The following is a 57671-nucleotide window of genomic DNA, read 5'->3' on the forward strand; positions in this document are numbered from 1 at the left end:
TTCAAACTCTGATTTAAGTAGATAGGCTTTAACATTTTTATTCTTTGGTACATATCGCCACTCAGACTCCTGATAAAATAATTTTTCTACAGGCTTACCGTCAACTACCATTTTGCCTTGAGCAGGTTTCGAATGGGCAAGTAAATACCTCATTGTTACTTTCGCAGCTTCTTTTTGGTCAGCTTTGGTATGTTTATGAGAGTGCTCGTTAAGCTCTCTAAATGAGGAGGAAACATTATTTTCTCCTGCCACATACAGAATGGGGTTGAGTCTATTTGCCTCGGCCCATTGCCTTGTCAGACCTATACCAAATTCACCGTAAAATCCGACATGGTCAGTGATTCTAGATAATGGAATGTCGCAGAAACATACCACTGGATAGGCAACGTAATCGTGTGCGTCGTATCCTAACCAAGCCACATCTTCTAAACAGTATCGTGGCCAAATCCATTTTTTAAGATTAGTTTCAGTGTTTCTCTGCTTTTAGTGAAATGAAACAGATTGTTGGATTTTGGGTTCATATAGTTGAGTATGTTTCTACAATCCCAGGTATGTTTATTTCGGTTAAACCAGTGCTTTAAAAATATTGTTCTTAATTGTGTCCAACTCGCCCAAACCATTCACAAACACATGTTTAGGCGCACCTTGTGTGCCGCTGTTAGCCCAATCCACATAGTATTTAACCAGTGGTTTGGTTTGGCTGTGGTAAACCTCTAAACGTTTTTTGACGGTTTCTTCTTTGTCGTCATCACGTTGTACTAGGTCCTCACCAGTTACATCATCTTTACCTGCAACTTTTGGTGGGTTGAATTTTACATGGTAGGTGCGACCAGAAGCGGGGTGGCTACGGCGGCCACTCATGCGCTCAACAATCGCTTCATCAGGCACGTCAATTTCAACCACGTAATCAATACCTACGCCTGCATTTTTCATGGCGTCTGCCTGTGGAATAGTGCGCGGGAAACCATCGAATAAAAAGCCATTGGCACAATCAGCTTCTTTAATGCGTTCGCTTACCAAGCCGATAATCACAGCATCTGGTACCAAGCCGCCACTATCCATAAATGATTTTGCTTCCAAGCCAAGCGGGGTGCCAGCTTTTACTGCGGCACGTAGCATATCGCCTGTAGAGATTTGTGGAATATTGAATTTCTCTTTGATGAAGGTGGCTTGGGTGCCTTTACCAGCGCCTGGAGCGCCTAAAAGAATGATTCGCATGGGTTGGAAGTCCTTAATAGTAAATTTGAAGGTGGATTTTATCTTAAAACGGTGTTCACCACAGCATGCGCTGAGGACTTTAAGTTTTTTGGCTCAGATAGTTGCTGATTCTTACAAAGTCTGCCACGCTCAGATTTTCGGCGCGCAATTGTGAGTCGAGGTCTAAAGCCTTAAACCCTTCATCATCTAGCAAACCTTTGAGCGTATTGCGCAGAGTTTTTCTGCGTTGGCCAAATGCGGCGGTAACTACCTGTGCAAATAAAGCTTCATCATTGGCAGGGTGGGGTAGTGTTGCATGCGGTACGCAGCGCACAAATGCGGACTCGACTTTAGGTGCTGGGTCAAAAGCTTCTGGCGGTACGGTGAATAGGTATTCCATTTGCAGGCGGTATTGCAGCATCACGCTCAGGCGCCCATAAGCGGCAGTGGATGGTGATGCCACCATGCGTTCCACCACTTCTTTTTGCAGCATAAAGTGCATGTCAATAATAACGGCGACATTGTCCAGCAGATGAAACAGAATTGGCGTAGAAATGTTATACGGCAAGTTGCCAACCACTCTGATTGCGGTACCTAAGCTTGAAAAATCAAACTTGAGCGCATCAGAATTATGGATGGTAATTTTGTTGTGCACATAGGTCTTTTCCATCCAGCTAATGATGTCGCGGTCAACTTCTACCACATGCAGCATGGCCAATTGCTGCATTAACGGTTGCGTTAATGCGCCTAAGCCTGGGCCAATTTCTACCATGAGATCATCTTTTTTTGGTGAAATAGCATCTACCAAGCTGGAAATTACGCCTTGGTCAGTAAGAAAGTTTTGGCCGAAGCGTTTTTTTGCAATGTGTTTCATAGCGTTAATCAATAATAGGTGAAAGCATGTGAATAGTTACACACTGCTGGATGGTTTGCTCTTAGTGAGTTGAATCGCTAGTTCAATGGCGGCTAATAAGCTGCCAATTTCAATTTTGCCAGTGCCTGCCAGGTCTAGCGCTGTGCCATGGTCCACAGAGGTGCGTATGATGGGCAAGCCTAAGGTGACGTTCACGCCCTCACCAAAACTGGCATGTTTGAGTACCGGTAGGCCTTGGTCATGGTACATCGCTAATACGGCATCTGCGTGTTTTAAGTGATGTTTTGCAAACAGGGTGTCGGCAGGCAATGCGCCAATCAGGTTCATGCCTTCGGTGCGCAGCTTGGCTAACACCGGGTTAATCACGTCCATTTCTTCACGGCCCAAGTAGCCGTCTTCCCCAGCGTGGGGGTTAAGCCCTGCCACTAAAATACGCGGATTCTGAATGCCAAACTTGTTGACCAAGTCATGATACAGAATGCGAATGGTGTTTTCCAGGCTTTGCTTGGTAATTGCGTCTGGTACGTCTTTTAAGGCTAAATGCGTAGTCGCCAACGCAACGCGCATGCTGTTTGCTTGGTGGCCTGACACTAACATCATCACCACTTGCGCGGTGTGAGTTAGCTCGGCTAAAAATTCGGTATGGCCGCTAAAGGCAATGCCTGCATCGTTGATAATGCCTTTATGTACCGGTGCGGTGACCATGGCATCAAACTCTGTGTTGACGCATCCTGTAGCCGCTGTTTTTAAGGTTTCCAGCACATAGCCGCTATTGTTTGCATTTGGCTGGCCGGCAATCACAGGCTGGCTAATAGCCTGATTAAGCACCGTGAGTGAGCCGTTACCTAGGTGCGGCTGCCGAATATTTGCATCATAGGCCACAGTGCTGAGAGGGAGTTTAAGCGCTTGGGCGCGCGCTTGTAGCATCTCAGTATCTGCAATGACCACTAACTGTGCGTCGAGTGGCTGTGCCGCCAGCATGATGCATAAATCAGGGCCGATGCCAGCAGGCTCGCCTGCGGTAACAACAATACGAGGTAATGGTTTTGTCACTGTAATGGTTTCGTGATTATAGCGTTAAGCGCTATTAAAATTTGTCTTCAAGCCTTAGCTCTACGAAAGCGCGATCACGCAGTTCACGAATCCAATCTTGATACGCTTCATCCGCTTTTCTTGCGCGAATTTCCTGACGTGCTTTTAAGCGCGCGGCTTCCTTGCTCATATCTTGTTTTTTGCGCTCAAGCACTTGTATCACATGCCAGCCAAAAGGGCTGAGCACCGGCTCGCTGATTTGATTCGGCTGCAGGTTGTTCATGGCTTTTTCAAACTGAGGCACTGTGTCGCCCGGGTTTACCCAGCCTAAATCACCGCCGTTGGATGCCGTGCCATCTTCAGAGAACTGGCGTGCCAGTACTTCAAATTTCTCGCCGTTATCTAAGCGCTCTTTAATGCCATCCATTTTTGTTTTGGCATCTTTTTCAGACATGACTTCAGACAGTTTGATCAGAATATGGCGTGCATGCGTTTGCTCGATAATCAGCGGGGAGCTACCGCCGCGCTTATCTGTAAGTTTCAGGATGTGAAAGCCATTAGGGCTACGCAGCGCTGCCGAAACCTCACCTTTTTGCATGGCTTTTAATGCATCAAGAAATAATGCTGGCATTTGAGCACTTTGCTTCCAGCCGATGTTGCCGCCCTCTAAGGCGTTAGGTGCATCGGAAAAACTCGCAGATACTTTTGCAAAGCTAGTGCCTGCCGCCAGCGCAGCAAGGATTTCGTCTACTTTAGCTTTAGCTTTTTGTACATCTTCAGTTGCGGCATCTTCTGGCACGCGAATCAGGATGTGAGAGATTTCATATTCATCTTGATTCTGATTAGTTGAAGCTTGTGTGGTTAAGTAGTTATCGATTTCAGATTCGCTGACATTAACGCGGCTTTCTACCTCACGCTCGCGCAGTCTGGCAATGATGATTTCGTTGCGAATGTCTGATCTAAACTTGCGCACGCTGATGCCATCTTGGTTAAGCGCATCGTAGAACTCTCTTACCGTCAATTTGTTCTGCTCGGCAATACGCTCAAGGGTCTTGTCGAGTTGTGTGTCATCTACTTTAATGCCGGTTTGTGCTGCGTACTGTAGCTGTAATGCGTCAGAAATCAAGCGCTCTAATATTTGCTTTCTTAAGATGCTTGCTTCCGGCAGCTCAGTACCTTGTTTTTTTAACTGTGCGCTGAGTGAGACGATGCGGCTTTCCAGTTCCTGTTCCGTAATCACCGTTTGATCAACGATTGCCACGATGCGATCCATTTTGGTCACGTCTGCAGCCATTGCGCTGAATTGACCAAAGCTTAAGGCAATAAAAAGTGAAATTTTACTAAGGTTACGCAACATAATTACTCGTAATATGATGGTTGAGGATTGTCCGGAATGAAGTTAGAGCTTACATAACCTGGAACGTTTCGTTTAATTACTGCTAATGGGTTTGCGCCAATCGAAGCCAGTCCACCGAGTTCAAGTTGGAAGAAGAAAGCATAGTTCGCGTCTGCAGTGGCTGTAGTCACGCGCTGCATTACGCCGCGAGCTTGCCAGCAACCTGCATCATACTCTAAACCAGCAAGTGTTTCGATGATGTTCTTTTCGCGCATTGAGTAGTTCATGCGACCAACCCCGTACCAGCCTTTGCCTATCGGCCATTGGCTAGAAATGTTGAATTGATCTAATAAATCTTGTCTATAGCTATAGCTTAGGTTTAACACTTTACCTGGCTCAGGGTTGTAACGGCTGGTAATTGTAGTTCTAACAGCGGTTGAGTCGTCGGTGTTGTATTGCCAGAATGCGTCAACCTGCCAGCTGTTTTTAAGCTGACCAGTTATGCCTGCAATTACATCTGAGCTGTTGTTTTTGCGGAATGTAGACAGGTTGCTGTAGTCCAGAGCAACTTGCTGATCGGCAAAGTAGTAGCGTTGGCCTATTGATGCAGATAAGCGCTGTGTGCCGCTGCTGCTTTCAATAAAGCGCGTAGTGAGTGCAAAGCTGAGTTGGTTTGCGTTGTTAATGCGGTCGTTGCCGGTAAACTGATTTTCCATAAACAACGTGGCGAAGTTTAGGTCGGTAATGCTGCTGTCAAACACAGGAATTTTTGCCTGATTGCGGTCAGGGATATATACGTAGAACAGTCTAGGTTCAATTGTTTGCGAGTAACCTCTATTGGCAATTTTGAAATCACGGTCAAAATATAAGCCGCTGTCTAGGCTAAATATAGGCAGCGTTCTATGTTGTGATTCTTGGTCTGCTGCAACGTTATTTAAATTGTAGCTGGTGTAGTGTACGCCCAGTTTCGGTGTGATGTAGCCGTATGGTCTGCTCATCGGCAGCGTGATGCTCGGGTAGGCTGTGAAACGTGTACCTGTTGGGCGCGCAGTGCTGTTATTGTTGTTATCAAAAGCGACTAGCTGCGTGTATAGATTTAAATTAACATCACCATAGCTTTTGCCGCCCGATAGCGTCATTTGTGGCAGGCGCTCGTATGGGAATGACACGTTATCTAGCGTTTGGAACTTTTGCGCAATGGCATTAAAGCTCCAGTTTTCATCTGCGTAATCCACATTGAATTGTTGTGGCAGATTAATACGGCTGGTGGTGACAATACGGGTTGAAAGCTCTGAGAAATACTGGCTATCGGATACTTTCTCTAGGCTGTAGCCTGCTGACCAGCCATTACCAAAGCGATGTTGATGTTTTAAATTGGCAAAGTAGCGCGTTTCATTGGTAAGGGTGTCGCTAGGTAAGTACTCTATGTTGTCTGTACCGGAGAAGTTTTCTTCCATGTACCTGAATTCGCCCTGCAACTGCACGCCGCGTTTACTTAATGCGCGTACGCCCAGTGTTGCATCCATGTTAGGGGCAATGTTCCAATAGAACGGTGTTAATACTTCAAAGCCGCTGCGGCTGGTCGTACCCATTGTAGGTGCGAGCAGGCCGGTTTTACGCTGGTTATTAAATGAGAACTCAATCCACGGAGTATACAGTAACGGCACACCTTTGAACTCGACACGCGCGTTAGTGGCTGTGCCAGAGCTCGTGTAGTCGTCCAGCTTAATTTCACTGGCTTTGATGTACCAGTCATCTACGCCCACCTCGCAGGTGGTGTAGCGCGCACCGGTTAAGCGTTTTTTATCTTCACCCTCAAAGTAAATGTGCTCTGCGTTGCCGCGCACAGTGGAAGGTTTAGATGATAGTTGCATTTCACCGTATCTATTGGTTCCCATGCGGTCGTTAGGTTGGGAGCCTGCGCGGTTTTGATAGCGCAGCTGTTCGTTTTGTTGATTACCTAACTCGTTGGTAAAAACGAGTGCATCATCATCTTGCGACCCTGATTTGCTCGCATTTTTGTGCATGATGATGGTGGCGTCACGCATTTCACCAATGCTTTCCGAAAGGCGCATGCGTAATTCAGGGCCAGATAGTTTTGCATCTCCAACTTCAACTCTGGCGTTGCCTGTAACATGGAGTTCATCATTTTGTACGTTATATTCTATGATGTCGCCATAGGCGGTTTGTTTGCCACGATGAATTTCAGCGTTACCAATGGCGCGCATCTTTCTATCAAGGTGTAGCTCTAATTTGTCGCCATCAATAATAATGCCGTCATTTGCCTCTTGCTCAGTGCTTGGTAGCTGCTCTGTGGGAGTGCTTTCAGGTGGTGTATTTTCGTTTGCGTGCGATTGCGGCGCGTATGCCAATACAATAGGGGTAATAGCAGCTAAAAAGCGACTTTTTAGCATGCGCGTACCATCAGAAGCTGCATAGGGTTGAGCGGTGAAATTAAAAGCACGGGTATATAGGCAAACTGTTTTATTTTATCAATGTTAAAATCTCACATATTGTATTTTTTGGCAATCAGAAATTGACATTGCCTCGGCAGTAAGCAACGTAAAGATTTACATCTTTAACGTTAATCGGCATGCTTAGGCTAACAATGCTAAGGTGAAATTAAAAGCAAATTATACTTGTATAGCAGCGTTAACGATACATGGTTTCAGATATATCAACATTTAAGATGTTAGAAAGATAGACGTGGATAAGGGTCAACAAGATGTTAGGCAGCAGCAGTTAGCAACATGGTTAGAGCAGGTGCTGCAGCATAATGAGTTTAGTTTAAGCACTGCCTCGGCAGATGCCAGCTTCAGGCGTTATTTTAGAGTGCACTTAACCGCTAAAGATGGGAATACAGATACCTTAATTGCGATGGATGCTCCACCGCCGCAGGAAAACTGTGAGCCATTTGTGAGAATCGCGGCCTTGTTTGGCGAGGCTGGTATGCATGTACCTAAAGTGTTGGCACAAGATTTAGCTCAAGGTTTCTTATTGCTAAGTGATTTGGGCGATGTGACTTATTTAAGCATGCTCAATCAAACCAGTGCGCCAAGTTTGTATCATGATGCCAACACCGCACTTATTAAATTGCAGCTAGCGAGTAAGCCTGATGTTCTACCTGAGTATGATGCCGCATTGCTCACCCGTGAGATGCAGCTTTTTCCTGATTGGTATATCAGTAAGCATCTGAATGTGACTTTAGATGAAAAACAGCAGGCTGTTTTGCAGCAAACATTTGATGTGCTCAATCGCAATATTCTGGCACAGGGCAAGGTGTATGTGCACCGAGATTACCATGCGCGTAATTTGATGGTCTGTGCAGATAACCCTGGTGTTTTAGATTTCCAAGATGCGGTTTATGGTCCGATTACCTATGATTTGGTGTCTTTGTTAAAGGATGCTTATATCGGCTGGGAAGAAGAGCAGATTATCGATTGGTGTGTACGCTACTGGCAAGCGGCGCGTAAAGCCGAATTGCCAGTGCCGGACGACTTTAGCGAGTTTTATCGTGATTTTGAGTACATGGGTGCGCAGCGTCACATCAAGGTGCTAGGTATTTTCGCTAGGTTGTACCATCGCGATGGTAAAGATGGTTATTTAAAAGATATGCCGTTAGTGATGACTTACCTACGTAAAGTATGTGAGCGCTATATTGAACTTAAACCGTTGTTACGTTTGCTAGATAGTTTAGAGGGCACTAAACCGCAGGTTGGTTACACCTTCTAGGCTGGTGTTGCCATCATCAAAATGGTTCTTGATAAAGGGTAATGATTTGAAAGCGATGATATTAGCGGCGGGACGCGGTGAGCGCATGCGCCCATTGACCGACCATACCCCTAAACCATTATTGCCAATCGCAGGTAAGCCTCTGATTGTTTGGCACTTGGAGCGCTTGACTCAAGCGGGCTTTAAAGAGGTAGTGATTAATCATGCGCATCTGGGCGATATGATTGAAGATGCCTTGCAAGATGGCGCGCAATGGGGGCTACGTATTCAATACTCTCCTGAAGCGATAGCTTTAGAAACGGCAGGCGGTATTGCAAACGCACTTAGTTTGTTGGGCAGTGATCCATTTTTGGTCGTGAATGGCGATGTATTTACCGACATTCCATTTGCTAATCTTAAGCTAAGCTCAGGCAATTTGGCGCATCTGCTACTGATTGATAACCCGCCGCAACATATGCAAGGTGACTTTGCATTTGCAGATGAAAAAATTAAATTAGAAGGTGAGCCTAAGCTTACGTTTTCCGGTGTGGGTGTTTATCACCCAGCTTTATTTGAGGGTATTAAACGCGGTGATCCGGCAAAGCTTGCGCCACTGTTAAAGCAGGCGATTGCTGATGGTAAAGTAAGCGCCGAGCATTTTAAGGGTGTTTGGCATGATATTGGCACACCGGAACGCTTAATGGCACTAAATCAGCAGTTGCTTGGTCACAGTTGAAAGTAAAAAAAGAAATCAACCGCATATGTTTAATCTAAATGAATTTAAGACACGTCGCCACCAGTTGCTAAAAACGATGGGTGATGGTGTTGCTGTTATTCCAACTTCGCCAGAGCTGATTCGCAATCGTGATAGTCATTATCCGTATCGCTTCGATAGTTACTTCTATTACCTAACCGGATTTAAAGAGCCTGAGGCATTGTTGGTGTTAATCGCTGGCGAAGAGCCTAGAAGCATCCTGTTTTGTCGTGACAAAGATATAGAGCGTGAAATTTGGGATGGTTTTCGCTATGGTGCTGACGCTGCAAGGCTGGAGTTTGGGTTTGATCAAGCGTACAGTTTTAATGCACTAGATGAATTGATGCCTAAATTGCTGACCAATCAGTCCAAGCTGTTTTATAGCTTAGGAGCAGACAGTGCATGGGATGCGCGAGTAACGACCTGGTTAAATCAGGTAAAGGCGCAAGCCAGAAGCGGAGCAAGTGCGCCAGATGAAGTGCTGGATGTACGTAAGTTGGTTGACGAAATGCGGCTGTATAAAACTAGGTATGAGTTAGATCTTATGCAGCAATCTGCCAACATCGCTGCACGTGCTCACGCGCGTGCGATGCGTTATGTGCGTGCTGGCCAAATGGAGTATGAGTTAGAGGCAGAGTTTTTGCATGAGTTTTACCGCTCTGGCGCACAGGCGCCGGCTTATACCAGCATTGTGGCCGGTGGTGCCAATGCCTGCACCTTACATTACAACGCGAATAACTGCTTATTAAACGATGGTGACTTGCTGTTGATTGATGCGGGTTGCGAGTTGGATGGCTACGCATCAGACATTACACGTACCTTCCCTGTAAACGGTAAGTTTAGCGCAGCACAGCGCGATGTCTATGAGTTGGTGCTGGCGGCTCAAAACGCTGCGATTGCTCAGGTCAAGCCGGCTAATCATTGGAATTCACCGCATGAGGCGGCTTTAGACGTATTGGTGCAAGGATTAATTGATTTAAAACTGTGCCACGGTAGTAAAGACGCTGTGTTGGAAAGTGGTGCGTATCGCCAGTTTTATATGCACCGTACTGGTCATTGGCTGGGGCTGGATGTGCATGATGCTGGAGAGTATAAAGATAAAGCGGGTGATTGGCGTAAACTGGAGGCTGGCATGACACTAACAGTAGAGCCTGGCTGCTATATTCGACCGGCTGATAATGTGCCTGAACATTTTTGGAATATCGGGATTCGCATTGAGGATGATGTGCTGGTGACTGAAAGCGGCTGCGATATTATCACTATCGGTGCGCCTAAGACCATCGCCGATATTGAAGCAATAATGCGTGGTTAATGCGTGATGCAAAATGTAGATAATATTGTGATTGTTGGTGGTGGCCCAGTAGGGATGGTGCTGGCGCTTCTATTGGCGAAGCAAAATGTCCCAAGTACACTGCTTGAGGTACGCAAACTTGGTGCAGCCAACCAAGATACGCGCGCGCTAGCCTTATCTTATGGGACGCGTCGAATTCTTGAGAAACTCGGTGTTTGGCAGCATCTGTCATCACATGCGACGGCGATTAATACCATTCACGTGTCGCAAAAAGGTAGCTTAGGGCGTAGCATTTTGCAAGCGCAGGATTATCAGCAAGAAGCCTTGGGTTATGTGCTGTCCTACGGGGCTTTGTGTACGGTATTGGATGCAGAGCTACAACGATTGCCGATGGTGACGATGGTAGACGAGGCGCAAGCGGATGCAATTAGCTATGACGCAAATCAAGCCACCATCCGCTATTCGCGATTGGGTGAGAGCCTGCAGTTGAACTGTGCCTTGGCGGTGTTGGCAGATGGCGGACGTAGCTTGGAAGCGGCTGCTGGTTTGAAGCGCGAAATCAAAGAGTATGGGCATGACGCGTTGATTACTAAAGTTAGCGCAGAATTAGCGCATGGCAATATTGCATATGAGCGATTCACCGCAGATGGCCCGATGGCGCTGCTGCCGAATGGTCCGCGTGATTTTTCTTTGGTGTGGACTGGTAAGAAAGAGTTGATTGCACCACTATTGGCATTAACTGACGCTGAGTTTCTCGCACAATTTCATGCGCAGTTTGGTGATCGTGTTGGTCGTTTTCTAACCGTAGAAAAGCGCATGACATTCCCTTTGCGTTTATCACAATTACAGGAGACCGACACCCCGCATCTGGTGGTCATCGGCAACGCTGCGCAAACCATGCACCCAGTGGCTGGGCAAGGTTTTAATGTAGGCTTGCGTGATGCAGAAGTGTTAGCGCAGCATATTGTTAATACCAACAGCACATTAGGTGGCTCTGAAATGCTCGCCGCATACCGTACTAGCCGTAAAACGGATACAAAAAATGGCCTGTTATTTACAGATTTCTTAGTCAATATTTTCTCTAATGATATTTTGGGTTTTGCTAAGTTACGAAGTGCAGGCTTAGGCTTGTTTGATATGGTGGCACCAGTCAAGCGTCACTTGGTACGCAAAATGAGTTTTGGCAAATGATAGAGCCGCGCTTAAAAACAGATGTAACCATAGTAGGGGCCGGGCTTGTGGGTATGGCTGCTGCCGTTGCCATGAGTCAGGCTGGCTATGACGTTATCTTGGTGGATAGCCAAACTCTACGAGTGCCTAGTGATGCAGATGGTGATTGGGATCAGCGTATTTACGCGATTAGTCCCAAAAATATGCAATGGCTGACCCAGCTAGGTGCTTGGTCTTTATTAGATACGCAGCGTATAGCAGAAATGCAGTCCATGCAGATATGGTGCGATGCAACTGCGCAGCCGTTGGAGTTGCACGCTGAGGATGTGAGCGCCGATTGCTTGGGGTTTATTGTAGAAGAACGCTTGTTAAAAGCAGCGCTTTTAAAGTGTATACAAGCGAGCAATGTGCGCATGATTATGGGGCATCATTGTCTATCGGTTCAATCATCAGCCCAACATACGTTGCTGCAACTGGCAAATCAGCAAGAGATCGAGAGTGCTTTGATGCTGGCGGCAGATGGCGCTAATTCATGGGTTAGGCAGCAACTAGGGATGGGTGTACAGCGTAAAGATTATGAGCAAACTGCGATAGTAGCCAATTTCATCACAGAACGGTCGCATGCAAACATTGCAAGGCAGTGGTTTACTCAGGATGCAATTGGTAGAAGTGGTGTATTGGCATGGTTGCCATTACCAGAAAATAAAATTTCAATCGTTTGGTCTGCGCCCACCGAGCATGCAAAAGCATTATTAGAGTTATCACCCACGGAATTTGCGCACGCAGTTATGCAAGCAGGTGGCGATGTCTTAGGTTCTATGCGCTTGATAGGTCAGCCTGCAAGTTTTCCTTTGGCACTCAAACAGGCAAGTAGCAGTGTTATATCATCGGTGGTGCTGATTGGCGATGCTGCACATAGCGTTCACCCTATGGCTGGGCAAGGCGTTAATCTTGGCTTTCGCGATGTGATTGATTTGCTAAACTTATTGAGCGCTAGACATGTCTATCAACCAATTAACGATACGGCATTACTGAAGCAATACGCTAGAATCAGGAAAGCAGATTTACTTATTATGGTTGCGCTCACAAATGGTTTATATCATTTGTTTGAGAGTCCGTACGCTATGGTTAAAAATGTACGAAACTGGGGATTAGCCACGGCTAACCAACAAACAGTGAAGAAGCTGCTAATTGCCAATGCAATTGCACTTTAAAAGCGTTGTTTAGAAAATAATCACTTAATTGAAAAGCACTTAACTTGAAGTAAAGCGTTTAAATGTAGTCGAATGCTGTCATGATTCTGATTGGTTTTGTGTAAATGTTATCCATCTTACTTAAAGGAAATTAGATGTTAAAGAAGTTCGCTAGTATTGCATTACTGAGCGCGTTTGCTACAGCCGCTGTGGCAGACGAAGCTAGTGTTAAAAAAGCCGTTGAGTCTGCTTATCCTAAGTTTAAAGTGGAGAAGGTCACCAAAACACCTTATGCCGGCTTGTACGAAGTGTTTATGGGCGGTCAGATTATTTACACAGATGAAAAAATGTCATTTTTAATCGCAGAAGGTCGTTTGGTTGATCCAAAAACCAAAAAAGACCTTACTGGCGAGCGCTTGGAGGAGTTAACTAAAATTGACTTCTCAACATTGCCGCTAAATCAGGCGATTAAAGTGGTGAAGGGGAATGGTAGCCGTAAACTGGTTGTTTTCTCCGATGTAGATTGCCCTTTCTGCAAACGTTTAGAGCGTAATGAGTTGACTAACATTACTGATGTCACCATTTATACTTTCTTATACCCAATCGAACAATTACACCCAGATGCCGCGAATAAATCAAAGCTAATTTGGTGTGCTAAAGACCGTGTGAAAGCTTGGGAAGATTGGATTTTAAGAGACCAATTAGCGAGCTCCGCTGGCAGTTGTGATGTGCCCTTGGAAAAAGTAGGGGAGCTTGCGCGGAAAGTCGGAGTGACCAGCACGCCTACCTTAATCTTTGCTGATGGTAAACGCATGTTAGGCGCACAGCCTTATAAGGAAATTGAACGCATGCTTGCATCCGCAAGTAAAAAATAATTAGTGCTAACCTACTCAACAGGGTGATTTATATCACCCTGTTTTTTCTTAAAACTAACCAACAACTTGACCAAGTTTGAAAATAGGTAGATACAACGCGACGACCAAACCGCCAATCAGCACCCCAAGTACCACCATAATGATAGGTTCCATCAGGCTTGATAATGCTTCTACGGCATCGTCAACTTCAGCCTCATAAAAATCTGCAACCTTGCTTAGCATAGAATCTAATGCGCCAGACTCTTCACCAATTGCTGTCATCTGTAGGACCATATTAGGGAAGACTTCAGCATTCTGCATGGCTACAGTCAAACTGGTGCCGGTGCTGATTTCACTTTGGATTCTTTTTGTTGCATCGTAATACACCCTGTTCCCGGATGCACCTGCAACCGAGTCCAAGGCTTCAACTAGTGGCACCCCAGCCGAAAACATGGTGGCCATAGTGCGGGCAAATCTTGCAATAGTTGCTTTGCGGATGAGTTCACCAAATATAGGCAGTTTTAACATTAGCCTATCCATTGTTGCTTGCATAGAGATGGATCGCTTCCATGTGTAGAAAAAGAACCATAGTCCAAAGCCAATAGAGCCAAAGATTGCCCACCACCACTCCACAAAACCATCAGATATAGCCATCACAACTAGGGTTGGACCTGGAAGGTCGGCACCAAAGCTGGAAAATAAATCTTTAAATGCTGGCACTACAAAAATCATAATTACTGTTGTGATGATAAACGCAACAACTATAATAGAAATAGGATAAAACAAGGCAGATTTAATTTTTGATTTAATTGCGAGGATTTTTTCTTTATAAGTCGCAAGCCTATCGAGTAGGGTATCCAGAATGCCAGCCTGTTCGCCAGCGCCAATTAAATTGCAGAATAGGGCGTCAAAATACAAAGGATACTTACGGAATGCGGCACTTAGGCTGCTGCCGGTTTCTACATCTGATTTAATATCATTTAACAGTTTTGCTACAGCAGGATTGCTATGCCCCTTACCCACAATATCGAAGGATTGCAGTAGGGGAACACCTGACTTCATCATGGTCGCGAGTTGGCGAGTGAATAGCGTGATATCTTTATCCGAGACTTTTCCTGTTTTTGCAAAGCCGCTTTGTTTTTTAATTTTGGTGACAGTAATCCCTTGGCGGCGTAACGTAGCACTGACAAATGACTCGCCAGACGCTTTCATCTCCCCCTTAACGACTTTGCCTTTTTTATCTTTACCTACCCAAGTATAAATAACTTCTTTTGTGGCCTTAGGATTAGCTGCCATAATCATTCCCTGAGTGATTTATTTATAATTTATTGATTTAGCGTACTTTAAACTGAATAAGTATTACTAGCATACTTGTAAATTGACGTATTTTAAAAAACTATTCATTAGTGCAGGCCTCTACTTCTTCGATAGAAGTTAAGCCTTGTATCACTTTGAGTACACCTGAGCGACGTAAGTCATTGACGCCCTCAATTTTGGCTTGGTCTGCAATGTCGTGTGCTGTGCCGTTTTTCATAATAATGCGGCTAATTGCATCTGTAATAGGCATCACTTGGTAAATACCTACGCGTCCCTTATAACCGGCATTACAGAGCTCGCATCCTTCTGGGTTGTGGGCATAAAGTTGCCAGCTTTCATTGAAGTCCTCTTCAATAAAACCTACATTCAAGAGTGCTTCTTTAGGTATGGTGATAGGAATCTTACAATGTTTACACAATCTTCGAGCCAAGCGCTGAGCTGTGATGAGTGAGACTGCTGACGCAATATTAAATGGTGCAACTCCCATATTGAGTAGGCGCGTTAATGTAGATGGTGCATCATTAGTGTGCAGTGTTGATAGCACCATATGACCAGTGGATGCGGCCTTGATGGCCATATCCGCAGTTTCTAAGTCGCGAATCTCACCAATCATAATCACATCTGGATCTTGCCGTAAAAATGACTTTAATGCCGCTGCAAACGTCAAACCTTGTTTGTCGTTAACGTTGACTTGGTTGATCCCGGCTAGTGGGATCTCACATGGATCTTCCGCCGTTGATATGTTCACGTCTGGGCTGTTAAGAATGTTTAAGCACGTATACAGAGATACTGTCTTGCCTGACCCCGTTGGACCTGTTACTAACACTAAGCCATAGGGGCGGCTTACTGCGTTGAGCAAACGTTCTTTTTGTATAGGCTCATAACCCAGCGCTTCAATACCAAGGGTGGCGCTAGCTGGGTCAAGAATACGCATTACGATTTTCTCACCATGAATCAGCGGTAGTGTGCTCACCCGGAAATCAATAGTACGTGTTTTAGAGAGTACTAGCTTCATACGGCCATCTTGCGGAATGCGTTTTTCCGAAATGTCCATGCTCGAAATAACTTTAATGCGAGATGCTAGTTTTTCTTTAATCGCGAGGGGAGGCTGGTTAATCTCCCGCAACGCGCCATCTATACGGTAACGTACACGATAAAACTTCTCATATGGTTCAAAATGTAAGTCAGATGCGCCCATGTTAATGGCGTCTAGCAGCATTTTATTTAGAAAACGTACGACAGGGGCATCATCGACCTCTGTTTCAACTTGTTCTTCTTCTATGGCATTTGGGTTTTCATCACTAAAGCCAAAATCATCATCATTTCCAATATCTAATGATTTTAGACTGGTGTCTTTAGCTTGAATCACTTTTTCTATCCAGCGTCCAAGCTTATCGTCCTCAACCACAATAGGCGAAATGTTCATGCCCATCTGAAATTGTACGCTGTCTAATGCAAGTATGTTGGTGGGGTCAGAGATTGCAACATAAAGTACATTGTTGCGTGCTTGCAGGCCTATTACGCGATTACTAATAGCCAGTTTGCTGTCAATTTGTTTGGCGGGTAAGTAGTCTGGGTTGAACGCATCAAGATTGAAGTAAGGGAAGCCAAACGCCTTTGCTGAGGCTTCTGCAATACTTAATGCACTGAGTTTTTTGCTTTGAATAAGCTGCGAAATAAAAGAGGCGTTTGCAGAGGATGCTTGAGCCTCAACCGCTCTTGCTTCGTCTTCAGAAAGTAGCTTTTCTTGAATTAATGTTCTAGCTAGACCACTTAGTTTTGTTTGTGAAGTTGCAGTTGCCATATTGGTTGTCGTGGTTGAATGAGCTTACAAGCAATTACAGTTAATTAATTCAGACCAATAATGCACTTTACGTTTTTTTTTGTAAAGGCTTTACGTCTTTTATGATGAAAAATCAGTGCTTTTCTAATGGCGCTATGCAAAAACTTGGCAACATGATGATGCTGTTGAATTACAGCGGTGTTTGGCATTAAAAAAACTACTTGACATCTTGGAAAAAGCAACTTATAAATATGCTTAGGTGTTTGAATTCGAGTTTTTTGCAGCCAGCTTTGGTTTTTAGTTACTGCGACTTTATGTTCTTGAGGCAAACTTTTTGGGGCGCCCCCCTTTGTATTATGTAAGGATGTATGAAATGGCAACAGGTACCGTAAAATGGTTTAATGATTCTAAAGGTTTTGGTTTTATTACGCCTGATGATGGTGGTGACGATTTATTCGCACACTTCTCAGCAATTGTAGAATCTGGTTATAAAAGCCTAAAAGAAGGTCAACGTGTAAGTTTTGATTTAACTGAAGGCCCAAAAGGTAAACAAGCTTCAAATATTCAGAAAGCTTAAGTTTTATCTAAACTACATTTGGGTTAGCCTACATCTGGTCCCCAATACTCAAAAGGCTCTTTATGCATTGCCGCATAAAGAGCCTTTTTTCTAATCGAACTTGTGATAATTACGGCATATTGGCAATAATTTCGTCACCAAATTCCGCTGTGCCTACTTGAGTCGCGCCTTCCATTTGTGATGAGAAGTCGCTAGTCACACGTTTGCTGATAATTGCATTCGCTACGCCTTTAAGTACTAGGTCGGCAGCTTCTGTCCATCCTAAGTGACGTAGCATCATTTCAGCAGACAGGATCAATGAGCTTGGGTTGGCGATGTTCTTGCCGGCAATTTTAGGTGCGGTGCCGTGTGTTGCTTCAAACATGGCAACCGTGTCACTTAAGTTTGCGCCTGGAGCAATACCAATGCCGCCTACTTGAGCTGCCAGCGCGTCACTAACGTAGTCACCATTTAAGTTAAGGGTGGCGACTACATCGTAATCTTGTGGGTGTAGCAAGATTTCTTGTAAGAATGCATCGGCAATGCAGTCTTTAATGATGATGCCATTTGGCAATTTGCACCATGGCCCACCGTCAATCTCAACCGCGCCAAACTCTTGTTTTGCTACTTCATAGCCCCAGTCTCTGAAACCGCCTTCTGTAAATTTCATGATGTTGCCTTTGTGGGCAATCGTTACTGATTTACGGTTGTTATCAATCGCGTATTGAATCGCCTTGCGCACTAGGCGTTGGCTACCATCAATTGAAACTGGTTTGATGCCAATTGCTGATGATTCAGGGAAGCGTATTTTTTTACGCATACCCATATCGCTCAGGAAGTTGATGACTTTTTCTACTTCATCAGTGCCTGCTGCCCACTCAATACCTGCGTAAATGTCTTCGGTGTTCTCACGGAAGATTACCATGTCGGTTTTTTCAGGGTGTTTTACTGGGCTAGGTACGCCAGTGAAGTATTGTACTGGGCGTAAGCATACATAAAGGTCAAGCTCTTGGCGCAGCGATACGTTTAATGAGCGAATGCCGCCGCCTACTGGTGTGGTTAAAGGACCTTTGATTGAAATCACGTAATCGCGTACCGCTTGCATGGTTTCGCTTGGCAGCCAGGTGTCTTTGCCTTCTTTGTCTTTACCGTAAACCTTTACTGCTTTTTCGCCGGCGAATACTTCCATCCATGAGATTTTTCTTGTGCCGCCATAAGCCTTGTTGACTGCGGTGTCTACAACTTTGATCATAGGTGGGGTAATATCAATGCCTATGCCATCACCTTCAATAAATGGGATAATAGGGTTGTTGGGTACGTTTAGCGTATTGTCTGCATTAACAGAAATTTTTTCGCCTGTACTAGGTTTGATAATTTTCGAAGTCATTCACAATTTCCTAAGATGATAATTTTATTTAATAAACCGTTTAACGTCGTGTGCCAATTTAGCCCGCATGACTCACCGAATCCTGATAACAGGCACGCCACGTTAAAAGACTTTATTCCTATCCCTGATGTATATGCAGCCGGACGTTTAGATACTGATAGTGAAGGTTTGCTTATTTTAACCGATGATGGGGCATTGCAACATCGTTTAAGCCATCCAAAACATAAAGAAATTAAAACTTACTGGGTACAAGTTGAAGGCGCGCCGTCTGACGAAGAGTTGCAGCCGCTGAGAATTGGTGTCGATTTGGGTGATTTTATAACGCAACCAGCGGAGGTTAGTGTCATCAATGAGCCTGCCGATTTGTGGTTAAGAAGCCCGCCGATTCGTGAGCGCAAGGCTATTCCTACCACATGGCTGCAAATCAAAATTTCTGAGGGTAAGAATCGACAAGTGCGGCGTATGACGGCAAAAGTTGGTTTTCCAACCTTGCGTTTGATCCGGTATGCGATTGGGCGCTACACAATAGACGGTATAGTAAATGGAGAGTACAAGGTGTTAACAGCATGAAGCCAGTGATTATTTTTCGCCACTTTAACAGTGAAGGTCCGGGATATTTTTCTGACTTTTTAGACGCGCAAGGGATCCCTTGGATTTTGGTGAAAATTGATGAGGGTGATGCAGTTCCTGCTTCAATAGATGCCTATAGCGGTATTGTGCTGATGGGTGGGCCGATGAGTGTGAATGACGACTTGCCTTGGATCCCGCCTGTGCTGGATTTAATTCGTCAGGCCGTGGATGCTGATGTTCCTGTGTTAGGGCATTGTTTGGGCGCACAGTTAATGAGTAAAGCTTTGGGCGCAGTGGTGACACAAAATGCGATTAAGGAAATTGGTTGGGGCGAGGTGAATATCAGTGTCAATAACGCAGCCCAACATTGGTTTGGTGAGTTAGAGAGCTTTAATGCCTTTCATTGGCATGGTGAAACTTTCAGCTTGCCTGAGGGAGCTGTGCATATTTTGGCAAGCAAATATTGCGAGAATCAAGCATATGCAATAGGCCAAAAACATTTGGCTTTGCAGTGCCATATAGAGATGACCGAGGCGATGGTAAGTGAGTGGTGTGTGGTTGGTGCGGAAGAAGTCGCATCTGCACAGAGCAGCCCGGCGGTGCAGGATGTTGAAACCATGCAGCAAACATTGCCGTTGCATTGTTTTTTTCTCAATAAAGTTGCAAATCAGGTGTATACGCAGTGGATTAAAGGCTTGCTTAATTAACATGTTGCTCGGGTATGTTAAAATCACTTAACTTTAATTGAGGTCGTATCATGTCTGGCAATACACTTGGCAAGCTTTTTACCTTTACATCATTTGGTGAGTCGCACGGTGCTGCGATTGGCGGTATCGTCGATGGCTGCCCACCAGGCTTGGCATTGACTGCTGAAGACTTGCAAATTGATTTAGATCGCCGTAAGCCTGGTACCTCACGCCATGTGACACAACGCCAAGAGGCGGACATGGTGGAGATACTGTCTGGTGTGTTTGAAGGTAAAACTACTGGTGCACCGATTGGTTTGCTGATTCGCAATACCGATCAGCGTAGTCAAGATTACAGCAAGATTATGGATACATTCCGCCCAGGGCATGCTGACTATACCTATACGCAAAAATACGGAGTGCGCGATTATCGCGGAGGTGGTCGCTCAAGTGCACGTGAAACAGCTGCACGCGTGGCTGCGGGTGCGATTGCGAAAAAATGGCTAAAAGAGCGTTTTTGCGTTTCTGTGCGCGGCTATATGAGCCAATTAGGTGAAATTGATATCCCGTTTGAAAGTTGGGATGTAGTAAATGACAATCCGTTTTTCTCACCTAATGTCAGCATCTTGCCAACACTTGAGGATTACCTAGATAAAATTCGTGCAGAACGTGACTCTGTGGGCGCACGTATTACTGTGGTGGCGGAACATGTGCCAGTAGGCCTAGGTGAGCCAATTTTTGACCGATTAGATGCTGAAATTGCTTATGCCATGATGAGCATCAATGCGGTAAAAGGTGTGGAAATCGGCGCAGGTTTTTCTAGCATTGCGCAACGTGGCAGCGTGCATTCTGATGAAATGACACCGCAAGGCTTTGTTACTAACCATGCGGGTGGTATTTTGGGCGGTATATCCACTGGGCAGGAAATAAGAGTGAACGTGGCATTAAAGCCTACATCTAGCATTCCACAAGAGCGACGTTCGATTGATAAAAACGGCAATGCGGTGACGATGCAGACCACTGGTCGCCATGACCCTTGTGTTGGCGTGCGTGCAACCCCGATTGTGGAAGCGATGCTGGCAATGGTGTTGATGGATCACGCTTTGCGTAATCGCGCTCAAAATGCAGACGTTCAATGCACAACACCTAAAATTATATAAACTAGGTTAAAACCACTCACAATTCAATTTTAAGTAAAAAGTCGGCATCTGCCGACTTTTTTTATCGGTATGATATGTATATGCATACAGACTTACATTATCGGCTCTCTCGGTTTTATTTTATCTACTACTTCTTTGTGGGTGCGTTTGTGCCTTATTGGGGCTTGTATTTAAAGTCTGAGCAATTTTCTGCGGCAGATATCGGGGTGCTGATGTCGTTATTCCAGATTAGCCGCATCTTTGCGCCCAACTTCTGGGGCTGGTTAGCTGATCATACCGGGAAGCGCGCACCCTGGATCAGGCTCACCGCTTTTTTAGGTTTGTGCGGGTTTATTGCGGTATTTTGGGCACATGGTTTTTTCTGGATGTTTTTTGTGATGGCTGCACTAAGTTTGTTCACCAGCTCCACCTTGCCCTTGGCTGAGTCGCTTACTTTGGCGCATCTTGCCACAACTAATGGGCACTATAGCCGTATCCGGATGTGGGGTTCATCTGGTTTTATTGTGGCTGCGGTGGTGCTGGGTTTTTTGATAGATTGGGCTGGTATTGCAAGTTTGCTGTGGTTTTTACTTGCGGTACAAATTACATTGTTTGTGCTGACTTACTCATTGCCTGAGCCTAAACTCGCGGCACATCCTCATGACCATTTTTCAATCTGGCAGGTGGTACGGCAACCTAATGTCATTGCTTTGCTGGTTGGTTGCTCATTAATGGTGACGGCACATGGGGTGCTTTATAACTTTTACTCCATCTATTTGAGTGAGCATGGTTATAGTAAAGGCATGATAGGCTTGTTGTGGGCAGTAGGCGTCATCTGTGAGATTGTTATTTTCATGTTGATGCCTAAAATTTTGGCTAGGTATACGTTAAAAACCATCTTGCTGGTGAGCTTAGTGTTAGCAGTGATTCGCTTTAGTTTGATTGGTGTTGCTGTTGATCATGTATGGGTATTGATTTTTGCCCAAACTTTGCACGCGGCCACGTTTGGTAGTTTTCATGCGGCATCAGTTGAGGTCATTACCCAGTTCTTTAATGGTAGGCACCAAGCAAAAGGGCAGGCTATATATAACAGCGTGGCATATGGTGTGGGTGGGACGATTGGCGGGATAGCCGGCGGCTATGCGCTACAGTATCTAGGCGGCCAGCACACGTTTATGTTGGCGGCAGTTTTTCCGCTATTTGGTTTTGCGGTTGTAGCGCTCGGCTTACACCTAAGTAAGCAATCTGTCACTCAACATGGGATGTTCAAATAATGGTACGAGTAAAGTTACGTCGAAGCTTGCTGATTATGTTGTCAATTTCAGTATCACTGCTAGCACACTCTGCGAGTGCAAATACGCGCGTGAATATTGTAGGGTTGTTTAGCAGCAAAGCGGTGATGATGATTAATGGCGGCAAGCCGCAAACCTTGAGCGTAGGGCAGACGGTGGATGGCGTTAAGCTGATTGCTGCAGATAGCAGTTCAGCCACGCTATTGATTGAAGGCAAAACAACGCGGTTGGGCATGGGGCAGGCGGCTTCCGTCGGCGAGGTCTCAGCAAACAGTAATGCCAGTGTTACGCTGTATGCAAGTTCGGGTGGACATTTTGTTTCTGAGTGTAAGATTAATGGTGCAGCTTTGAAATTTTTAATTGATACCGGAGCGACTACCGTTGCCCTAAATAGCGGGGATGCTAAGTTTGCTAAGATTGATTATAAAAAAGGCGAGCCTGTGCTAGTGTCAACAGCAAATGGCGTGGTCACTGCATATCGTGTCACTATTGCCAATTTGAAAATTGGCAATATTACGCTAAGTCAGGTTGAGGGCAGCGTGTTGGAGGGAGGCTTTCCTTCGGTGGTGCTAATGGGGATGAGCGCTTTGAGCCGTATGGAGGTGAAGCACCAAGGCAGTACCATGACACTGACGAAGAAATATTAAGCGTTTGTTAGTATGCGCTAAGCATTTTAATGCTGAGTATACAAAAAAAGCCACTTAATAAAGTGGCTTTTTTTGTAGGTTATACGCGCTTGTCTTTTTCGATTAAGGCGTATGCTGAATGGTTATGTATAGATTCAAAGTTCTCTGATTCTACTGTGTAAGCCACGATACGCTTTTCTGCGTTGAGCTGTGCAGCAACATCACGCACCATATCTTCAACAAATTTTGGATTGTCGTAAGCACGCTCAGTAACGAACTTCTCATCTGGGCGTTTGAGTAGACCGTATAGCTCACATGATGCTTGTTTTTCAACCAAATTGATAATGTCTTCTATCCAGATGAAGTCGTTAATCAAAGCGGTAACCGTTACGTGTGAACGCTGATTGTGCGCACCGTAGTTAGAGATTTTCTTACTGCATGGGCAGAGGCTGGTTACTGGTACTAATACTTTTACTGTGATTTCAAAATTATCTTGATGGATTTCACCAATAAACGTGACTTCGTAATCTAGTAAGCTTTTTACACCAGAAATAGGTGCGGCTTTGTTCACGAAGTATGGGAACGTCATTTCTATGTGACCAGATTCCGCTTCAAGACGTTTTACCATTTCACGTAAAATGGTTTCAAAAGACTCTACAGAAATAGCATGCTCATTCATGTTGAGAATTTCAACAAAACGAGACATGTGAGTACCCTTAAATTGCTGAGGTAGGTGCACGTACATGTTAAACATGGCAACGGTGTGCTGCTCACCGCCAGTTTTGTCTTTGACGACTACTGGGTGGCGAATGGCCTTAATGCCAACTTTATCAATGGCTAGGTGACGTGTGTCAACAGTGTTTTGTACATCTTCAATCGGGTTTTTGTGCGTAGTCTGATCCATGTATATTTTCTTAAATTTTACAAATATTAGTTGAGTATAACACTAGGTTATTAGCTTCGCAATTGCTGAGGCTATTCCTTTAGCATCTAGACCGCATTCGGCCAGCATAGTTTCATGCACGCCGTGTTCAATAAATTGGTCTGGTAAACCTAGGCTTAGTGTTTTAATTGAGTGTGGCAAGTTTGATTGTATGGCTTGTAATGACTCCATCACGGCAGAGCCGGCGCCACCCATTACGCAGTTTTCTTCTATGGTAATAATTGCCGTATGTGTGTTTGCAAGCTGTGCGATAAGTGCGTGATCTATAGGCTTAACAAAACGCATATTAGCCACTGTGGCATTGATTCTTTCGGCGGCTTCTAATGCGGGCGCTAACATGGAGCCAAACGCCAAAATTGCTATTTTTTCGCCTTGGCGTTCAATGCTGCCTTTGCCAATTTCAATCGGCTCAAGTTTTGTGCTGACTAATGCGCCTGTGCCACTGCCTCTAGGATAGCGTACAGCGGCTACGCCGTCGTACAGAAAACCCGTGGTTAGCATTTGGCGACACTCATTTTCATCGCTAGGGGTCATGATGACGATATTTGGAATGCAGCGCATGAAAGTTAAATCAAAGCTGCCGGCATGTGTCGGACCGTCTGCACCCACTAAGCCTGCGCGATCTATTGCTAATAGGACAGGTAGGTTTTGCAATGCAATGTCATGAATCAGTTGGTCGTAAGCACGCTGTAAAAAAGTGCTATAAATTGCAACGACCGGCTTTAATCCATCACAAGCCATGCCAGCCGCAAATGTGAGCGCGTGTTGCTCTGCAATACCTACATCATAATAGCGCTCTGGATATTTACTGGCAAACGCGTTCAAGCCAGAGCCGTCGCACATGGCTGGGGTAATGCCGATAAGTCTGTGGTCAGACTCAGCCATATCAACGAGCCAGTCCCCAAAAACCTCGGTATATGACTTAGCGGCTTTGGCACTGATCGCATTGCCGTTAAATGGGTCGAATTTACCAACGCCATGAAACTTATTCGGATTTGCTTCCGCGGGTTCAAAGCCTTTACCCTTTTGCGTTACGATATGTAAGAACTGTGGCCCACTTAGCTGTTTAATGTTGTGCAGCGTATCAATCAAAGCATCTAAATCATGACCATCAATCGGTCCGATATAGTTGAAGCCAAACTCTTCAAACAGTGTGCCTGGGGTGACCATGCCTTTGACATGTTCTTCAGCGCGTTTGGCAAACTCCATCATCGGCGGTAATGCGGATAACACTTTTTTACCGGACTTTCTGACGGTGCCATAGAAGCGGCTGGAGAGTAGCTTAGCTAAATAATTGTTCAGTGCACCGACATTGTTAGAAATGCTCATGTCGTTGTCGTTTAGTACGACCAGCAAGTTCGCATCCATATTGCCTGCATTATTTAGTGCTTCAAATGCCATGCCAGCAGTCATGGCGCCGTCGCCGATAATTGCGACTGAGCGGCGCTCGCTACCAGCCTGCTGGGCAGCAACTGCCATGCCCAATGCGGCAGAAATTGAAGTACTGGAGTGCCCAGTGCCGAAAGTGTCGTACTCACTTTCATTGCGTCTAGGAAAGCCTGCAATCCCTTGTGGCTTACGCAGATTTTGCATGGCTTCACGGCGACCGGTTAGTATTTTGTGCGGGTAAGTTTGGTGTCCAACATCCCATACTAACTTATCGTCTGGAGTGTTGAATACATAGTGTAATGCAATAGTTAACTCAACTACGCCAAGATTAGAGGCTAAATGGCCACCGGTTTTGGCTACACTATCTACCAAAAATAAACGTAGCTCTTGAGCAAGTTGGGCTAATTCCCTACGTTCAAGTAACCGTAGTTGTTCTGGATAGTTAATGGTGTTTAATAATGGAGTCACGAGTGGTATTTATTACTTTAAGTGGCGGTTGAGGTTAAAAACTGCGATGTAAAATAAAGCCTGCCAACTCGCGCAGGCGTTTTGCATCTTCGCCAAAAGGTATTAAGGCGCTGATAGCGGTTTCATAAAGTTGGTCCGCTAATTTCTTGGCGTGATCTAAACCTAAAATAGTCACATACGTGGGTTTGCTACTATCGGCATCTTTACCCGCGGTTTTTCCTAATGTGCTGGTGTCTGCCTCTACATCGAGAATGTCATCAACAACTTGAAACGCCAGGCCAATATGCTCTGCATATGTGATGACGGCAGACATTTGTTCAGTTGTACCGCTTGATGCACCCAGTAGTGCTGCAGCCTGAATCAGCGCCCCAGTTTTTAGCTTGTGCATAGTTTCTAGCTCATTTTGGGTGAGTGATTTGCCAATTGACGCTAGATCAATCGCCTGCCCACCGGCCATCCCTAATGAGCCGGATGCTTTTGCCAGAATGTTCAGCATAGATATTTGTTGATTAGCATTTTCGCAAAGCGTTGGCGTGGATAGTACATCAAACGCCAAGCTTTGCAGTGCATCGCCTACCAGTAATGCGGTCGCATCATCGTACTGTTTATGGCAGCTCGGTTTACCACGGCGTAAGTCATCATTATCCATGCAAGGCATATCATCGTGTACTAACGAGTACGCATGAATCATTTCCACAGCACAGGCTGCAGCATCAGCAATCGTGGTGTTCGTCGCGCACAATTCTGCTGCTGCGTAGCAAAGCAGAGCTCTTACGCGCTTGCCGCCGCCCAGTAAGCTATAGCGCATAGCACTATGCAGTATTTCTGGCGTGGTTGTCTGGCTTGGCAGTACTTCATTCAGCACGATTTCAATATGGTCTTGCTTGTCTTTTGCCCATATTAAAAAATCAGTTGTAACGCTATCAGTCATGCGGATGTTAGTCATTGGTGTTGAATGAAGTAAGCTGTTGGCGCTCATTAAGAACTTTGACTTGCTGTTCAACATCGGCCAGTGATTGCTGGCAGAGCGCGAGTAATAAGTTACCGCGTTTGTAAGCCTTCAGCGACGCCTCTAGCTGCATTTGCCCTGACTCCATTTGCGCTACGATGCCTTCTAGCTCGGCAAATGCCTGTTCGAAGCTGAGTGTTGGCTCTAGTGTGTCTTTGTCACCAGCTTTAGTGCTGGTCTTTGCTTTAGATGCAGGCATCGTGTCCCAAGGGCTAAGTTTAATCAATACGCTATTCTATCAAATCTTAAGGTAAATCTCAGGACAAAACTTGTGCTAGGAAGCTTTCAATATCGATAATTTCTTGTTCACACAGCGAGTGTGCCATGTTGTATTGATGCCAACTGACGGAATATTGACAGCTTTGTAATAAATTGCGCGATTTTTCAGCCATGCTCAGCGGGATAATGTCATCAAATGTGCCGTGTGCCATGAAAATTGGCATCTTCATATTGGCTAAATGTGCTTCTTTGCTTAGCAAAGAGTGGAGTGGCACATAGGTAGAAAGTGCCAGTACTCCAGCTAGTCTCTGCGGGTAACGCAATGCGGTATGTAAGGCGATTGCTCCACCTTGAGAAAAACCTGCAAGAAAAATCCTGTTAGAATTGACATCCCTATTAATCTCATTATTAATCAACGAGTTGATGTATTCCTCACTAGTTTTTATACCTGATTCATCTTCCTGCACAACAGGAATGTTGCCATAAATATCATACCAAGCAGGCATGATATAGCCATTATTTCTGGTTACAGCCATATCTGGTGCGTGTGGTAGTATAAATCGCACATGATTAAATGCTGGGTTCCCTAAAAGGCGCTGTGCAATCGGTTCGAAATCATAGCCATCGGCCCCAAGACCATGTAGCCAGATAATACTGGCATTGATTTTGCTGGGGTTTGATGTGTGTAGGCTTAGTTCTAGCGGTTGTTGATAAGTCATAATCGTTGTAGCAATGTTCTGATGATCGTAACATTGTACTCAAAACTACCTGTACATGACCGTATATAAATTAAACAGAGTGTATTAATTAAGGTAATGTCTAAATGGCGCAACTTAAAGTACTTGGTTGTAGTGGTGGTATCGGTGGCGATTATCGCACCACATCGCTATTGCTGGATCAAGACATCTTGATTGATGCCGGCTCTGGTGTTGGCGATTTATCTATGGATGAATTACTCAAGATTAGCCACATATTTGTAACCCATTCACATCTGGATCACATTGCCTTTATTCCACTATTATTAGACACCGTGATGGGAATTCGTGGCGAACCCATTACCTTATACGCTACACAAGAAACGCTGGCGATTTTAAAGGCACATATTTTTAACTGGGAAATATGGCCGGACTTTAATCAGATTCCGAATAACGACAAGCCTTTTTTGCGATACCAGGAAATCAAGCTTGGGCAACCTGTGGTGTTAGGGGAGCGTACTATGACTGCGCTACCTGTGCATCATGTAGTGCCCGCTGTCGGGTATCACATTAAAGGTGCAAAGCACAGTTTGGTTTATACTGGCGATACAACCATCTGTGATGCACTATGGCATGAGGTGAATAACATCAATCACCTTAAATACTTAATCGTAGAAACGGCCTTTAGTAATAGTGAGCTGGGATTGGCAATCTTGTCCAAGCACCTGTGCCCATCTATGCTTTTGCATGAGTTGGAAAAGTTGAACCCAGTGCATCTCACAAGCGGGCTTGAAATATATATTACGCATTTGAAGCCGGGTGAGGATGCGCATATTATGCGTGAAATTACTAAAGGTAATCCTGGATTGTCGATTGCAGCACTAAATCGACATCAGGTTTTTGAGTTGTAGTTTGCTTAAATAACACTCGCATCGCTATAAGATTAAGCATCAACGATACCCATCAGTGGGGCAATATTATGTTACACAACCCTAATTACTTAGATACTTACGTTCACATGACTACTGCTGTACTTGCGTTATTAAACACTTTTGAACCCCTTGCTAAGCTCTCCGCTGGCCGTAAGCGTGAGCTTGCAGGCTTATGCTTTGTGGAGAAGGTAAGTCAAGGGATTAACCCATTACGCATGAATATCTCCAATGCAAAACAGGCAGTTTATCTAATTAAAGGTGAGCTGGAGCTAAGGTTCCTTAATGATGAGAAGTTGATACTGCGAGGGGATGATACTGCAGCAAGGCATCCAATTCCTTGTGATCATAACTTGGTTGATAGCATTGCGCGTACTGATATAGAGATTTTGCGTATAGATAATGACCTGTTAGATATCATGATGACATGGGATCAGCTATCTACCGGAGATGATGTACTCAAAAGTGTGCACAACACCGATGATGGGAAATCTAGCAGAACGCCTGTTGAGTGGATGCGTGATACAAGTGTGTTTAGTCTGGCTAAATTGCAATCAGGCGTTTTTAGTAAAGTGCCGGTTGCTAATATTGAGGCCATGTTTCAACGCATGGAGCGCATCAATGCGGTTGCTGGGCAAGTGATTATTCAGCAAGGCGCAGTTGGCGATTACTATTATCTAGTGGAAAGCGGCTCTTTGTTGGTCAGTCGAGCTGACGGCGTTAATGCAACGCCTATTTTAGTTGCTGAGTTAAATGAAGGGGATGCGTTTGGAGAAGAGGCGCTAGTTTCAGACAATAAGCGCAATGCGACAGTAACAATGAAAACTGATGGGCAGTTATTACGTTTGAATAAGCGTGATTTTGTTGAGTTGCTTAAAGAGCCTATGCTCACACAAGTTAGCCGCGAGGCTGCTGAATCCATGGTTGCAGAAGGTGCAGTTTGGGTAGATGCACGACTACCTTCTGAATATCAGTATGAGCATATTGAAGGGGCTATTAATTTATCTTTAAATGAAATTCGACAAAAAATTTCAGACTTAGATCGCAGCCTTACTTATGTAGTGTATTGTCAAACAGGTCGTCGTAGCTCGGCAGCCGCTTTTATATTGGCGCAGCAGGGGTTTTATGTAGTGGTGTTAAGTGGGGGAGCTAGGGGCGCAGGCATCTAGGAATATAGTCTTGAGTCTTGTCTGATTATATTGATGTATATATTAAAAAGCCCATCAATACTAGATGGGCTTTTTAATTTGAATAATTAGTATTTAACTAATGATTCGGTAATTAAGGCATTGTGCAGCTACCTGAGTCGTATGAACAGGTGATTGTTTTGGTACCAGGGGCTGCGGCGGTCATTGTGAAGTTGCCTGTTAACGCAGCAGCAGCAGCATCATCTGCTGGAGTCGCTGGGAAAGCTGTTGAACATGCTTTATTGGTAAGTGTAGGGTACACAGATACGTCACCGCTTTGTTTTGATGTGGTAATCGCACGTGCACCACCTGATGCTTCATCTAAACAGGCGTTATTTGCAGCTTTAATTGTGTAGTTTTTGTATTGTGGCAATGCTACAGCAGCTAAAATACCAATAATTGCAACTACAATCATCAACTCAATTAAGGTAAAACCTTTTTGTACTTGTTTCATTTTAGTTTCCTTTAGTAAAAATATTTAAGTGTTTTCACACTATTGTTAAGAGTACTGCTTGAGTTCTAATAAGCAACTGCTGTGCCAGTTATTTGAGGTTGTTATATCTATTTGCGGTATACAAATATTTTTAAGCTGGAGTGTGAGTCATTAGTATCAATTTTTTATCGAATTGAAATTGTAACAATATGTATTTAAAAGGTTTTAATGATTTTCTTTACCTCTTGACAGGCCGCTTAATAAGCAGGTTTTTATTATATTAGTTTAAAGAAATATCTTAATAGAGGTTTTAACTGGCAATAAAAAAGCGGAATATAAATTCCGCTTTTTTATTAAACTGACAATTTTTTGTATTTATACCGCTCAAACTGTCAAAAAAGGTCACGTAGCCATTGCATCAGTGACCATTTTGTCGATGCTCCATTTTGAGAGCCTTCGCGGTTAGTTACTTTGACGATTCAGCTGCCTTTTTTAGACCAGCTAAACCTGCATCGTAAATGCCGTTGATTGCATTTAATGCAGTTTCATCATCTTGACCAGCTGGGATAGGTGGGTTTAGTTTGTATAAACGGTAGAAACGACCAACCCATTGCACTGTAGACTCGCCTGGGTTTGCACCTTTTTTAACCACGATGTATGCATTGTAGTCAGTTAATGGTAAGCCGCTTGATACGATTTCATAACGGATTTTCATGTCAGCTTCATCAGCGCTGCGTAGTTTCTCAAGGATAGTGCCGCCGTCTTTCAGGGTTAGCGTTCTAAAAGTGTCTTCGCCTTTTTTCTCTAATTTAGTATTAGTCACCGCTGGGTGCCACTTTTGCATATTGCCAAAATCTTTTACTAATGCCCAAACTTTTGCAGGCTCGGCTTTGATAGTCACAGACTTATCAACCTTAAGTGGTGATGGGCCGTGTGCAGATGCTGACATAGAAACTAAGCTTGTAGTTAAGCCAAGTGCGATTAACGCTAGGATTTTTTTCATTCACTTTTCTCCAAAGATCTCACTAATGAGAGGGTCTGTTCAAAACAACAATACATTATAAATTAGAATCTGAATTTATGAGAGCCTGAATCTGCAATTGTAAAGTGGTTCGTGCTGTATTCAACGCTGTGAATCTGGCTTGGTTGACAGGTGGATGTGATTACCTTGGTTGGTGATTGCCTGAAATATTGCTAGCTGTTGCTATGGCGTTAAAATAAATTGGCCAAACGCGCGGCTCTTTTCGCCGGTGTTGATAGTTGTTAATAGTTGATTGATGTTGGTGTCAATCACACTTACGTTATTGCTACCCCAGTTGGCGACATAGGCGCGATGGTTAGCATGGTCAATGCTGATACCTTCTGGTGTGCTGCCTACATTAATGGTGGTGATCACTTTTTTGCTGGCAATATCCAATACAGTGACGCTATCGTCTTGCGTGTTGGTAACGTAGAGTGTTTTTTCATCTGCGCTAAATGCTGCACAGTAGGGGTGGTAGCCTACTTTCATGCTTTCTATGTGATTGGTCTCTGTATTAATAATGCTCACGGTGTCATCTTGCACGTTAACGCTAGCGAGCAACTTGCCAGAGGCGCTTAATGCAATACCGAACGGGTGTTTTCCCACTTTGATTCTGCGGTTTAGTATCAGAGTCTCAGTATTAATCACCGCAATATCATTACTGTCTCTATTAGTGATATACAGTGTTTTATTGTTAGGGCTTACTGACAAACCGGCTGGTGCTTCACCTATGCTTAACTCGCGCACGGTTTTGGTGTCGGTTGTACTAATTGCTAATACACGATTGTTGAACCAGTCTGCGGCGTAAAGTGTTTTCTCGTCAGGTGAGATTGCTAACCCAACCGGCGAGCCGTTGACTTTGAGTGTGTCAATCAGGGTATTGTTTGCGGTGTTAATGACTGAAATGTCTTGGCTTTCAACATTGGAAATATAGACGCGCTTTAATTGCGTCGCTATTGCAACGCCAACCGGTGCTTTGCCCACATGGATCGTATTGGTGACTTGATTGCTCTGCGTATTGATTACAGAAACCGTATTGGCGCCTTGATTGGTAATGTAGGCGTAATGTTTGTTGGCACTTACATTTGCTGAGCAAGATAGCATGCTGATAATAAAGCTGCTAAGTGTGATTAATATGCTGATTCTGGTGAAATTGTGTTTTTTTGTTTTCATTGCTTTTAATATTAATTGGCTATGAGGCAAATGGTTGCTTTCAATAATGCTGGAAATATGAAAAAATTGCATCATATTTTATAACAGTATTATTTAGGCAGTTTATGCTATGTTAGATCGTGACGGGTTTCGCCCGAATGTCGGCATTATTTTATGCAATGCCAACAATCAGGTATTTTGGGGTAAGCGTATCCGTGAGCATGCTTGGCAGTTCCCGCAAGGGGGCATCAACTTTGGCGAGAGTCCAGAGCAGGCGATGTATCGCGAGCTGATGGAGGAAGTGGGCTTAAAACCTGAGCATGTTAAGATTTTAGGCCGCACTAAAGATTGGCTGCGCTATGAAGTCCCAACCAGCTGGGTTAAGCGTGAGTGGCGTGGTAGCTACCGTGGACAAAAGCAAATTTGGTATTTGTTGCGATTAATGGGGCGCGACAGTGATGTTTCGTTGAGAGCTACCAGTCACCCTGAGTTTGATGCTTGGCGCTGGAATGATTACTGGGTACCCCTTGAGGACGTGATTGAGTTCAAGCGCGCGGTGTATGAGGCTGCATTAAACGAACTCGCGCCTAATTTGTATCACAAGGGCGCACATAAGTAGTAGATGTTGCGCGTATGACGTGTGCTGAGCAATAAGTCTCATTTTTATTGTTTAGTATTGCATTAGTGCAATGAGCTGCACAAATGCAATATTGGCCATTTTACAATTAAAAGTAGCCTCCGACGAGGCTTTCTTTTTTATTGCGCATATAGGTGGTACGTCCGCGCCTTAATTTCCCATGTGTTCGCCGAGCTTGATTGCTTGTGCGGGCTTCCATGCTGAGTTGAATGTTAGGCTATCTTTTTGGAATAGCATTACTACGGTAGAGCCTAGTAAGAATCTGCCCATTTCCTCACCTTGTTTGAGGCTGATATTTTTATCGGTATAAGACCAGCTTTTAATTGCACCTAAACGTGGTGGGTTAATGATGCCGTCCTGTGCATCATGCCAAACCGTTGCCATGCTGCCAACAATCGTTGCGCCAACTAGCACCATGATAAAGCTCCCATGTAGGTCGGATGTGAATTCACAGACCACGCGTTCATTGCGTGCAAATAAGCCGGGTACGCCTTGTGCTGTCACTGGGTTAACTGAAAATAGATCACCAGGAACATAAGTCATTTTTTGCAGGCGGCCATCGCATGGCATGTGGATGCGGTGGTAGTCTTTAGGGCTAAGGTACAGGCAAGCAAACAAACCATTTTCGTATCGTTTGGCAGTCTCTGCGTCGCCACCCAGCAGTGCATTGGTGGTGTAGTGGTGACCTTTAGCCTGAAAAATCTGGTCTTGTTCAATGTGACCAAATTGGCTAATTGCACCATCAACTGGACAGATAAACTTTGCATCAGCAAGCGGCCTGGCGTTGGGTGCTAACGGGCGCGTGAAAAACGCATTAAAGGTTTGGTATGAGGTGACGTCTGGGTTAGCTGCCTCGCTCATGTTGACGTTGTAGCGCTTAATAAACCAGCGAATCACGGCAGTCGTGGTCTTGCCGCCTTTTAGGTGGGCTAGCTTTCCGGCAAGCGCAGTAATGGCTTGCTTAGGTAATAGGTATTGTGTGAGTACTGTCATGTTGGTTTGCACGATAATTCCAATGGTCGTTATTTTTATTTTGAACTCAGTAATATTATGCACAACTTTGAGGTGTGTGTAAGAAAGCGATAATAAGTCTGTGCATCTCTAATAAAAAAGGGCAAATCGTTAAACGTTTTGCCCTTTTGACTTAATCTAATTTAAGTAAATGTAAATTAGACTTAGTTTTTAGATTGAACCGTCAATTTTTTGATCAATTTTTTGATTGATCAACTAATTTGTTTTTAGCAATCCAAGGCATCATTGCGCGCAATTGGCCGCCAACTTGCTCGATAGGGTGAGCAGCGTTCAAGCGACGACGTGCAGTCATTTCTGGGTAGTTAGTGCGGCCTTCCAAGATGAAGCGTTTTGCGTATTCACCGTTTTGGATATTAGCTAAACATTCTTGCATCGCGTAACGTGATTCATCGTTAATCACTTTAGGACCAGTTACGTATTCGCCGTACTCAGCGTTGTTTGAGATTGAGTAGTTCATGTTAGCGATGCCGCCTTCATACATCAAATCTACAATCAATTTCAACTCGTGCAAGCACTCGAAGTACGCCATTTCAGGCGCGTAACCAGCTTCAACCAATGTTTCAAAGCCAGCTTTAACCAATTCAACTGCGCCACCACATAGAACAGCTTGTTCGCCGAACAAGTCAGTTTCTGTTTCTTCACGGAAATCAGTTTCAATCACGCCACCTTTAGTGCCGCCGTTTGCAGCTGCGTATGAAAGTGCGATGTCTTTTGCTTTACCTGATTTGTCTTGGTACACAGCGATCAATGAAGGTACGCCGCCGCCTTTTAGGTACTCAGAACGCACAGTGTGGCCTGGGCCTTTTGGGGCGATCATGATTACGTCCAAATCAGCACGTGGTGTGATTTGGTTGTAGTGAATGTTGAAGCCGTGTGCGAAAGCAAGTGCAGCACCTTGTTTTAGGTTTGCAGCAACTTCTGCGTGGAAAATTTCTGGCATTGTTTCGTCAGGCAACAAAAGCATTACAACGTCAGCTTGTTTAGTTGCTTCTGCGATTTCTAATACGTTGTGACCAGCTGCCACAGCTTTAGCCCATGAGCTACCGCCTTTACGTAAACCGATAGTCACATCAGCGCCGCTGTCTTTAAGGTTAGCTGCGTGTGCGTGGCCTTGTGAACCGTAACCAACGATAGTTACTTTTTTACCTTTGATCAGGCCAAGGTCAGCGTCTTTGTCGTAATAAACTTTCATTTCTTTTCCTCTAAAAATATTGGCTACAGAGAACGCTATGTTCACAGAGAAACTTCATCTGGGATACTTTCGTTATCACTGCTGCTTTGAAACTACAAACTACATTGTTAAGAAAACTACAATTCAATTATCAAAAACATACAATTGCAAAAATCAATTGCTTACCAGTACGAACCGCGCTTGGCTCCTCGTGCTGGATATGTTTATTAAACCTTTAAGATTCTATCGCCACGCCCAATGCCAGATGCGCCTGTGCGCACTGTTTCTAGGATTGCAGCGCTGTCTAAACCTTCAATAAACGCATCTAGCTTATGGCCAGAACCAGTTAGCTCAATCGTAAATGTGCCATCTGCTACGTCAATAATGCGACCGCGGAAAATGTCGCACATACGCTTCATTTCCTCACGGAACGTACCTGTTGCCTTTACTTTAACCAGCATCAGTTCACGCTCAATAAATTTACCGTCATTCAAATCTAGGACTTTAACTACATCTACTAGCTTGTTAAGCTGCTTGATGATTTGTTCAATCACGTCATCAGAGCCGGAAGTAACAATAGTCATACGTGACAATGTTGGGTCTTCAGTTGGTGCAACTGTTAACGATTCGATGTTGTAGCCACGTGCTGAGAACAAGCCGGCAACACGTGATAATGCGCCAGCCTCATTTTCCATTAATAGTGAAACAATATGACGCATTATAAATCCTCTGCCAAGATCATTTCAGACAACCCTTTACCGTTAGGAATCATAGGGAATACATTTTCTTTCTGGTCAGTAATGAAGTCCATAAATACAAAGCGTGATTTCATGTCAAACGCTTCTTTTAATGCGCCTTCCACATCTTCTGGCTTGGTGATTTGCATGCCCACGTGACCATAAGATTCAGCAAGTTTTACAAAGTCAGGCAAACTATCCATGTAGGATTCTGAGTAGCGGTTCTCATAGAAGAACTCTTGCCACTGACGCACCATACCTAGGTAACGGTTGTTAAGTAGAATTACTTTGATTGGCAGACTGTATTGCTTACAGGTTGAAAGCTCTTGAATATTCATTTGAATACTGCCTTCACCTGTTACACAGGCTACCTGTGCGGTTGGGTCAGCAAACTGACAGCCCATGGCGTAAGGTAAGCCAACGCCCATAGTGCCCAAGCCGCCTGAATTGATCCAGCGACGTGGTTTGTCAAATTTATAGTACTGTGCTGCCCACATTTGGTGTTGGCCTACGTCAGATGTGACGTAGGCTTCACCTTTGGTGACTTCCCAAAGTTTTTCGATAACATACTGTGGCTTGATTAGGCCATTGTTGTTGCTGTAGTCTAGGCATAGCTTACTGCGCCAGCTTTCAATTTGCTCCCACCATGCTTTAAGTGCTGGCGATGGTTTTGGCTTCTCAAGTGCAACCAACTCATTCATTTCAGCGAGTACTGATTTAACGTCACCTACGATAGGTACATGTACTTTCACGCGCTTAGAGATAGATGAAGGGTCAATATCTACATGAATAATGGTGCGGTCTTTGCTGTAGAAGTGGTCTGTGTTGCCAATTACGCGGTCATCAAAACGCGCGCCTACGGCTAATAGCACATCACAGTTCTGCATTGCCATATTTGCTTCGTAAGTGCCGTGCATGCCAAGCATGCCTAGGAATTGTTTATCAGTGCTAGGGTAGCCGCCTAAGCCCATCAAGGTGTTGGTAACCGGAACGCCAAGCGCTCTTACCAGTTTCACTAATGACTCAGAAGCGTCGCCCAATACTAAGCCGCCACCGGTGTAAACCATTGGACGTTCAGCTTCCAGCAGTAACTTAACTGCTTTTTTAATTTGGCCGCTATGGCCTTTAGTCACCGGGTTATATGAGCGCATTTCTACTGATTCAGGATATACGAAGTCAGCAAAGTGTGCGGTTATGTCTTTTGGAATGTCGACCACAACAGGGCCTGGACGCCCAGTTCTAGCGATATGGAATGCTTTTTTCAAGGTTGTGGCGATGTCTTTTACATCTTTAACCAAGAAGTTATGTTTAACACATGGGCGTGTTACGCCAACCATGTCGACTTCTTGGAATGCATCTAAGCCAATGGCCGGTACAGGTACCTGACCACTGATGACAACTAGCGGGATTGAGTCCATGTAAGCGGTTGCAATACCAGTGATGGCATTGGTTGCGCCTGGGCCAGATGTGACGAGTGCAACGCCGACTTCGCCGGTTGCACGTGAGAATGCATCTGCTGCGTGAACGGCAGCTTGTTCGTGGCGCACAAGAATGTGCTTAAAGTGGCCTTGTTTATAGATTGCATCGTAAATATGCAAAACAGCGCCGCCTGGGTAGCCGAACAAAAACTTTACATTTTCTTGCTCTAGGCAACGGATAACAATTTCTGCGCCTGTGATTTGTTGCGGATGAGTAGTCTCTGCCATAAATCTTTTTGATTTGAATAATTTATTTGTAACCCTACACGATAACGGTTTGAGCGTATTTGGTCAAGGACGAATGTGTGAAAGCCTGTATATTTAGTTGACTAATTTAACTAAATACATTGACTTTCAGCTAGTGAATGGTATGCATAAAAACCATAATAAAAACAAGGCTTTTACTCAAGGTCGAGTGGTGGGGCGACCTTCAGCAATTCTTCAATAGTGGTGAGCCCTGCGGCTACCTTCTCAGCGCCGTTAATTACCAGTGGCTGCATGCCTTCTTGCTGTGCCATTTTTGTGAGTTTAGCCAAGTTTGTTTCAGGTGTGATTAGCTTTCTTAGCGTTGGTGTAATCGTCAACATTTCATAAATGCCGCTACGTCCTCTAAAACCTGTGTTGCGGCACTCTAAGCAGCCAACCGGTTTGTAAATGTGTGCTGGTTTAGCTAGCTTGAATGGCCCCACTAGCGCATCCCATTTGCTTTGATCAATCGGCTCTGGTGCTTTGCAACTAGGGCAGAGTGTTCTAACTAATCGCTGCGCCATAATGCCGAGCACGGTGGAGTGGATGAGATAGGACGGTACGCCTAGGTCTAGCAAACGTGTAACCGCAGAGGGTGAGTCATTGGTGTGCAGGGTTGAAAGCACAAGATGACCAGTCAAGGCAGCTTGAATCGCCATGTCTGCAGTTTCAAGGTCGCGGATCTCACCCACCATGATAATGTCAGGGTCTTGGCGCATCAGTGTGCGTATGCCGTCTGCAAAGCCTAAGCCAATATTGCTTTGAACCTGCATTTGATTAAATGCAGGCTCCACCATCTCAATTGGTTCTTCAACCGTACATACGTTGACTTCTGATGTAGCAAGCAATTTTAAGGTGGAGTAAAGAGTGGTTGTTTTACCTGAGCCAGTCGGGCCTGTTACCAAAATAATGCCGTTTGGTGCTTTTGTCCACGAGTTCCATTTGTCTGACTGTGCTTGAGAGAAGCCGAGTGCTAAGAAGTCTTTGCCTGAGATGTCCGGTGAAAAAATACGCATCACCAATTTTTCACCAAATGCAGTGGGCATGGTGGATAGGCGTAACTCGATTTCTTGCCCTTCTGCCGATAAGGTTTTAATGCGACCATCCTGCGGGCGGCGTTTTTCTACCATATCCATGCGCCCCAGTAGTTTAATCCTGCTGGTGATGGCATTCATGATATTAGGCGGTAGCTGGTAAACTTGATGTAGTACCCCGTCGATTCTAAAACGCATCATGCCCATGTTGCGTCTTGGCTCGAGGTGAATGTCACTGGCGCGTTGCTCGAATGCGTATTTAAACAGCCAGTCCACGATGTTCACTACGTGCTGCTCATTGGCGTCTAGATTTTTATCTTTGCCGAGTTCGACTAACTGTTCAAAGTTCTGTACCCCGACAATTTGCCCTGCTTTTGCCTGATTAGCAGCGTGCATTGAGTTTGCAAGCTTGTACATTTCCGGCAGGTAGCGGCTAACCTCCAGCGGGTTGGCAAAGACCAGTTTGACCTTCATCTTGAGAACGCGTTCTAAGTCCTCAATCCACTCTGTGCTGAACGGTTCAGTGGTGGCGATAATTGCCATGCCGTCTTTTACTGCAATCGGCATTATTTTTAAACGTTCTGCGTAACCCTTGGAAACAATCTGCGCCGCTGAGCCAAAATCCATTTTGAGTGGGTCTATATGGTAATAATCTAAGCCCGCGTGACCTGCAAGCCAGGAAGATAGCCACTCCACCGTAATGGCATTGTGAGGTGTCTTCAGGTTTTTCCATTTTTGCTCACCGATGACCACCAGTGGGTGCAGGTTGGAACTATCCAGTTTGCGGTCTTTATATAGTTTTTCCGCCTGCGTTTTATCTAGTGTGCCGTCATTGACCAGTATGCGGAGCGTGTCTCCAAGCGTGAGGCGGCCTGTGGGCTTAATTGATATTGCAGCTTTGCTCATTTTTTGCCTTTTAAACTAGATGCTATCTATGTAAATTAAATACACTGGATAAACTATTCGTATCACTGCTTTGTATTACCGTTTTATATCTAAGTATGGACTTATTTTGCAGCTGGTGGTGCTTAATTTAATATCTAAAATATCATGCATGGTAAGTAATCACTACCGCCTATGATTAAGCAGTGGCCGTGAATTGCATAGAAAGATCAATCGCACGAATATCTTTAGTGATTGCGCCAATCGAGATGCGGTCAACCCCTGTTTGTGCAATTTCACGAACATTGTCCAGCGTAATGCCGCCTGATGCTTCCAGCACAGCTTTAGGTTTAGCCGTGCTGTTGATTGCTACGGCCTTTAGCAGTAGCTCCGTATTAAAATTATCTAGCAGAATGCTAGTGGCACCTGCGTCCAATGCCTCTTGTAATTGGTCTAGGTTTTCTACTTCAATTTGTATGCTTTTGCCGCTATTCAGTGCAAAGGCCTGTTGCATCACATTACCAATGCTGCCGGCTGCTGCAATATGGTTTTCTTTAATCAGGATGCCATCGTACAACGCAAGGCGCTGATTGTGGCCACCGCCGATAGTGACCGCATACTTTTGTGCTAAACGCAGATTGGGGATAGTTTTGCGTGTGTCTAAAATCTGCGCAGATGTACCTGCAATCGCATCGACATATTTACGGGATGCCGTTGCGGTGGAGGAAAGTGTTTGTAGAAAATTTAGCGCGCAGCGCTCAGCGGTTAATAATGAGCGTGCCAAACCCTGTATCGTACATAGTGTTTGGTTGGGCTGAACTAGCTGACCCTCTGTGACTAGCCAGTTAACTGTGACCTTAGCATCAATCTGCTTAAAGCATTCATTAAACCAAGCAATGCCGCATATAACTGCATGTTCACGTACAATCACTTTTGCATTAGCGGTTTGTGTCGATGGTATCAAGTTTGCAGTTAGATCACCGCTACCAATGTCTTCATCTAACGCATTTTTTACTTGGGTTTGCACCATGAGTGTGAAATTGGTTGACTCATTCGGGTGCTGTTGGCTAATTTGTGTCATAAGTTATCGTAAGAGTGTGCTGTGATTGAATTATAATGTTAACCAAGAATTTACCAACATCAACACTATAGATTACTAAAATATTATGAAGCTTTTATATACCGTAAATAGTCCTTATGCACGTAAAGTGCGTATTGTTGCCGCTGAGAAACATATTGATGTTCAACTACAAGAAGTGGTGTTGTCAGCGCCGGACTGTCCAGTTAAAGACTATAACCCTTTAGGTAAAGTACCAGTGTTGATTCTGGGTGATGGTGATAGTTTATATGACTCTCGCGTGATTGCTGAGTATTTTGATAACCGCACACCACTGGCGCATTTGATTCCTAAAGACAACGGTGCGAAATCTGCAGTACGCAGATGGGAAGCGCTAGCTGACGGCGTATGCGATGCCGCGGTTGCGGTGATGTTGGAGCAAAGAAAGCCGCAGCCAATGCAAGATGCCGCATTTATTGATAAACAGATGGATAAAGTAACGCGCGGTTTAACTGTGCTCAACAATGACTTGGGGCAAAATAAATGGTGTGTGGACGATACCTTTAGTTTGGCTGATATTGCGGTAGGTTGTGTGTTGGGTTACCTTGGCCTGCGCTTTAGCCAAGTGATTAATCTGGCAGAAGATTATGCGAATCTGGATCGTTTGCAAATCAGTTTGTTACAGCGCCAGTCATTTAAAGACACTTTACCTGTTGCCAATTAATATTGGTTAGTAACGGTTTAGCAACCTCAGCAACTGTTGTGTAAAACACTTTCTGAGGTTGCTAAAAAAGCTCGCTGTTTTCGTCCAATATTCCTGATAATTGCGATTTATGGCGCATAGACTGTCTTTGGTTTAGGCGTTTTTGCGCTTGCTCGGGCAGGTCGGTAAAGCGAATAATGTTGCGCTCTACCAGTAGTGTGATCACATCTTCCAGTACGCGCGCTAAATGAATATCACTTTCGCGGAAAGCATCAGCCTCTGCCAATGAATGCTCCAAAAAGTTGATATAGGCCTTATCCGTGGCGTCAATTTGTATCCAATCCTCGCTAGGCTTCTCTAAAGCGCTGGTCGCGATGATCTGGCCTTGGGAGTTTTTCAGTGCGTACGCCATGTTGATATCTCTTTATTTAAATTGCGCCCGTAATAATACCACCACCTAAACATACGTTACTTTCGTAAACCACAGCAGATTGGCCTGGTGTGATTGCCCATTGTTTTTGCCCAAATTTAATTTCCACCTCATCGGCATTGATGCTGTCAATTTCACATGGTGCATCAGGCTGGCGGTAGCGCGTTTTTGCTGCATAAACCCAGTTAGTAATTGGGTTTTCATCGCTAATCCAATGTAGTTGTCCCGCTTTAAGGCCATCGTTAAGCAGTAACGGGTGTTCATGCCCCTGTACCACGATGAGTTCGTTCTTTTCCATGTCTTTTGCAGCAACAAACCATGGCTCGCCATTACTCTCTCGGCTGCCGCCGATTTTCAGGCCTTGGCGCTGACCTAGTGTGTAATACATTAGGCCTTCGTGGCGACCGACCAGTTTGCCTTCCGGCGTTTTCATATCGCCCGGTTCGCGCGGTAGGTATTTACTTAAGAACTCTTGGAATGGGCGCTCGCCAATAAAGCAAATGCCGGTAGAGTCTTTTTTCTCGGCGTTGATTAGACCTGCACTACGTGCAATTTCACGAACTTCACGCTTTAAGTGTTGGCCTAACGGGAACAAGGTTTTAGACAACTGCGCTTGGTTGAGCCTGTACAAGAAGTAGCTTTGGTCTTTACTGCCATCATCTGCCTTCATCAGCTGGAACAGGCCGGGCTTTAGTGGGTTTTCACGAACTTGTGCATAGTGACCTGTGGCGATTAAATCTGCGCCCATGCCCATGGCATGGTCAAGAAAAGCTTTGAATTTAATTTCAGCATTACACAGAATATCTGGGTTAGGCGTGCGCCCAGCTTGGTATTCACTCAGAAAGTTGGCAAAAACACGGTCTTTGTATTCGTTACTAAAATTTACCGCTTCGATATCAATACCGATTTTATCTGCCACTGATACAGCATCGATTAAGTCTTGCTTGCTTGAGCAGTATTCGTCGGTGTCGTCATCTTCCCAGTTTTTCATAAAAAGACCGGTAACTTCGTAGCCTTGCTGTTTGAGTAACAATGCAGTGACTGAGGAATCGACGCCGCCAGAAAGGCCGACCACGATTTTCTTTTTTTGAGCTTTATTTAAATTCATGATTCAAATTCGATAGGGTGTTCGAGTTATAAGTGTGTAATCACTGATAATGGAAAGTGTTGTCCATTCAGGTAGTCTTCAATGCAAGTAATGACTTGTGGGCTGCGCATGAGCATGGCGTTGCTGCGTATTTCATCCATGGTCATCCACACTGTACGGATAATGCCATCGTCCAGACCAAGTTCTGGGCGATGCTGGATTACCTTGCCAATATAGGCAAACCTTAAATAGGTAGTGTCATTGTGCTCATGCTTCCAATGGTAAATGCCAAGTAAGCTGGTTGGCTGGAATGTATAGGCGGTTTCTTCTAGCGTTTCGCGTATCACTGCTTCTAGCAGTGTTTCGCCATCTTCCAAGTGGCCGGCTGGTTGGTTAAAGCGGTTGCCGCGGTCTGTGGTTTCTTCTACCAGCAGGAATTTACCGTTTTCTTCAATAATCGCCGCGACTGTGGCGTGTGGCTTCCATTGCATAATGTGATCTTAAATTAATTTAACGTTATTTTACTCTGAAGCATGCCATTTGCTGAAATATCTATTTATGTAGGCATACTTAATTTGAAAGGCGCGCCGGCATCAAGCTAGCGAGGGGAATAGGCCTGTCAAACCATGCGCAATAAACTCTACGGCCATGGCCGCTAGAATCAAGCCCATCAATCGTGTGACTACATTAATGCCGATAGATCCGAGCTGGTTTGAGATGCGAACCGACAGTTTTAAGGCTAGCCAGATAGTAATGCAGACCAGCAATATTGGAATGATGAGGGAAAGATGGCCTAGCAAAGTGGCACTCTTTTGTGCCGCAATAATCATATTGCTGATGGCGCCTGGGCCCGCGAGTAACGGAATGCTCAGTGGCACAATAGCGATCACCTCTCGCTCGGCTAGGGTTTGTGCTTCCTCCGGCGTTTGGCGGGTGCCGCTTTGCTTGCCATGCATCATGGAGATGGCAATCAGCATCAGTAAAATGCCGCCACCTACCTGAAACGATGGAATGGATACGCCGAAGAAGTCTAAGATTTTATCGCCCATCAGTGACGAGATTGTTAATATGATGAACACCGAAAATGCGACGGTTCTTGCGGTGTGTGCTCGCTCTGTACTACTCCAGCCGCTGGTGGCGCTAATAAAAATAGGTACGCTACCAATCGGGTTTACAATGGCAAACAAACCTAGACTAATCTTAAATAAACTTGGCCAATCCATCATATTTATTTCCGTTTCATTAAATCTAACGTGATTAACGCGTTGTTAATTCTTAGATAGTAAATTAAAGTGCATGTATGTGGAAAAATAATCATAACAACTCAACCATTATTCTTGCATCGCGTAGCCCGCGTCGTGTGGAACTGTTAAAGCAGATCGGGCTGGATTGCAAAATCTTCCCAGCAGATATTGATGAATCTCAGTTACTGGACGAGTCTCCTGTGCAGTACGTCACTAGACTTGCCCGAGAAAAAGCCGCCGCCTGCACTGCACTGTTGGCTGCAGAGCATCTGGATTACCCTATTTTAGCGGCAGATACCACGGTGGCACTGTCGAGCGCGGTGTTAGGCAAGCCGGTAGATGATGACGATGCGCGTGCAATACTCAACAGCCTATCAGCAGGCGTACATCAAGTGCACACTGCAGTTGCCCTGAACCTTAATGGTGAAATTGAGGTGTTGCTGAGCTCGACCAATGTGGAAATGATGCCGTTATCAGCGGAACAAATTGAGAAATATATTGCCACAGGAGATCATCGAGACAAGGCTGGCAGTTATGGCATACAAGGCTTAGCTGGAGCTTGGATCAAAAGAATTGAAGGAAGTTATACCGGCGTGATGGGGTTGCCGATATTTGAGACCGCAGCTTTGTTAAGAAAACATCGCATTATTACGATTTAAACGATTAATGAATGAAGTGGGTATAAATTGAGCGAAGAAGTATTAATTAACGTAACACCGCAAGAGACACGTATTGCCATGATGGAAAATGGCGTGGTGCAAGAGTTGCAGATTGAACGTAGCTCATCACTAGGTTTGGTTGGTAATATTTACAGAGGCGTGGTGTGCCGGGTGTTGCCGGGTATGCAGTCGGCCTTTGTCGAGATTGGCTTGCAGCGTGCCGCTTTCTTGCATGCAGGGGATGTGTTGGCGTGCGGTGATGCAGATCTGAAGCGGCCAATACAAGAAGTGTTGCATGAAGGCCAATCTGTAATGGTGCAGGTGATTAAAGAGCCGATTGGTACTAAAGGCGCACGCTTGACGACCCATATCAGTATTGCCGGGCGCTTTTTGGTGTATTTGCCGCAACAAGAGCATATCGGAGTGTCGCAGCGTATTGAGATAGAAGCTGAGCGCGAGTCGTTAAAAGCCCGCTTGCTTGGACTGCTGCCTGAGGATAGGGTGGGTGGTTATATCATTCGTACCATGTCAGAAGCCGCAACTGACGAAGAGTTGTTGGCTGATATTGATTACTTAAATAAAACCTGGCAGCACATTAAAAAGCAAAGCATCACAGTGCCTGAGCGCACCTTGATTTTTCAAGACTTGAACCTGCCAATGCGGGTGCTGCGTGACGTACTCTGTGCAGATACAGAAATGGTGCGTGTGGACTCTAGTGAGACCTACCAGCGTTTGGTGGACTTTTCTAATTTATATGCAATTGCTGCCTTAGATAAATTAGTTCATTACCAAGGTGAGCGCCCACTGTTCGATTTATATAGTATTGAGCAGGAAATTGAAAAAGCCATGTCGCGCAAAGTGGAGTTGAAATCTGGCGGCTATTTGATTTTTGACCAGACTGAAGCTTTGACCACAGTTGATGTTAACACCGGCAGTTTTGTGAGCGGCAAAAACCTGTCCGATACCATCTTTAAAACCAATCTCGAAGCAGCGCAATCCATCGCTCGCCAATTGCGGTTACGTAATCTGGGGGGCATCATCATTATTGATTTTATTGATATGGATGAGGACGTGCAGCGTGCAGCCGTGCTGGATGAGCTGCAGAAAGCCGTGGCTCGCGATCGGGCGCGTACTGGTATTAATGGATTTACACCGCTGGGTTTGGTGGAAATGACGCGTAAAAGAACGCGGGAAAGTTTGGCGCACATTCTTTGTGAGCCGTGCTCAACCTGTAAGGGCAGAGGTGAGTTAAAAACCGCGCAAACCGTCTGTTATGAAATTCTACGCGAACTGCTACGTGAGGCTCGGCAGTTTAGTGCGCGTGAGTTACGCGTACTTGCTGCACCGAAGGTGATAGAAATGTTATTGGATGAAGAGTCGCAGAGTCTAGCGAATCTGTCTGATTTTATTGCTAAGCCTATTTCCCTGCAGGTTGAGCCTAGCTATGCACAAGAGTCGTTTGATATCATTTTGATGTAGTTGCATGACAACTAAGCCCACTCGTTGGTCTAATCTTGTCTGGTGCTTCTCAAGTATGTATTAAGCCGGCACTAATCACATTTGCTTATATGCCCTGCAAAGCTAAATAAACGGAGCATCAAACTTAACGCTTGATTTATTGATCTCACGCTCACTCATATTGCTCTTAGTCGTTACATTCAAATGCACCATGTGGTTCTCTGTGGCGTGCTCTTTGTGATGATCAGTACTAAATTTAACACTACGCATTAGCTTGAGTAAGGTTGCATCTAGCTGATTGGATTGATCTTGGTATTTGATCAGGTCTTTTTCAGCATTGGCTATATTTTTAATCACTTTGTCTGCGTTGTTGTGCGATTCCATCAATGATTCAGCCCGTTGGTCCAGCGCAGTTTTGTGTACATTGATTTGATTTTTCAGCTCGCCAATCACTTGGTTGAGCCAGTGCGTACAGTCTAAATGTGCTTGTTCAAAAATAGCCTGAATTTGTACGCCTAGGCCTAAAAAGAACTTACGAATCAAGAAGTTCTTTTCTGTCAGCAGGTTAACTGGGCTGCTGCAGAACTCCTCAGTCACTTTCTCCAAAGCTTGAATGTTCTCAATAAAGTGACGCATGTCGAGCTGAACTGCCTCTGTCTTCTCAAAGCCATGTTTACTCCAAAACAGCTGATATAAATCATCGGCATGTTTCTTAATAATTTGGCCTTCAATGCTAATTTCTTCAGCAAGGTTGATGGCTAATCGGGTGATTTCACGAATGTTGCGGTTAAGGCCTACAGTGGTCCAGCTATCACCCATATCTTGCTTGGTTTGAGCCAGCGTTGTGTCTAAATAACCCAGGCTTAAGTGGCGCAATAGCTTGCTGCTTAATCTTTTGATTTTTTCACTACCTTGATTAAAGGTAAGAATGGATGATTCGTAGCGTTTACGTTCCGCAACTACTTTGGCTAAAATTTCTTTAGAAGCATCATGGCTTTTATGTTGTAGCTCTCGTAGTTCTGCGAGTTGGTTTTTAACGCCATCAACACGGATCTGCGCTATCTTGCGCGATGCTCTAATCATATTAGAGCACTCTGTTACCACTGCTCTGCCTAAAATTTCGTGCTTGGATTGCACCATTTGCTCAGCAAGTGAGTTTTCTAGGTGGTTAATGCCGCTACGTTTGAGCAGTGCTTCATCTTTGCGGATTTTAGCGACCAAAGCTTTTTGTGCCGAGATAGCAAAAATGTTTTGCGAATCTAACCCCAACTCATGCGCCGTATTTTTAATTTGCTTTTGAATTAACAACTCGACTTCGGCGTCGGACTCCAGGCCATCCCACAGAATATCAATTTTGTTTAATACAACCAGCTTATGTGCAGCGCGTTTTTGTACATAGCTGTTCCAAATCTGCATGTCTGATTTAGTAATGCCTGTGTCTGTGGCGGTTAAAAATAGAATTGCTTGCGCATTTGGCAGAATGCTGAGGGTAAGCTCTGGCTCTGCGCCCATAGTATTAAGGCCAGGTGTATCTAAAACTACTAAACCATTTTTCAGGAGTGGATGTGGGTAGTTAATCAGCGCATGGCGCCACACTGGAATCTCGACTTTACCGCTTTCCTCTAACTGCCTTTGCATGCTGGAGTCATCTTCATTCCAGAAACCTAGTTTTTTTGCAGTATCAATGTCGACTTCTCGCTTTTGCACCAGCGCGCGTAAGGTTTGCTTCATTGCATCGGCAGAATGAATATCTAGCCTTATTTTGTGCCAGACATCTGGTGTGCTTTTCAGGTAGCTGAGTGTGTCGTCAGATTGCCTGGTTTCAATTGGTAGCAGCTTGATGCAAGGCTCTTCTTTGTCGCTCCAGAAAATTTCGGTAGGGCACATGGTCGTGCGCCCAGGCTCGCTCGGCAACAGTCTTTGGTTAAAGTCTGAAAAGAATAGTGCGTTAATGGTCTCGGTTTTTCCGCGAGAGAACTCGGCCAGGAATGCTAATACCAACTGATCTTTCTTTAAGATTTCTTTAATGTCATACAGTCTTAATTCTTGTATGGCATTTAGCGCTTCGGCATGGCCAGTCCAATCGATATATTCGTCAATCGTAGCAATAAGATTCGCTCGCCATTGACTGTACTCTGTAATTTTCGAAGTTAAGGTCGAAATAGCAGCCGTTGCCTGGTGCGGTGCAGAATTAGATATCGATATACTCATGGTGTTATCTTAACTTACAACGTAGATAGTAAGTTGTTTTCTAATGGAATTAGTATTGTAGTTAGCAATAACTGTGCCGTAATGATAAACGCCAATGGACTCAGGTCAAAATTTCCCGCAGGCGGGATGTATTTTCTGAAAATGCGTAATACCGGATAAGTCAGACTATTTAAAACTGGCGCAATCGGCGTGTGCGGGTTAACCCAACTTAAAATGGCCTGAATTAAAACTGCATATAAGAAAATAGAGAGGCTAATGCTGACAATACCAATCAGTGCTACGCCGAAAATAACAACCCAAACTGTACTGCCTGCAATTAGGATAGGAAAGCCTTTAAGCCATAAGGTACATACGCTAAGAATAAGCTGTGTGAGGTAAGCTAGTACTAGCGTAGATAGGTCTATTTTGCCAATGCTAGGCAAAAAGCGGCGTAATGGTTTTACTGCAAAATTAGTCACGGTGACGATTAGCTGCGCAAGTTGATTTTGAAATGGTGCCTTGGTCAGTTGTAAGTAAAAACGTAATAAGAATGCAAAGCTGAGAATGCTGAGTACGGCTTGCAGTAAAAATAAGATGACGTTGTTAAGCATAGTGTTTCCTAGGTAATTATTGACCTAGTAGGTCTCCTAATGTCACAGACTTATCGGCAGCTGCTTTTGCCGCTTGCGCAACGATATGTTTAATATTTGCAGACTCCAAAGTCAGGATACCTTGTTCGGTTGTGCCGCCCTTAGAGGTTACTTGCGCGCGTAGGGTTTTAACGTCAGTGTTGCTTTGCGTTGCTAATAAACTGGCGCCGGCAAAGGTCTGCAGTGCTAGCATGTTGGCCTCTTCATCTTTCAAGCCTAACGCTACGCCTGCTGCCTGCAAAGCCTCTATAAAGTAGAACACATAAGCTGGACCACTGCCTGATATCGCAGTGACCGCGTCCATTTTTGCCTCATCATCCAGCCATAAGGTTTTGCCCACTGCGGCAAGGATCGTGGTTGCTTGCTCACGCTGCGTTTGCGTTACTTGCGGCATTGCATACAGTGCAGAAACGCCAGCCTGAATTTGTGCGGGTGTGTTTGGCATAACACGCACAATCCCTTGGTAGTGATTGAGCCAGGTAGACATATCTTTGCTTCTAACACCTGCCGCAATAGAAACGACAAGTTGCGAGGTAAGTGCAGGATTTAATTGCTGGCAAACTTCCTTAAGTTGCTGTGGTTTAACAGCTAACACAATCACATCAGTGTTGCGAAACTCAGCATAAGTGTCGGTAACTTGGACATTAAGGTCTTGTGCTAATTCCGTTCTTTTTTGCGCATCAGGCTCCAGCACAGTGATATCTGACATAGCAAAACCATTTTGTTTCAAACCGCCAATAATTGCGCGCGCCATATTGCCGCCGCCAATAAAGTTAATCTTCATTTATGCCCTTAAATTCTAGTATTTAATTATCTTAAGTGTTTATTTATATTACGTATTTAATTTATTTTTGTATTCATGCATGGCAGTGCCAGCCACATCTGCTTGTAATTGGTATTACGCTGCCTTTAAAGGCGCTCTTGCACCAAACAGTGCTGAGCCTATGCGCACTATGGTAGCGCCTTGGCTAATTGCTGTTTGGTAGTCATTAGACATGCCGATAGACAGCGTATCTAGTGCATAGCCTTTGCGGATAAGTGCATCATAGCACTCTCTTACTTGTTTAAATTGTGCAATCTGCTGCGCCAAGTCTATGGTTGGCGCCGGAATCGCCATCAGGCCGCGCAGTTTTAGATGGGGCAGTGCATTAATCGCCGCTGCTAACGCTTCCAGCTGCTCTGGTAATACGCCGCTTTTGGTATCTTCGTTACTGACATTGACTTGTATGCAGACCTGCAGTGGCTGCGCTATGGATGACCTGGCTTCGTTCAAGCGCTGGGCAATTTTTAGGCGGTCTACGCTGTGCACCCAGCTGAAGTTCTGCCCAATCACTTGGGTCTTGTTGCTTTGTATAGGCCCAATAAAGTGCCATTCTATGGCAAGGTCCGTAAGCTGTTTTTGTTTTTCCACTGCCTCTTGGCTATAGTTCTCACCAAAGGCGGTTTGTCCTGCTGCATACGCATCGCGAATCGCGGCAGCCGGCTGCGCTTTACTTACTGCAAGTAATTGCACCTGTTGATGGCTGGGGCTGGTTGCGGCGGCAGATTGAATAGTTGCTAGAATATCTTGCAAGCGATTGCTAATTGTGGTCATAATTCACTAAGCCTAGAAGTTCGAGCATGTAATAATTAAAAATTAACCATAAGAATTATATCAGGAGCAGGTTGTGGATATTTCGGATTTACTCGCATTTTCAGTGAAAAATAAAGCCTCAGATTTGCACTTGTCTGCAGGCCTGCCTCCAATGATCCGTGTACACGGCGATATCAGAAAAATCAACGTACCAGCGATGGACCATAGCGAAGTGCATGACATGGTGTATGACATCATGAATGACGGACAGCGCAAGGTGTATGAAGAAACACTGGAGTGTGACTTTTCATTCGAGATTCCTAACTTAGCGCGTTTCCGCGTTAACGCCTTTAACCATAATCGCGGCTCTGGTGCTGTATTCCGCACCATTCCTTCAAAAATATTAACGCTGGAGCAGTTGAATTGCCCGGCTATTTTTAAAGATATTGCAGATACCCCGCGTGGTATCTGTTTGGTAACTGGTCCTACTGGCTCTGGTAAATCCACAACGCTGGCGGCGATGATTGATTACATCAACGACAAAGAGTTTGGGCATATTCTGACCGTGGAAGATCCAATCGAGTTTGTGCATCAATCTAAAAAGTGCTTAATTAACCAGCGTGAGGTTGGGCCACATACATTGTCATTTAACAATGCGTTACGTTCAGCATTGCGTGAAGACCCGGACGTGATTTTGGTGGGTGAGTTACGCGATTTAGAAACGATACGTTTAGCACTAACCGCAGCAGAAACTGGGCATATGGTGTTCGGTACCTTGCATACCAGCTCTGCGGCAAAAACGGTAGACCGTATTATTGACGTGTTCCCCGCGGCTGAAAAAGAAATGGTGCGCTCTATGTTATCTGAATCTTTACGTGCGGTGATTTCTCAAACCTTGTTAAAAACTAAAGACGAGCAGGGACGCGTTGCCGCACACGAAATTATGATTGGTACGCCGGCGATTCGTAACCTGATTCGTGAGAATAAGATTCCACAAATGTATTCAGCGATTCAAACCGGGCAAAATGTTGGTATGCAAACCTTGGATCAGAACTTACAGGATTTAGTAAAACGCGGTGTGGTTTCAGCAAATGAAGCGCGTTCTAAAGCTGCAAACAAAGACGCGATCTTGGGCTAGATAATCCGGTTTTATCTAGGGTTGTATTCAGGGTAACGCATTCATATTAGGTTTAGTAGAGGGAGTCATCGTGCAAGGGCAAATGGAAAAAGGGCAAGCTGAGAAGTTTGTGTTCGACTTATTACGGTTGATGTTGGCTAAAAACGCTTCTGATTTGTTCATTACCGTTGGGTTCCCGCCGGCAATTAAGGTGGATGGTAAAGTAACGCCACTGAGCAGCCAAGTATTAACAGCGTTGCAGGCGCGTGAAATTTCACGGGCGATTATGAACGATAAGCAAACTGCGGAGTTTGATGCTACCAATGAGTGTAACTTTGCGATTGGCATCCCTAGTGTGGCACGTTTTCGTGTCAATGCCTTTGTGCAACGTGGCTCTGTAGGCCTAGTATTTAGAACGATTACCACCAAAATTCCTGAAATTGATGATTTGGGCTTGCCGCCAGTACTCAAAGACGTGGCGATGACCAAACGTGGCTTGGTTATTTTTGTGGGCGGTACAGGCTCCGGTAAGTCAACCTCACTCGCCGCAATGGTGGGTTATCGTAATCAAAATAGCTATGGGCATATTATTACCATTGAAGACCCAGTTGAGTTCGTGCATGAGCACAAAAACTGTATTGTGACCCAGCGCGAGGTGGGAGTAGATACGGACAATTGGCATATCGCCTTGAAAAACACCTTGCGTCAGGCACCGGATGTGATTTTAATTGGTGAGATTCGCGACCGGGAAACCATGGATTATGCGATTGCCTTTGCCGAAACCGGTCACCTGTGTATGGCCACATTGCATGCCAATAGTACCAATCAAGCGCTAGACCGTATTATTAACTTCTTCCCGGAAGAACGTCGCCATCAATTGCTGATGGATTTATCGTTAAATGTGCGTGCGTTTGTGTCGCAGCGCTTAATTCCTAAAAAAGAAGGCAAGGGCAGGACCGCCGCGATGGAAGTGATGCTTAACTCGCCATTGATCTCAGATTTGATCTTTAAAGGCGAAGTGCATGAGATTAAAGAGATTATTGCGAAATCGCGCGAGCTGGGTATGCAAACCTTTGACCAATCATTATTTGATTTGTATGAGGCAGATGCCATTACTTACGAAGATGCCTTGCGCAACGCTGACTCAGTCAACGACTTGCGCCTTAAAATTAAACTGGAAGGTAAAGGCGCGCACAGTAAAGACTTGTCCGCAGGGCTCGATGCATTAGGCATCGTGTAGCTGTAGCCATCTGAATAAAAAAGGCGCTGATGATCAGCGCCTTTTTTATTGCAAGTTAAATGCCATAAGGCTTGGAGCTTGCTCTAGTCGTGATACACCACTTGCCCATTGACCAAAGTAAACTTCACTTTGCCCGCAAGCTCCAGCCCGGTGAACGGAGAGTTTTTACCTTGGCTTTTCAGTGTTTTTGGGCTGACTTTCCAGTACTCGTTTGCATCAAAAATGCACAGATCCGCATTGCTGTTAGGGCTTAAGTCACCAGCGGCAACCCCTAAAATATTGGCGGATGCCTTGGTGATGCGCTCAATAGCGTGTGGCAAGCTGACTTTCTCTTGCGCAGCCCATTTCAGAGTTAATGGCAGCAGTAGTTCTAAGCCAGTAGCCCCGATCTCAGCTTCGGCAAACGGCGCCAATTTTGCATCGTCATCCACAGGTGTGTGATCTGAGCAGATAGCATCAATAGTGCCGTCTTTTAAGCCTGCACTCAGCTCAGCTTTGTCTCGCTGCGTGCGTAGTGGTGGTTTCAAGTGGCAGTTAGCGTCAAAGTAGGCAATATCATGCTCAGTCAGTAGCAGATGGTTTGCGCTAACGTCACAGCTTACTTTTAAGCCTTGTGCTTTAGCTGCGCGCACCATGGCAACGCCTTCGGCCGTAGATAAGCGGCTAATATGTACGCTTGCGCCAGTTTCCTGCGCAATACGCAATATGCTCGCTAGTGCCAGCGCTTCTGCGGCGCTCGGAATGCCCTTTAGCCCCATTCTGGTAGCAACTTCGCCATCATGCGCTACGCCTTTTGCGGCTAAGAATGGCTCTTCAGCATGTAAAAATAGCGTAAAGCCAAACGTCGCGGCATATTCCATGGCACGCCACAGCACTTGCGTGTCTGTGACTGCAATATTAGCTTGAGAGAAACCGACGCAACCCGCGGTGTGCAGCTCGTTCATTTCTGAGAGTGCGGCACCTTTTAATTGTCTGGTCATCGCGCCTAGTGGGTATACATGCGCAAGGCCTTGCTGTTTAGCGCGGTGTTTCAGCATCTCTACCAGGCCAGGTTCGTCCAGTACAGGGTCTGTATCAGGTGGGCAGGCTAGGCTGGTCACGCCACCGGCTACTGCAGCTTGTAATTCACTGGCTAATCTAGCTTTGTATTCGTCTCCGGGTTCACGTAGTCTGGCGGATAGGTCGACTAATCCAGGGCACACGGTCAGGTTGGTTGCATCAATGGTTTTTGTGGCAACAAATCCATCTGGCATGGTACCGATACTGACAATTTTGCCAGCAGCGATAAATACATCCAGTTTGTCGTTAATATTGTTTTTTGGGTCAATCACCTGACCATTTTTAATATGAATCTTCATAGTGCTGCTCCTGTACCGCCGCCAAGAATCGCCATTACCGCCATACGTATGGCAATGCCGTAGGTGACTTGCGGCAATATGACTGACTGTTTGCCATCGGCAACGGTAGAGTCAATCTCTACCCCTCGGTTCATGGGGCCCGGGTGCATCACAATCGCATCGGGCTTGGCAAGTGCCAGCCGTTCAGGGGTAAGTCCGTAGGTTTTAAAATACTCTTCTGAGCTTGGTAACATTGCGCCGTTCATGCGCTCATTTTGTAAGCGTAGCATCATGATGACGTCAACATCTTTCAGGCCTTCATCCATGTCATGGTAAACGTGCACGCCAAGTTTCTCCACTTGGGCCGGCAGTAGTGTTTTTGGTGCAATCACGCGTACTTCTGGTACGCCTAGTGTAGTCAGCGCATGGATCTCTGAGCGGGCTACGCGTGAATGTAAAACATCACCGACGATAGCGACTCTTAGGTTGTGTAACTCGGGTTTATATTTGCGGATGGTAAACACATCTAACAAGCCTTGTGTCGGGTGTGAGTGGCGCCCATCGCCTGCGTTAATCACATGGATGTGTGGCGGCACGTGCTTGGCAATTAAATGTGCAGCACCTGATTGTGCGTGGCGTACCACAAACATATCTGCATGCATGGCAATTAGGTTATCCACCGTGTCTAAAATGGTTTCGCCTTTAGATTGTGACGATGTGCTTACGTTTAAGCTGATAACATCGGCGGAGAGGCGTTTTGCCGCAATTTCAAAAGTAGTGCGGGTGCGGGTGCTGTTTTCAAAAAACAGGTTACAGACAGTTTTACCGCGTAGTAACGGTACTTTTTTAACTTCACGTTCGGCAACGCCTACAAACGATTCTGCGGTGTCTAAAATCTGATTCAGTATCTTTTTGGGTAAGCCTTCAATAGAAAGCAGGTGTCGCAGTTGACCGTCAGTATCAAGTTGAGGGTTATTCATGCTGTTATGGTCTCGCACTATTGTGTTGAGGAGTAAGTTCTAGGGCCAAGCTGCCGTCAGCTAACTTGGTTAGCTGTAGGTGTTGTGAGGCTGCTAATGATAGATCTGCCGCAACCATTTGCGGGGCGATCGGTAACTCGCGGCCACCGCGGTTAACCAGTGCGATTAGCGTGATGCTGGCAGGTCTGCCGTAATCAAATAATTCATTCATGGCGGCACGTGTGGTGCGGCCGGTATAGAACACATCATCAATTAAAATGATATGTTTGTTTTCTACGTCAAATGCAATCTGGCTCGGGCGGTTTTCTGCCTTTAGGCCGCGCTGTGCGTAGTCGTCTCTGTAAAAAGAAACGTCTAGCGTGCCATGTTCGATTTGATGTAGTTTGATTTGGTCTGCTAACAGCACTAACAGGCGCTGCATCAGCCAAACACCGCCGCTATGAATGCCGACTAAAGCGGTATTGGCTTTAAGTAATGGTTTGAGTTTGTCCGCAAGTACAAGAAGTAAGGCTTCTGCATCCGGCAGTTGGTTATGGTCGAGGGTGTGGTTGGCATCAGTCATATTGTTATTTTACTGAATATTCCTAGTTACTTGTCATTCTTAATGGAGTGCGCACTAATTGAGTTTAAGCGCAAATGTAATCTTATTTAGGCGCTTGATCAAAATAGCTTTGTAATATGGTTTGAGCCGCTACCTGGTCTAGCATTTCTTTTTGTGCACGGCCTCTAATGCCGACTTCATTCAATAGCTGGCTTGCCTCAGCCGAGCTATAGCGCTCATCAATCAGTGCTACAGGCAGGTTAAACCTACCATTGAGGCGCCGTGCAAATTTTTTGCATAGTTGCGTTACTGCATGTTCGGTACCATCTAGACTTAACGGCAAACCTACCACTAACAGCCGCGGTTGCCACTCATTGACCAGTTTGGTGATGATTTGAAAGCGAATCTCGTTACTTTCATTATCTATGGTCATGAGCGGGGTAGCACTTGCGAGCAAATGCTCACCAACGGCAATGCCGATGCGTCTTTCCCCAAAGTCAAAGGCAAGTACAGTGCCGGATTGCACATTTGCCTGGTTGTAAACTTTTTCATTATCGATTAGTTGCATGGGTAATGTGGCTACCGTTAGGCATGCCCTGCAACGTCTGAGAGCATGGCCGGATCAAAACCCAAGAGGTTCATGGCTGCATTGAATTGCTCTTCATGCGGTGTTTCAAATAAAATTTTATTAAGGGTGTTAATGTCTTTGGCCTGCACTGAGAGCCAGCTATTTTGTACGATTTCCTGCTCTAGCTGGTTAGGTGTCCAACCAGCGTAACCTAAAGAAAATAGTAATTTTTTTGGCCCATTACCTACTGCTACCGCTTCTAAAATATCTTTGGAGGTAGTGAGTGAGGTTTGATCGTTAATGGTGATTGAGCTATCCCAGTCGCCGTATGGTTCGTGTAATACAAACCCGCGTTCAGGTTGTACTGGGCCGCCGAACATTACTGGGCTGTTTGCTATGGCTGTGTCCTCTAGTTTGATATTGATTTTATCAAACAGGGTTTCGTAGGTCATGTCGGTTGGGCGGTTAATCACAATGCCCATCGCACCTTCTTCGCTATGGGTGCAAATAAAGGTGACAGACTTAGCAAAGTAAGGGTCTGCCAAGTTGGGCATGGCGATAAGAAAGTGGCCAGTCAGGTTTATATTATCTAAAGACATAAGGTTAAGCCGATTTGGTTGCTTCTAAATAGCCTGTGACTTCTAACCCAAAGCCCGCCATACTAGGCATTTTTCGAGGGTTAGCCATCAGTTTCATTTTGCGGACATTACAGTCCAGCAATATTTGTGAGCCGATACCGTAAGTGCGCAGTTCCTGATTGACACGTATTGGTTCATCCGCACCTTTGATGCGGTCCACAATGGTTTCGTTAGACTCTTGATGGTGCAGTAGTATCATGACGCCAGCTTCAGCATTTGCAATCGTCTTCATCGCTTCTAGTGTGTTCCAGCTATGGGTGCAGCTCGAGCTATCCAATAGGTCAAAAATAGACAAGGGTTCGTGTACGCGTACCAGCACTTCTTGCTCTGGGCTCGGCGTGCCTTTGATTAACACCAGGTGTGTTTCTTTGGCGATTTTATCTTGGTAAGCAATCAGCTTCATTTCGCCATAAGGCGTCTGAACCATACGCTCTGCCGAGCGTTCGATCAGGCTTTCAGTCTCAGCACGATAGTGAATTAAATCTGCAATCGTGCCAATTTTAAGCTTGTGCTCTGCGGCAAATGTCATTAAATCGGGCAAGCGTGCCATGCTGCCATCATCTTTTAGAATCTCGCAGATGACGCTAGCCGGCTCTAAGCCTGCAAGGTGCGCTAAGTCGCAGCCAGCTTCAGTATGTCCAGCCCGCACTAATACGCCACCATCCATAGCACTAAGCGGGAAAATATGGCCAGGGCTTACAATGTCCTGAGGTTTGGCTGCCTTGGCGACCGCCGCTTGTATGGTTCTGGCGCGATCAGCAGCAGAAAT

At 45.1% G+C, this 57671-nt stretch carries 57 protein-coding genes (2 of these 57 cut by a window edge); 20 read left to right on the forward strand and 37 right to left on the reverse strand.

The genetic code is table 11. The features are described from left to right. The 6 genes from VGD82_RS07365 to VGD82_RS07390 form a co-directional block, all read right to left on the reverse strand. Nucleotides 1–447: the 5' portion of an abortive infection system antitoxin AbiGi family protein gene (locus VGD82_RS07365; RefSeq protein WP_331019835.1), read on the reverse strand. It extends 219 nt beyond the left edge of the window; 447 of the gene's 666 nt are visible here — the first part of the coding sequence; its start codon is at nt 445–447; its stop codon lies beyond the left edge, outside the window. Nucleotides 448–564: 117 nt separating this feature from the next. Continuing rightward, entirely contained in the window at nt 565–1218 is a 654-nt protein-coding gene (adk, locus tag VGD82_RS07370; protein WP_331019783.1) for an adenylate kinase, read from the reverse strand. Between the two features lie 79 nt (nt 1219–1297). After that, complete coding sequence (gene rsmA / locus VGD82_RS07375) at nt 1298–2071, reverse strand: 16S rRNA (adenine(1518)-N(6)/adenine(1519)-N(6))-dimethyltransferase RsmA (protein WP_331019784.1); 774 nt, start codon at nt 2069–2071, stop codon at nt 1298–1300. Nucleotides 2072–2107: 36 nt separating this feature from the next. Beyond that, on the reverse strand, nt 2108–3124 hold the full coding sequence (gene pdxA / locus VGD82_RS07380) for a 4-hydroxythreonine-4-phosphate dehydrogenase PdxA (RefSeq protein WP_331019785.1): 1017 nt from the start codon (nt 3122–3124) through the stop codon (nt 2108–2110). Between the two features lie 34 nt (nt 3125–3158). Continuing rightward, on the reverse strand, nt 3159–4460 hold the full coding sequence (locus VGD82_RS07385) for a peptidylprolyl isomerase (RefSeq protein WP_331019786.1): 1302 nt from the start codon (nt 4458–4460) through the stop codon (nt 3159–3161). Between the two features lie 2 nt (nt 4461–4462). Beyond that, nucleotides 4463–6853 carry an LPS-assembly protein LptD gene (locus VGD82_RS07390; RefSeq protein WP_331019787.1) on the reverse strand — a complete coding sequence of 797 codons (2391 nt, stop codon included), beginning with the start codon at nt 6851–6853 and terminating at the stop codon, nt 4463–4465. 292 nt (nt 6854–7145) lie between these two features. Here VGD82_RS07390 and VGD82_RS07395 point away from each other — a divergent pair, with 292 nt between their 5' ends. The 6 genes from VGD82_RS07395 to VGD82_RS07420 all read left to right on the forward strand — a co-directional run bounded on the left by VGD82_RS07395 (nt 7146) and on the right by VGD82_RS07420 (nt 13433). Further along, nucleotides 7146–8171 (forward strand): aminoglycoside phosphotransferase family protein, encoded by a 1026-nt coding sequence (locus VGD82_RS07395; RefSeq protein ID WP_331019788.1) that lies wholly within the window; start codon nt 7146–7148, stop codon nt 8169–8171. 55 nt (nt 8172–8226) lie between these two features. Beyond that, nucleotides 8227–8886, forward strand: a complete 660-nt coding sequence (gene murU, locus VGD82_RS07400; protein WP_331019836.1) for an N-acetylmuramate alpha-1-phosphate uridylyltransferase MurU — start codon at nt 8227–8229, stop codon at nt 8884–8886. Nucleotides 8887–8911: 25 nt separating this feature from the next. Continuing rightward, nucleotides 8912–10216 (forward strand): aminopeptidase P N-terminal domain-containing protein, encoded by a 1305-nt coding sequence (locus VGD82_RS07405; RefSeq protein WP_331019789.1) that lies wholly within the window; start codon nt 8912–8914, stop codon nt 10214–10216. Nucleotides 10217–10222: 6 nt separating this feature from the next. Further along, complete coding sequence (locus tag VGD82_RS07410; RefSeq protein WP_331019790.1) at nt 10223–11386, forward strand: FAD-dependent monooxygenase; 1164 nt, start codon at nt 10223–10225, stop codon at nt 11384–11386. Continuing rightward, the gene (locus VGD82_RS07415; protein WP_331019791.1) at nt 11383–12579 is read left to right on the forward strand and encodes an FAD-dependent monooxygenase; all 1197 of its coding nucleotides are present in this window, start codon (nt 11383–11385) and stop codon (nt 12577–12579) included. Before VGD82_RS07410 ends, VGD82_RS07415 begins: the two co-directional genes overlap by 4 nt. A 134-nt stretch (nt 12580–12713) precedes the next feature. Further along, nucleotides 12714–13433 carry a DsbC family protein gene (locus VGD82_RS07420; RefSeq protein WP_331019792.1) on the forward strand — a complete coding sequence of 240 codons (720 nt, stop codon included), beginning with the start codon at nt 12714–12716 and terminating at the stop codon, nt 13431–13433. A 54-nt stretch (nt 13434–13487) separates the two neighbouring features. On the opposite strand, the gene VGD82_RS07425 is transcribed toward VGD82_RS07420, so the two are convergent. Beyond that, nucleotides 13488–14708: a type II secretion system F family protein gene (locus tag VGD82_RS07425; RefSeq protein WP_331019793.1), complete on the reverse strand. Its 1221-nt coding sequence runs from the start codon at nt 14706–14708 to the stop codon at nt 13488–13490. 100 nt (nt 14709–14808) lie between these two features. Further along, the gene (pilB, locus tag VGD82_RS07430; RefSeq protein ID WP_331019794.1) at nt 14809–16533 is read right to left on the reverse strand and encodes a type IV-A pilus assembly ATPase PilB; all 1725 of its coding nucleotides are present in this window, start codon (nt 16531–16533) and stop codon (nt 14809–14811) included. A gap of 352 nt (nt 16534–16885) precedes the next feature. Here pilB and VGD82_RS07435 point away from each other — a divergent pair, with 352 nt between their 5' ends. Beyond that, a complete protein-coding gene (locus tag VGD82_RS07435; protein WP_015831543.1) occupies nt 16886–17089 on the forward strand; it encodes a cold-shock protein in 204 nt (67 codons plus the stop codon). A gap of 109 nt (nt 17090–17198) precedes the next feature. Here the strand turns inward: VGD82_RS07435 and icd are convergent, their stop codons facing one another. Beyond that, nucleotides 17199–18455 carry an NADP-dependent isocitrate dehydrogenase gene (gene icd, locus VGD82_RS07440; protein WP_331019795.1) on the reverse strand — a complete coding sequence of 419 codons (1257 nt, stop codon included), beginning with the start codon at nt 18453–18455 and terminating at the stop codon, nt 17199–17201. Between the two features lie 15 nt (nt 18456–18470). On the opposite strand from icd, the gene VGD82_RS07445 reads away from it, so the two are divergent. The 5 genes from VGD82_RS07445 (at nt 18471) to VGD82_RS07465 (ending at nt 22789) form a co-directional block, all read left to right on the forward strand. Further along, a complete protein-coding gene (locus VGD82_RS07445; RefSeq protein ID WP_331019796.1) occupies nt 18471–19025 on the forward strand; it encodes a pseudouridine synthase in 555 nt (184 codons plus the stop codon). Beyond that, nucleotides 19022–19732 carry a type 1 glutamine amidotransferase gene (locus VGD82_RS07450; protein WP_331019797.1) on the forward strand — a complete coding sequence of 237 codons (711 nt, stop codon included), beginning with the start codon at nt 19022–19024 and terminating at the stop codon, nt 19730–19732. The genes VGD82_RS07445 and VGD82_RS07450 overlap by 4 nt, the downstream gene beginning before the upstream one ends. A gap of 50 nt (nt 19733–19782) precedes the next feature. Further along, on the forward strand, nt 19783–20871 hold the full coding sequence (aroC, locus tag VGD82_RS07455) for a chorismate synthase (protein ID WP_331019798.1): 1089 nt from the start codon (nt 19783–19785) through the stop codon (nt 20869–20871). An 80-nt stretch (nt 20872–20951) separates the two neighbouring features. Beyond that, a complete protein-coding gene (locus VGD82_RS07460) occupies nt 20952–22124 on the forward strand; it encodes an MFS transporter (RefSeq protein WP_331019799.1) in 1173 nt (390 codons plus the stop codon). Nucleotides 22125–22159: 35 nt separating this feature from the next. After that, on the forward strand, nt 22160–22789 hold the full coding sequence (locus VGD82_RS07465) for a retropepsin-like aspartic protease family protein (protein ID WP_331019800.1): 630 nt from the start codon (nt 22160–22162) through the stop codon (nt 22787–22789). Nucleotides 22790–22868: 79 nt separating this feature from the next. Here VGD82_RS07465 and folE2 read toward each other — a convergent pair whose 3' ends face one another. Genes folE2 through VGD82_RS07490 form a run of 5 tightly spaced genes read right to left on the reverse strand, consistent with a single transcriptional unit; the run spans nt 22869 to nt 27515 of the window. After that, entirely contained in the window at nt 22869–23672 is an 804-nt protein-coding gene (gene folE2 / locus VGD82_RS07470; RefSeq protein ID WP_135276135.1) for a GTP cyclohydrolase FolE2, read from the reverse strand. 42 nt (nt 23673–23714) lie between these two features. Beyond that, nucleotides 23715–25568, reverse strand: a complete 1854-nt coding sequence (dxs, locus tag VGD82_RS07475) for a 1-deoxy-D-xylulose-5-phosphate synthase (RefSeq protein WP_331019801.1) — start codon at nt 25566–25568, stop codon at nt 23715–23717. Between the two features lie 34 nt (nt 25569–25602). Further along, nucleotides 25603–26514, reverse strand: a complete 912-nt coding sequence (locus VGD82_RS07480) for a farnesyl diphosphate synthase (protein ID WP_331019802.1) — start codon at nt 26512–26514, stop codon at nt 25603–25605. Beyond that, complete coding sequence (locus VGD82_RS07485; RefSeq protein WP_331019837.1) at nt 26507–26776, reverse strand: exodeoxyribonuclease VII small subunit; 270 nt, start codon at nt 26774–26776, stop codon at nt 26507–26509. The genes VGD82_RS07480 and VGD82_RS07485 overlap by 8 nt, the downstream gene beginning before the upstream one ends. Nucleotides 26777–26834: 58 nt before the next feature. Beyond that, nucleotides 26835–27515: an alpha/beta hydrolase gene (locus VGD82_RS07490; protein ID WP_331019803.1), complete on the reverse strand. Its 681-nt coding sequence runs from the start codon at nt 27513–27515 to the stop codon at nt 26835–26837. A gap of 104 nt (nt 27516–27619) precedes the next feature. Here VGD82_RS07490 and VGD82_RS07495 point away from each other — a divergent pair, with 104 nt between their 5' ends. Together VGD82_RS07495 and VGD82_RS07500 are read left to right on the forward strand one after the other, a co-directional pair. Then, nucleotides 27620–28402 (forward strand): 3',5'-cyclic-nucleotide phosphodiesterase, encoded by a 783-nt coding sequence (locus VGD82_RS07495; protein WP_331019804.1) that lies wholly within the window; start codon nt 27620–27622, stop codon nt 28400–28402. 107 nt (nt 28403–28509) lie between these two features. Then, on the forward strand, nt 28510–29589 hold the full coding sequence (locus tag VGD82_RS07500) for a cyclic nucleotide-binding domain-containing protein (protein ID WP_331019805.1): 1080 nt from the start codon (nt 28510–28512) through the stop codon (nt 29587–29589). Nucleotides 29590–29701: 112 nt separating this feature from the next. Here VGD82_RS07500 and VGD82_RS07505 read toward each other — a convergent pair whose 3' ends face one another. The 3 genes from VGD82_RS07505 to VGD82_RS07515 form a co-directional block, all read right to left on the reverse strand. Beyond that, nucleotides 29702–30061: a pilin gene (locus VGD82_RS07505; protein WP_331019806.1), complete on the reverse strand. Its 360-nt coding sequence runs from the start codon at nt 30059–30061 to the stop codon at nt 29702–29704. Between the two features lie 445 nt (nt 30062–30506). Next, nucleotides 30507–31043 carry an SRPBCC family protein gene (locus tag VGD82_RS07510; RefSeq protein ID WP_331019807.1) on the reverse strand — a complete coding sequence of 179 codons (537 nt, stop codon included), beginning with the start codon at nt 31041–31043 and terminating at the stop codon, nt 30507–30509. A 201-nt stretch (nt 31044–31244) separates the two neighbouring features. Next, the gene (locus VGD82_RS07515; protein ID WP_331019808.1) at nt 31245–32234 is read right to left on the reverse strand and encodes a YncE family protein; all 990 of its coding nucleotides are present in this window, start codon (nt 32232–32234) and stop codon (nt 31245–31247) included. 109 nt (nt 32235–32343) lie between these two features. Between VGD82_RS07515 and VGD82_RS07520 the strand changes: the two genes are divergently transcribed. After that, the gene (locus VGD82_RS07520; RefSeq protein WP_331019809.1) at nt 32344–32832 is read left to right on the forward strand and encodes an RNA pyrophosphohydrolase; all 489 of its coding nucleotides are present in this window, start codon (nt 32344–32346) and stop codon (nt 32830–32832) included. 168 nt (nt 32833–33000) lie between these two features. Here the strand turns inward: VGD82_RS07520 and asd are convergent, their stop codons facing one another. The 6 genes from asd to nadC all read right to left on the reverse strand — a co-directional run bounded on the left by asd (nt 33001) and on the right by nadC (nt 40511). Continuing rightward, nucleotides 33001–33843 (reverse strand): archaetidylserine decarboxylase, encoded by an 843-nt coding sequence (asd, locus tag VGD82_RS07525; protein WP_331019838.1) that lies wholly within the window; start codon nt 33841–33843, stop codon nt 33001–33003. 214 nt (nt 33844–34057) lie between these two features. Then, on the reverse strand, nt 34058–35074 hold the full coding sequence (gene ilvC / locus VGD82_RS07530; RefSeq protein WP_135276123.1) for a ketol-acid reductoisomerase: 1017 nt from the start codon (nt 35072–35074) through the stop codon (nt 34058–34060). A 206-nt stretch (nt 35075–35280) separates the two neighbouring features. Beyond that, entirely contained in the window at nt 35281–35772 is a 492-nt protein-coding gene (ilvN, locus tag VGD82_RS07535; RefSeq protein WP_331019810.1) for an acetolactate synthase small subunit, read from the reverse strand. Continuing rightward, nucleotides 35772–37496 (reverse strand): acetolactate synthase 3 catalytic subunit, encoded by a 1725-nt coding sequence (locus VGD82_RS07540; RefSeq protein ID WP_331019811.1) that lies wholly within the window; start codon nt 37494–37496, stop codon nt 35772–35774. The genes ilvN and VGD82_RS07540 overlap by 1 nt, the downstream gene beginning before the upstream one ends. 173 nt (nt 37497–37669) lie before the next feature. After that, on the reverse strand, nt 37670–39454 hold the full coding sequence (locus VGD82_RS07545) for a GspE/PulE family protein (RefSeq protein WP_331019812.1): 1785 nt from the start codon (nt 39452–39454) through the stop codon (nt 37670–37672). A gap of 175 nt (nt 39455–39629) precedes the next feature. After that, nucleotides 39630–40511, reverse strand: coding sequence for a carboxylating nicotinate-nucleotide diphosphorylase (gene nadC / locus VGD82_RS07550; protein ID WP_331019813.1), 882 nt, complete (start codon nt 40509–40511; stop codon nt 39630–39632). Nucleotides 40512–40596: 85 nt separating this feature from the next. On the opposite strand from nadC, the gene VGD82_RS07555 reads away from it, so the two are divergent. After that, nucleotides 40597–41211, forward strand: coding sequence for a glutathione S-transferase family protein (locus VGD82_RS07555; RefSeq protein ID WP_331019814.1), 615 nt, complete (start codon nt 40597–40599; stop codon nt 41209–41211). 61 nt (nt 41212–41272) lie between these two features. Here the strand turns inward: VGD82_RS07555 and VGD82_RS07560 are convergent, their stop codons facing one another. The 4 genes from VGD82_RS07560 to VGD82_RS07575 form a co-directional block, all read right to left on the reverse strand. Next, nucleotides 41273–41602, reverse strand: coding sequence for a hypothetical protein (locus tag VGD82_RS07560; protein WP_331019815.1), 330 nt, complete (start codon nt 41600–41602; stop codon nt 41273–41275). A 16-nt stretch (nt 41603–41618) separates the two neighbouring features. Further along, the gene (mnmA, locus tag VGD82_RS07565) at nt 41619–42728 is read right to left on the reverse strand and encodes a tRNA 2-thiouridine(34) synthase MnmA (protein WP_331019816.1); all 1110 of its coding nucleotides are present in this window, start codon (nt 42726–42728) and stop codon (nt 41619–41621) included. A 26-nt stretch (nt 42729–42754) separates the two neighbouring features. Next, a complete protein-coding gene (locus tag VGD82_RS07570; RefSeq protein ID WP_331019817.1) occupies nt 42755–43198 on the reverse strand; it encodes an NUDIX hydrolase in 444 nt (147 codons plus the stop codon). 102 nt (nt 43199–43300) lie between these two features. Continuing rightward, nucleotides 43301–43933 carry a YchE family NAAT transporter gene (locus VGD82_RS07575; protein WP_331019818.1) on the reverse strand — a complete coding sequence of 211 codons (633 nt, stop codon included), beginning with the start codon at nt 43931–43933 and terminating at the stop codon, nt 43301–43303. A gap of 74 nt (nt 43934–44007) precedes the next feature. On the opposite strand from VGD82_RS07575, the gene VGD82_RS07580 reads away from it, so the two are divergent. Together VGD82_RS07580 and rng are read left to right on the forward strand one after the other, a co-directional pair. Then, a complete protein-coding gene (locus VGD82_RS07580; RefSeq protein WP_331019819.1) occupies nt 44008–44610 on the forward strand; it encodes a Maf family protein in 603 nt (200 codons plus the stop codon). A 27-nt stretch (nt 44611–44637) separates the two neighbouring features. Further along, a complete protein-coding gene (gene rng, locus VGD82_RS07585) occupies nt 44638–46089 on the forward strand; it encodes a ribonuclease G (protein WP_331019820.1) in 1452 nt (483 codons plus the stop codon). Between the two features lie 102 nt (nt 46090–46191). On the opposite strand, the gene VGD82_RS07590 is transcribed toward rng, so the two are convergent. The 4 genes from VGD82_RS07590 to VGD82_RS07605 form a co-directional block, all read right to left on the reverse strand. Next, on the reverse strand, nt 46192–48279 hold the full coding sequence (locus VGD82_RS07590; protein ID WP_331019821.1) for a dynamin family protein: 2088 nt from the start codon (nt 48277–48279) through the stop codon (nt 46192–46194). 14 nt (nt 48280–48293) lie between these two features. Beyond that, the gene (locus tag VGD82_RS07595; protein ID WP_331019822.1) at nt 48294–48869 is read right to left on the reverse strand and encodes a YggT family protein; all 576 of its coding nucleotides are present in this window, start codon (nt 48867–48869) and stop codon (nt 48294–48296) included. 16 nt (nt 48870–48885) lie between these two features. Beyond that, entirely contained in the window at nt 48886–49692 is an 807-nt protein-coding gene (gene proC, locus VGD82_RS07600) for a pyrroline-5-carboxylate reductase (protein ID WP_331019823.1), read from the reverse strand. Between the two features lie 114 nt (nt 49693–49806). Beyond that, nucleotides 49807–50502 (reverse strand): YggS family pyridoxal phosphate-dependent enzyme, encoded by a 696-nt coding sequence (locus tag VGD82_RS07605; protein ID WP_331019824.1) that lies wholly within the window; start codon nt 50500–50502, stop codon nt 49807–49809. 73 nt (nt 50503–50575) lie between these two features. On the opposite strand from VGD82_RS07605, the gene VGD82_RS07610 reads away from it, so the two are divergent. Beyond that, nucleotides 50576–51619 carry a type IV pilus twitching motility protein PilT gene (locus tag VGD82_RS07610; RefSeq protein ID WP_331019825.1) on the forward strand — a complete coding sequence of 348 codons (1044 nt, stop codon included), beginning with the start codon at nt 50576–50578 and terminating at the stop codon, nt 51617–51619. An 82-nt stretch (nt 51620–51701) separates the two neighbouring features. Continuing rightward, nucleotides 51702–52838, forward strand: coding sequence for a PilT/PilU family type 4a pilus ATPase (locus VGD82_RS07615; RefSeq protein ID WP_331019839.1), 1137 nt, complete (start codon nt 51702–51704; stop codon nt 52836–52838). 83 nt (nt 52839–52921) lie between these two features. On the opposite strand, the gene VGD82_RS07620 is transcribed toward VGD82_RS07615, so the two are convergent. The 6 genes from VGD82_RS07620 to ribBA form a co-directional block, all read right to left on the reverse strand. Next, complete coding sequence (locus VGD82_RS07620) at nt 52922–54196, reverse strand: dihydroorotase (RefSeq protein WP_331019826.1); 1275 nt, start codon at nt 54194–54196, stop codon at nt 52922–52924. Next, nucleotides 54193–55155, reverse strand: coding sequence for an aspartate carbamoyltransferase catalytic subunit (locus tag VGD82_RS07625; protein ID WP_135276105.1), 963 nt, complete (start codon nt 55153–55155; stop codon nt 54193–54195). Before VGD82_RS07625 ends, VGD82_RS07620 begins: the two co-directional genes overlap by 4 nt. 4 nt (nt 55156–55159) lie before the next feature. Further along, nucleotides 55160–55717, reverse strand: a complete 558-nt coding sequence (gene pyrR / locus VGD82_RS07630; RefSeq protein WP_331019827.1) for a bifunctional pyr operon transcriptional regulator/uracil phosphoribosyltransferase PyrR — start codon at nt 55715–55717, stop codon at nt 55160–55162. A gap of 82 nt (nt 55718–55799) precedes the next feature. Beyond that, nucleotides 55800–56264, reverse strand: coding sequence for a Holliday junction resolvase RuvX (ruvX, locus tag VGD82_RS07635; protein WP_331019828.1), 465 nt, complete (start codon nt 56262–56264; stop codon nt 55800–55802). Between the two features lie 17 nt (nt 56265–56281). Next, nucleotides 56282–56863, reverse strand: a complete 582-nt coding sequence (locus tag VGD82_RS07640) for a YqgE/AlgH family protein (RefSeq protein ID WP_331019829.1) — start codon at nt 56861–56863, stop codon at nt 56282–56284. Nucleotides 56864–56867: 4 nt separating this feature from the next. Continuing rightward, nucleotides 56868–57671 carry the 3' portion of a bifunctional 3,4-dihydroxy-2-butanone-4-phosphate synthase/GTP cyclohydrolase II gene (gene ribBA, locus VGD82_RS07645; protein WP_331019830.1) on the reverse strand. The gene runs 318 nt beyond the window's last position, so the window shows 804 of its 1122 coding nt (coding positions 319–1122); its start codon lies beyond the right edge, outside the window; the stop codon is at nt 56868–56870.

Source organism: Methylotenera sp. (assembly GCF_036401095.1).
Lineage (GTDB): Bacteria > Pseudomonadota > Gammaproteobacteria > Burkholderiales > Methylophilaceae > Methylotenera.

Excerpts from the sequence above, each read along its gene's own strand:
- adk (WP_331019783.1), bottom strand. The coding sequence starts at position 1,218 with ATGCGAATCATTCTTTTAGGCGCTCCAGGCGCTGGTAAAGGCACCCAA.
- rsmA (WP_331019784.1), bottom strand. The coding sequence starts at position 2,071 with ATGAAACACATTGCAAAAAAACGCTTCGGCCAAAACTTTCTTACTGAC.
- VGD82_RS07385 (WP_331019786.1), bottom strand. The coding sequence starts at position 4,460 with ATGTTGCGTAACCTTAGTAAAATTTCACTTTTTATTGCCTTAAGCTTT.
- VGD82_RS07390 (WP_331019787.1), bottom strand. The coding sequence starts at position 6,853 with ATGCTAAAAAGTCGCTTTTTAGCTGCTATTACCCCTATTGTATTGGCA.
- murU (WP_331019836.1), top strand. The coding sequence starts at position 8,227 with ATGATATTAGCGGCGGGACGCGGTGAGCGCATGCGCCCATTGACCGAC.
- VGD82_RS07405 (WP_331019789.1), top strand. The coding sequence starts at position 8,912 with ATGTTTAATCTAAATGAATTTAAGACACGTCGCCACCAGTTGCTAAAA.
- VGD82_RS07410 (WP_331019790.1), top strand. The coding sequence starts at position 10,223 with ATGCAAAATGTAGATAATATTGTGATTGTTGGTGGTGGCCCAGTAGGG.
- VGD82_RS07415 (WP_331019791.1), top strand. The coding sequence starts at position 11,383 with ATGATAGAGCCGCGCTTAAAAACAGATGTAACCATAGTAGGGGCCGGG.
- VGD82_RS07420 (WP_331019792.1), top strand. The coding sequence starts at position 12,714 with ATGTTAAAGAAGTTCGCTAGTATTGCATTACTGAGCGCGTTTGCTACA.
- VGD82_RS07425 (WP_331019793.1), bottom strand. The coding sequence starts at position 14,708 with ATGGCAGCTAATCCTAAGGCCACAAAAGAAGTTATTTATACTTGGGTA.
- pilB (WP_331019794.1), bottom strand. The coding sequence starts at position 16,533 with ATGGCAACTGCAACTTCACAAACAAAACTAAGTGGTCTAGCTAGAACA.
- VGD82_RS07435 (WP_015831543.1), top strand. The coding sequence starts at position 16,886 with ATGGCAACAGGTACCGTAAAATGGTTTAATGATTCTAAAGGTTTTGGT.
- icd (WP_331019795.1), bottom strand. The coding sequence starts at position 18,455 with ATGACTTCGAAAATTATCAAACCTAGTACAGGCGAAAAAATTTCTGTT.
- VGD82_RS07445 (WP_331019796.1), top strand. The coding sequence starts at position 18,471 with ATGATAATTTTATTTAATAAACCGTTTAACGTCGTGTGCCAATTTAGC.
- VGD82_RS07450 (WP_331019797.1), top strand. The coding sequence starts at position 19,022 with ATGAAGCCAGTGATTATTTTTCGCCACTTTAACAGTGAAGGTCCGGGA.
- aroC (WP_331019798.1), top strand. The coding sequence starts at position 19,783 with ATGTCTGGCAATACACTTGGCAAGCTTTTTACCTTTACATCATTTGGT.
- VGD82_RS07460 (WP_331019799.1), top strand. The coding sequence starts at position 20,952 with ATGCATACAGACTTACATTATCGGCTCTCTCGGTTTTATTTTATCTAC.
- VGD82_RS07465 (WP_331019800.1), top strand. The coding sequence starts at position 22,160 with ATGTTGTCAATTTCAGTATCACTGCTAGCACACTCTGCGAGTGCAAAT.
- folE2 (WP_135276135.1), bottom strand. The coding sequence starts at position 23,672 with ATGGATCAGACTACGCACAAAAACCCGATTGAAGATGTACAAAACACT.
- VGD82_RS07480 (WP_331019802.1), bottom strand. The coding sequence starts at position 26,514 with ATGACTAACATCCGCATGACTGATAGCGTTACAACTGATTTTTTAATA.
- VGD82_RS07485 (WP_331019837.1), bottom strand. The coding sequence starts at position 26,776 with ATGCCTGCATCTAAAGCAAAGACCAGCACTAAAGCTGGTGACAAAGAC.
- VGD82_RS07490 (WP_331019803.1), bottom strand. The coding sequence starts at position 27,515 with ATGACTTATCAACAACCGCTAGAACTAAGCCTACACACATCAAACCCC.
- VGD82_RS07495 (WP_331019804.1), top strand. The coding sequence starts at position 27,620 with ATGGCGCAACTTAAAGTACTTGGTTGTAGTGGTGGTATCGGTGGCGAT.
- VGD82_RS07500 (WP_331019805.1), top strand. The coding sequence starts at position 28,510 with ATGACTACTGCTGTACTTGCGTTATTAAACACTTTTGAACCCCTTGCT.
- VGD82_RS07505 (WP_331019806.1), bottom strand. The coding sequence starts at position 30,061 with ATGAAACAAGTACAAAAAGGTTTTACCTTAATTGAGTTGATGATTGTA.
- VGD82_RS07510 (WP_331019807.1), bottom strand. The coding sequence starts at position 31,043 with ATGAAAAAAATCCTAGCGTTAATCGCACTTGGCTTAACTACAAGCTTA.
- VGD82_RS07515 (WP_331019808.1), bottom strand. The coding sequence starts at position 32,234 with ATGAAAACAAAAAAACACAATTTCACCAGAATCAGCATATTAATCACA.
- VGD82_RS07520 (WP_331019809.1), top strand. The coding sequence starts at position 32,344 with ATGTTAGATCGTGACGGGTTTCGCCCGAATGTCGGCATTATTTTATGC.
- asd (WP_331019838.1), bottom strand. The coding sequence starts at position 33,843 with ATGACAGTACTCACACAATACCTATTACCTAAGCAAGCCATTACTGCG.
- ilvC (WP_135276123.1), bottom strand. The coding sequence starts at position 35,074 with ATGAAAGTTTATTACGACAAAGACGCTGACCTTGGCCTGATCAAAGGT.
- ilvN (WP_331019810.1), bottom strand. The coding sequence starts at position 35,772 with ATGCGTCATATTGTTTCACTATTAATGGAAAATGAGGCTGGCGCATTA.
- VGD82_RS07540 (WP_331019811.1), bottom strand. The coding sequence starts at position 37,496 with ATGGCAGAGACTACTCATCCGCAACAAATCACAGGCGCAGAAATTGTT.
- VGD82_RS07545 (WP_331019812.1), bottom strand. The coding sequence starts at position 39,454 with ATGAGCAAAGCTGCAATATCAATTAAGCCCACAGGCCGCCTCACGCTT.
- nadC (WP_331019813.1), bottom strand. The coding sequence starts at position 40,511 with ATGACACAAATTAGCCAACAGCACCCGAATGAGTCAACCAATTTCACA.
- VGD82_RS07555 (WP_331019814.1), top strand. The coding sequence starts at position 40,597 with ATGAAGCTTTTATATACCGTAAATAGTCCTTATGCACGTAAAGTGCGT.
- VGD82_RS07560 (WP_331019815.1), bottom strand. The coding sequence starts at position 41,602 with ATGGCGTACGCACTGAAAAACTCCCAAGGCCAGATCATCGCGACCAGC.
- mnmA (WP_331019816.1), bottom strand. The coding sequence starts at position 42,728 with ATGAATTTAAATAAAGCTCAAAAAAAGAAAATCGTGGTCGGCCTTTCT.
- VGD82_RS07570 (WP_331019817.1), bottom strand. The coding sequence starts at position 43,198 with ATGCAATGGAAGCCACACGCCACAGTCGCGGCGATTATTGAAGAAAAC.
- VGD82_RS07575 (WP_331019818.1), bottom strand. The coding sequence starts at position 43,933 with ATGATGGATTGGCCAAGTTTATTTAAGATTAGTCTAGGTTTGTTTGCC.
- VGD82_RS07580 (WP_331019819.1), top strand. The coding sequence starts at position 44,008 with ATGTGGAAAAATAATCATAACAACTCAACCATTATTCTTGCATCGCGT.
- VGD82_RS07590 (WP_331019821.1), bottom strand. The coding sequence starts at position 48,279 with ATGAGTATATCGATATCTAATTCTGCACCGCACCAGGCAACGGCTGCT.
- VGD82_RS07595 (WP_331019822.1), bottom strand. The coding sequence starts at position 48,869 with ATGCTTAACAACGTCATCTTATTTTTACTGCAAGCCGTACTCAGCATT.
- proC (WP_331019823.1), bottom strand. The coding sequence starts at position 49,692 with ATGAAGATTAACTTTATTGGCGGCGGCAATATGGCGCGCGCAATTATT.
- VGD82_RS07605 (WP_331019824.1), bottom strand. The coding sequence starts at position 50,502 with ATGACCACAATTAGCAATCGCTTGCAAGATATTCTAGCAACTATTCAA.
- VGD82_RS07615 (WP_331019839.1), top strand. The coding sequence starts at position 51,702 with ATGGAAAAAGGGCAAGCTGAGAAGTTTGTGTTCGACTTATTACGGTTG.
- VGD82_RS07620 (WP_331019826.1), bottom strand. The coding sequence starts at position 54,196 with ATGAAGATTCATATTAAAAATGGTCAGGTGATTGACCCAAAAAACAAT.
- VGD82_RS07625 (WP_135276105.1), bottom strand. The coding sequence starts at position 55,155 with ATGAATAACCCTCAACTTGATACTGACGGTCAACTGCGACACCTGCTT.
- pyrR (WP_331019827.1), bottom strand. The coding sequence starts at position 55,717 with ATGACTGATGCCAACCACACCCTCGACCATAACCAACTGCCGGATGCA.
- ruvX (WP_331019828.1), bottom strand. The coding sequence starts at position 56,264 with ATGCAACTAATCGATAATGAAAAAGTTTACAACCAGGCAAATGTGCAA.
- VGD82_RS07640 (WP_331019829.1), bottom strand. The coding sequence starts at position 56,863 with ATGTCTTTAGATAATATAAACCTGACTGGCCACTTTCTTATCGCCATG.